This is a genomic window from Microvirga sp. VF16 (assembly GCF_016864375.1).
In the GTDB taxonomy this organism is placed as follows: domain Bacteria; phylum Pseudomonadota; class Alphaproteobacteria; order Rhizobiales; family Beijerinckiaceae; genus Microvirga.
The window spans coordinates 2296551-2353984 of sequence record NZ_CP069354.1 but is presented as its reverse complement, the minus strand read 5'-3'; the positions used below and the strand labels follow the sequence as shown (position 1 = coordinate 2353984).

The 57434-nt window shown below is 62.5% G+C and carries 48 protein-coding genes and 1 pseudogene (1 of these 49 only partly in view); 24 read left to right on the top strand and 25 right to left on the bottom strand.

Translation table 11 applies throughout. The features are described from left to right. The first annotated feature begins 128 nt into the window (after positions 1 to 128). Positions 129 to 545 carry a trypco2 family protein gene (locus JO965_RS11125; protein ID WP_203443681.1) on the top strand — a complete coding sequence of 139 codons (417 nt, stop codon included), beginning with the start codon at positions 129 to 131 and terminating at the stop codon, positions 543 to 545. Positions 546 to 748: 203 nt separating this feature from the next. On the opposite strand, the gene JO965_RS11120 is transcribed toward JO965_RS11125, so the two are convergent. Together JO965_RS11120 and JO965_RS11115 are read right to left on the bottom strand one after the other, a co-directional pair. Continuing rightward, positions 749 to 1384 carry an outer membrane protein gene (locus JO965_RS11120; protein WP_203443680.1) on the bottom strand — a complete coding sequence of 212 codons (636 nt, stop codon included), beginning with the start codon at positions 1382 to 1384 and terminating at the stop codon, positions 749 to 751. Positions 1385 to 1693: 309 nt separating this feature from the next. Then, positions 1694 to 2392: an alpha/beta fold hydrolase gene (locus tag JO965_RS11115; RefSeq protein WP_203443679.1), complete on the bottom strand. Its 699-nt coding sequence runs from the start codon at positions 2390 to 2392 to the stop codon at positions 1694 to 1696. Positions 2393 to 2579: 187 nt separating this feature from the next. Between JO965_RS11115 and JO965_RS11110 the strand changes: the two genes are divergently transcribed. After that, positions 2580 to 4040, top strand: a complete 1461-nt coding sequence (locus tag JO965_RS11110) for a DEAD/DEAH box helicase (RefSeq protein ID WP_203443678.1) — start codon at positions 2580 to 2582, stop codon at positions 4038 to 4040. A gap of 5 nt (positions 4041 to 4045) precedes the next feature. On the opposite strand, the gene JO965_RS11105 is transcribed toward JO965_RS11110, so the two are convergent. Together JO965_RS11105 and JO965_RS11100 are read right to left on the bottom strand one after the other, a co-directional pair. After that, positions 4046 to 4435: a TfoX/Sxy family protein gene (locus tag JO965_RS11105; protein WP_203443677.1), complete on the bottom strand. Its 390-nt coding sequence runs from the start codon at positions 4433 to 4435 to the stop codon at positions 4046 to 4048. Positions 4436 to 4438: 3 nt separating this feature from the next. Continuing rightward, positions 4439 to 4819 carry an iron-sulfur cluster assembly accessory protein gene (locus tag JO965_RS11100; RefSeq protein WP_203443676.1) on the bottom strand — a complete coding sequence of 127 codons (381 nt, stop codon included), beginning with the start codon at positions 4817 to 4819 and terminating at the stop codon, positions 4439 to 4441. Positions 4820 to 4991: 172 nt separating this feature from the next. Here JO965_RS11100 and ybaL point away from each other — a divergent pair, with 172 nt between their 5' ends. Then, entirely contained in the window at positions 4992 to 6887 is a 1896-nt protein-coding gene (gene ybaL, locus JO965_RS11095) for a YbaL family putative K(+) efflux transporter (protein ID WP_203443675.1), read from the top strand. On the opposite strand, the gene JO965_RS11090 is transcribed toward ybaL, so the two are convergent. Beyond that, entirely contained in the window at positions 6786 to 8006 is a 1221-nt protein-coding gene (locus JO965_RS11090) for an FAD-dependent oxidoreductase (protein ID WP_203443674.1), read from the bottom strand. The two genes, ybaL and JO965_RS11090, sit on opposite strands and share 102 nt — an antisense overlap. Before the next feature lie 228 nt (positions 8007 to 8234). On the opposite strand from JO965_RS11090, the gene JO965_RS11085 reads away from it, so the two are divergent. Continuing rightward, the gene (locus JO965_RS11085) at positions 8235 to 8987 is read left to right on the top strand and encodes an SDR family oxidoreductase (RefSeq protein WP_246776813.1); all 753 of its coding nucleotides are present in this window, start codon (positions 8235 to 8237) and stop codon (positions 8985 to 8987) included. Positions 8988 to 9119: 132 nt separating this feature from the next. Here the strand turns inward: JO965_RS11085 and JO965_RS11080 are convergent, their stop codons facing one another. The 6 genes from JO965_RS11080 to JO965_RS11055 all read right to left on the bottom strand — a co-directional run bounded on the left by JO965_RS11080 (position 9120) and on the right by JO965_RS11055 (position 15776). After that, on the bottom strand, positions 9120 to 9494 hold the full coding sequence (locus JO965_RS11080; RefSeq protein WP_203444144.1) for an SUF system Fe-S cluster assembly protein: 375 nt from the start codon (positions 9492 to 9494) through the stop codon (positions 9120 to 9122). A gap of 19 nt (positions 9495 to 9513) precedes the next feature. After that, the gene (locus JO965_RS11075; protein WP_203443672.1) at positions 9514 to 10749 is read right to left on the bottom strand and encodes a cysteine desulfurase; all 1236 of its coding nucleotides are present in this window, start codon (positions 10747 to 10749) and stop codon (positions 9514 to 9516) included. 118 nt (positions 10750 to 10867) lie between these two features. Then, on the bottom strand, positions 10868 to 12181 hold the full coding sequence (gene sufD / locus JO965_RS11070; protein ID WP_203443671.1) for a Fe-S cluster assembly protein SufD: 1314 nt from the start codon (positions 12179 to 12181) through the stop codon (positions 10868 to 10870). A gap of 1 nt (position 12182) precedes the next feature. Then, the gene (sufC, locus tag JO965_RS11065) at positions 12183 to 12935 is read right to left on the bottom strand and encodes a Fe-S cluster assembly ATPase SufC (RefSeq protein ID WP_203443670.1); all 753 of its coding nucleotides are present in this window, start codon (positions 12933 to 12935) and stop codon (positions 12183 to 12185) included. 129 nt (positions 12936 to 13064) lie between these two features. Continuing rightward, a complete protein-coding gene (gene sufB / locus JO965_RS11060) occupies positions 13065 to 14537 on the bottom strand; it encodes a Fe-S cluster assembly protein SufB (RefSeq protein WP_203443669.1) in 1473 nt (490 codons plus the stop codon). Between the two features lie 66 nt (positions 14538 to 14603). After that, on the bottom strand, positions 14604 to 15776 hold the full coding sequence (locus JO965_RS11055) for a cysteine desulfurase family protein (RefSeq protein ID WP_203443668.1): 1173 nt from the start codon (positions 15774 to 15776) through the stop codon (positions 14604 to 14606). A 232-nt stretch (positions 15777 to 16008) separates the two neighbouring features. On the opposite strand from JO965_RS11055, the gene JO965_RS11050 reads away from it, so the two are divergent. Beyond that, positions 16009 to 16665, top strand: coding sequence for an alpha/beta hydrolase (locus tag JO965_RS11050; RefSeq protein ID WP_203443667.1), 657 nt, complete (start codon positions 16009 to 16011; stop codon positions 16663 to 16665). A 205-nt stretch (positions 16666 to 16870) separates the two neighbouring features. Here JO965_RS11050 and JO965_RS49175 read toward each other — a convergent pair whose 3' ends face one another. Further along, positions 16871 to 18997: a M10 family metallopeptidase gene (locus tag JO965_RS49175; RefSeq protein WP_203443666.1), complete on the bottom strand. Its 2127-nt coding sequence runs from the start codon at positions 18995 to 18997 to the stop codon at positions 16871 to 16873. Positions 18998 to 19275: 278 nt separating this feature from the next. Here JO965_RS49175 and tyrS point away from each other — a divergent pair, with 278 nt between their 5' ends. Together tyrS and JO965_RS11035 are read left to right on the top strand one after the other, a co-directional pair. Next, positions 19276 to 20538 (top strand): tyrosine--tRNA ligase, encoded by a 1263-nt coding sequence (gene tyrS, locus JO965_RS11040; protein WP_203443665.1) that lies wholly within the window; start codon positions 19276 to 19278, stop codon positions 20536 to 20538. A 72-nt stretch (positions 20539 to 20610) separates the two neighbouring features. Then, positions 20611 to 20817 carry a DUF1737 domain-containing protein gene (locus JO965_RS11035; RefSeq protein WP_203443664.1) on the top strand — a complete coding sequence of 69 codons (207 nt, stop codon included), beginning with the start codon at positions 20611 to 20613 and terminating at the stop codon, positions 20815 to 20817. Positions 20818 to 20823: 6 nt separating this feature from the next. Here the strand turns inward: JO965_RS11035 and JO965_RS11030 are convergent, their stop codons facing one another. Then, positions 20824 to 24291 carry a DUF3971 domain-containing protein gene (locus JO965_RS11030; RefSeq protein ID WP_203443663.1) on the bottom strand — a complete coding sequence of 1156 codons (3468 nt, stop codon included), beginning with the start codon at positions 24289 to 24291 and terminating at the stop codon, positions 20824 to 20826. A 157-nt stretch (positions 24292 to 24448) separates the two neighbouring features. Here JO965_RS11030 and JO965_RS11025 point away from each other — a divergent pair, with 157 nt between their 5' ends. Then, entirely contained in the window at positions 24449 to 24913 is a 465-nt protein-coding gene (locus tag JO965_RS11025; protein ID WP_203443662.1) for a peroxiredoxin, read from the top strand. A 49-nt stretch (positions 24914 to 24962) separates the two neighbouring features. Here the strand turns inward: JO965_RS11025 and prfB are convergent. From prfB to JO965_RS11010, 3 genes are all read right to left on the bottom strand, one after another. Further along, positions 24963 to 26091, bottom strand: a protein-coding gene (gene prfB, locus JO965_RS11020) for a peptide chain release factor 2 (protein WP_203443661.1) whose coding sequence is annotated in 2 segments (ribosomal slippage) — positions 24963 to 26021 and positions 26023 to 26091 — 1128 coding nt in all. Because the reading frame shifts where the segments join, the coding sequence is not laid out codon by codon here. Positions 26092 to 26260: 169 nt separating this feature from the next. Further along, positions 26261 to 28705, bottom strand: a complete 2445-nt coding sequence (locus tag JO965_RS11015) for a penicillin-binding protein 1A (protein WP_203444143.1) — start codon at positions 28703 to 28705, stop codon at positions 26261 to 26263. A 109-nt stretch (positions 28706 to 28814) separates the two neighbouring features. Continuing rightward, positions 28815 to 30059, bottom strand: coding sequence for an N-acetylmuramoyl-L-alanine amidase (locus JO965_RS11010; protein WP_203443660.1), 1245 nt, complete (start codon positions 30057 to 30059; stop codon positions 28815 to 28817). A gap of 606 nt (positions 30060 to 30665) precedes the next feature. Here JO965_RS11010 and JO965_RS11005 point away from each other — a divergent pair. Next, a complete protein-coding gene (locus JO965_RS11005; RefSeq protein WP_203443659.1) occupies positions 30666 to 33395 on the top strand; it encodes a ribonuclease E/G in 2730 nt (909 codons plus the stop codon). A 205-nt stretch (positions 33396 to 33600) separates the two neighbouring features. Here the strand turns inward: JO965_RS11005 and JO965_RS11000 are convergent, their stop codons facing one another. Next, on the bottom strand, positions 33601 to 34782 hold the full coding sequence (locus JO965_RS11000) for a pyridoxal phosphate-dependent aminotransferase (RefSeq protein WP_203443658.1): 1182 nt from the start codon (positions 34780 to 34782) through the stop codon (positions 33601 to 33603). 336 nt (positions 34783 to 35118) lie between these two features. Here JO965_RS11000 and JO965_RS10995 point away from each other — a divergent pair, with 336 nt between their 5' ends. The 6 genes and pseudogenes from JO965_RS10995 (at position 35119) to aat (ending at position 40104) form a co-directional block, all read left to right on the top strand. Beyond that, positions 35119 to 35898: a DsbA family protein gene (locus JO965_RS10995; RefSeq protein ID WP_203443657.1), complete on the top strand. Its 780-nt coding sequence runs from the start codon at positions 35119 to 35121 to the stop codon at positions 35896 to 35898. Between the two features lie 253 nt (positions 35899 to 36151). Next, positions 36152 to 36619, top strand: a complete 468-nt coding sequence (gene aroQ, locus JO965_RS10990) for a type II 3-dehydroquinate dehydratase (protein ID WP_203443656.1) — start codon at positions 36152 to 36154, stop codon at positions 36617 to 36619. A 26-nt stretch (positions 36620 to 36645) separates the two neighbouring features. Then, complete coding sequence (accB, locus tag JO965_RS10985; protein ID WP_203443655.1) at positions 36646 to 37122, top strand: acetyl-CoA carboxylase biotin carboxyl carrier protein; 477 nt, start codon at positions 36646 to 36648, stop codon at positions 37120 to 37122. 8 nt (positions 37123 to 37130) lie between these two features. Next, entirely contained in the window at positions 37131 to 38492 is a 1362-nt protein-coding gene (gene accC, locus JO965_RS10980; protein WP_203443654.1) for an acetyl-CoA carboxylase biotin carboxylase subunit, read from the top strand. 472 nt (positions 38493 to 38964) lie between these two features. Next, positions 38965 to 39112, top strand: a pseudogene (locus tag JO965_RS49325) (DapH/DapD/GlmU-related protein); the annotation flags it as partial. 320 nt (positions 39113 to 39432) lie between these two features. Next, on the top strand, positions 39433 to 40104 hold the full coding sequence (gene aat / locus JO965_RS10970) for a leucyl/phenylalanyl-tRNA--protein transferase (RefSeq protein WP_203443652.1): 672 nt from the start codon (positions 39433 to 39435) through the stop codon (positions 40102 to 40104). A gap of 2 nt (positions 40105 to 40106) precedes the next feature. Here the strand turns inward: aat and JO965_RS10965 are convergent, their stop codons facing one another. Beyond that, complete coding sequence (locus JO965_RS10965; RefSeq protein ID WP_371826854.1) at positions 40107 to 40718, bottom strand: DUF2155 domain-containing protein; 612 nt, start codon at positions 40716 to 40718, stop codon at positions 40107 to 40109. Positions 40719 to 40901: 183 nt separating this feature from the next. Here JO965_RS10965 and JO965_RS10960 point away from each other — a divergent pair, with 183 nt between their 5' ends. Then, a complete protein-coding gene (locus JO965_RS10960) occupies positions 40902 to 41498 on the top strand; it encodes a hypothetical protein (RefSeq protein ID WP_203443651.1) in 597 nt (198 codons plus the stop codon). Between the two features lie 32 nt (positions 41499 to 41530). On the opposite strand, the gene JO965_RS10955 is transcribed toward JO965_RS10960, so the two are convergent. Both JO965_RS10955 and JO965_RS10950 read right to left on the bottom strand, forming a co-directional pair. Then, on the bottom strand, positions 41531 to 41758 hold the full coding sequence (locus tag JO965_RS10955) for a hypothetical protein (protein ID WP_203443650.1): 228 nt from the start codon (positions 41756 to 41758) through the stop codon (positions 41531 to 41533). Between the two features lie 30 nt (positions 41759 to 41788). Beyond that, a complete protein-coding gene (locus JO965_RS10950) occupies positions 41789 to 42202 on the bottom strand; it encodes an NADH:ubiquinone oxidoreductase subunit NDUFA12 (protein ID WP_203443649.1) in 414 nt (137 codons plus the stop codon). Between the two features lie 664 nt (positions 42203 to 42866). Here JO965_RS10950 and JO965_RS10945 point away from each other — a divergent pair. The 3 genes from JO965_RS10945 to JO965_RS10935 all read left to right on the top strand — a co-directional run bounded on the left by JO965_RS10945 (position 42867) and on the right by JO965_RS10935 (position 48492). After that, complete coding sequence (locus JO965_RS10945; RefSeq protein WP_203443648.1) at positions 42867 to 46577, top strand: vitamin B12-dependent ribonucleotide reductase; 3711 nt, start codon at positions 42867 to 42869, stop codon at positions 46575 to 46577. 360 nt (positions 46578 to 46937) lie between these two features. After that, the gene (locus tag JO965_RS10940; RefSeq protein ID WP_203443647.1) at positions 46938 to 47387 is read left to right on the top strand and encodes a hypothetical protein; all 450 of its coding nucleotides are present in this window, start codon (positions 46938 to 46940) and stop codon (positions 47385 to 47387) included. Then, entirely contained in the window at positions 47380 to 48492 is a 1113-nt protein-coding gene (locus JO965_RS10935) for a serine/threonine-protein kinase (RefSeq protein ID WP_203443646.1), read from the top strand. Before JO965_RS10940 ends, JO965_RS10935 begins: the two co-directional genes overlap by 8 nt. 436 nt (positions 48493 to 48928) lie before the next feature. Here the strand turns inward: JO965_RS10935 and JO965_RS10930 are convergent, their stop codons facing one another. Beyond that, positions 48929 to 49750, bottom strand: coding sequence for a hypothetical protein (locus tag JO965_RS10930; protein ID WP_203443645.1), 822 nt, complete (start codon positions 49748 to 49750; stop codon positions 48929 to 48931). A 214-nt stretch (positions 49751 to 49964) separates the two neighbouring features. After that, positions 49965 to 50465, bottom strand: a complete 501-nt coding sequence (locus tag JO965_RS10925) for a hypothetical protein (RefSeq protein WP_203443644.1) — start codon at positions 50463 to 50465, stop codon at positions 49965 to 49967. A gap of 134 nt (positions 50466 to 50599) precedes the next feature. Here JO965_RS10925 and JO965_RS10920 point away from each other — a divergent pair, with 134 nt between their 5' ends. After that, positions 50600 to 50824 (top strand): hypothetical protein, encoded by a 225-nt coding sequence (locus tag JO965_RS10920; RefSeq protein WP_246776812.1) that lies wholly within the window; start codon positions 50600 to 50602, stop codon positions 50822 to 50824. A 230-nt stretch (positions 50825 to 51054) separates the two neighbouring features. Here JO965_RS10920 and JO965_RS10915 read toward each other — a convergent pair whose 3' ends face one another. Then, positions 51055 to 51954: a LysR family transcriptional regulator gene (locus tag JO965_RS10915; RefSeq protein ID WP_203443643.1), complete on the bottom strand. Its 900-nt coding sequence runs from the start codon at positions 51952 to 51954 to the stop codon at positions 51055 to 51057. Between the two features lie 116 nt (positions 51955 to 52070). On the opposite strand from JO965_RS10915, the gene JO965_RS10910 reads away from it, so the two are divergent. Both JO965_RS10910 and JO965_RS10905 read left to right on the top strand, forming a co-directional pair. Beyond that, positions 52071 to 52907 carry an oxidoreductase gene (locus JO965_RS10910; RefSeq protein WP_203443642.1) on the top strand — a complete coding sequence of 279 codons (837 nt, stop codon included), beginning with the start codon at positions 52071 to 52073 and terminating at the stop codon, positions 52905 to 52907. A 58-nt stretch (positions 52908 to 52965) separates the two neighbouring features. After that, entirely contained in the window at positions 52966 to 53826 is an 861-nt protein-coding gene (locus JO965_RS10905; RefSeq protein ID WP_203444140.1) for an alpha/beta fold hydrolase, read from the top strand. 212 nt (positions 53827 to 54038) lie between these two features. Here the strand turns inward: JO965_RS10905 and JO965_RS10900 are convergent, their stop codons facing one another. Further along, positions 54039 to 54668: an FMN-dependent NADH-azoreductase gene (locus JO965_RS10900; protein WP_203443641.1), complete on the bottom strand. Its 630-nt coding sequence runs from the start codon at positions 54666 to 54668 to the stop codon at positions 54039 to 54041. Positions 54669 to 54783: 115 nt separating this feature from the next. Here JO965_RS10900 and JO965_RS10895 point away from each other — a divergent pair, with 115 nt between their 5' ends. Next, entirely contained in the window at positions 54784 to 55728 is a 945-nt protein-coding gene (locus tag JO965_RS10895; RefSeq protein WP_203443640.1) for a LysR family transcriptional regulator, read from the top strand. A 9-nt stretch (positions 55729 to 55737) separates the two neighbouring features. On the opposite strand, the gene JO965_RS10890 is transcribed toward JO965_RS10895, so the two are convergent. Next, positions 55738 to 56640, bottom strand: a complete 903-nt coding sequence (locus tag JO965_RS10890) for a helix-turn-helix domain-containing protein (protein WP_203443639.1) — start codon at positions 56638 to 56640, stop codon at positions 55738 to 55740. A gap of 296 nt (positions 56641 to 56936) precedes the next feature. On the opposite strand from JO965_RS10890, the gene JO965_RS10885 reads away from it, so the two are divergent. Then, positions 56937 to 57434, top strand: partial view of an AraC family transcriptional regulator gene (locus tag JO965_RS10885; protein ID WP_203443638.1) — the 5' portion only. The gene runs 396 nt beyond the window's last position; only the first 498 of its 894 coding nucleotides appear in the window; its start codon is at positions 56937 to 56939; its stop codon lies off the right edge, out of view.

The following is a 57434-nucleotide window of genomic DNA, read 5'->3' as shown; positions in this document are numbered from 1 at the left end:
CCTTCCTTCGCCGGAGCTCCCTGAGCTCCGGTTTTTTTGTTTGTAATTTTATATCCTTGATGCAGTACCAGCTCACAGGCTCTAGACTTTGCTCTCTCAATTATCGTGAGTGGCCATGGGAGTAACGCATGAATCTTGCCGAGTTTGTCGAAACTGCACTCACAGAAGTTCTCGAAGGCGTAAGGAAAGCTCAAGCCAAAGAGGGCGGGGAGAATGTCGCCGCCGCCTTATCAAAAACAGGCGATAAAGGGCTTCTTGTTCACGACGAAAATCTAGGCACTTTTACCGTAGTCGATTTCGATGTGTCTGTCGTCGCGGAGGCAAAGGGAGGAGCTAAGGGCGGTTTAAAGGTTTGGTCTGTTGGTATCGAAGGCAATGGCGGATACACACACCAACAGTCGAGCCGAATACGCTTTTCCGTCCCAATCCGAATTCCAGACGGCGACCAGAGGAAACTAGTTGAGTTTACTGAGAAGACTAAACAGGCACGGCAACAAGCTTCGCAAAGGCGAGCCAGCCGATCTCATTCCTGGATGGCGAGATAATTCTAGTGTAGGCATTTTTAAGCAACGATAGCTTTGCTACAAACTAGCGACTAAATTTCAGGGACAGCAACTACCGCAAGAAAATTCGCCTGTAAGATCCGGAATTTTCGCAGTTGTCGCCAATCTCTCTAAGTATTGCACGTCTAATACAAAAAGGCCCGGTGTTGCCACCGGGCCTTGATCATCGCCAGAGGCGATGGATCTTAGTAGGTGCCGAAGCGGTAGTTCAGACCCGCACGGATCACGCCGAACTCGGCATCGTCGTCGAAGCCCAGGATGCTGTTGTCGTCCTGGTCGAGGTTGACGTACAGGCCTTCGACCTTGGCCGACAGGTTGTTGGTGAAGGCGTACTCGAGACCACCACCGACGGTCCAGCCGGTAGCATCGTCCGCGAAGGCGAAACCACCGGTGGCGTAGATCAGGGCGCGGTCGAAGGCCACACCGGCGCGAGCGCGCACCGTGCCGAACCAGTCGCTGCGATCGAAGCCGACAACCGTGCCGTCAGCGAGGATGAGGTCATCATCACCGCCGAAATCGGCGTACTGGATGTCGCCTTCGAGACCGACCACGAACGAACCGATCTGGTAGTTGTAGCCAGCCTGGGCGCCGCCGACGAAGCCACCCTCGTCGTCGATGTCGAAGCGGACGCCACCGATCGTGATGGAGTCATTCGTGTTCCAGCCGTAGCCGGCGTTCACACCGACGTAGAAGCCGGTCCAGGTGAAGACCGGAACGGCAGCAATCACCGGAGCCGGAGCGCGGCGGGAAGGAAGGTCAGCAGCCATGGCGCCAGTGGCGAGGCCGAGCAGAGCAACCGAGGAGAGGAGGATCTTTTTCATTTGTCTTGGTCCGTCTGTTAGAAGGATGTGATCCGCTTCTATCCCAGACTTGACCCAGCGTCTGTCACTTTCCTGCCACAGTTAAGGCAAGAAGCGCGGCTTTTCGCATTCGCAACCCATGATGGGCGGTTTTTACCCTCGCACAACCATACATGCCGCCCTGTTACCTTCAACGAAAAATTCGCAATAACCCTGTCACTTCAGCAGGTTATCGGAACGATGAGGCAGACGGCCAGCATCTGATAGGGCCAGTAACCAATCATTGACCATATTCCTGAGGAGTTTCGCAAGCAGCGGACGGATCTATGGTTAATTCCGGTTCAGCCACAATTGGAGGGCCTGATTGACCCGCTCCGGCTGCTCGAGCGTCGACATGTGCCCGGCCTCGGGAATGACGACCAGGGAGGCCCATTCGATCATTTCGGCCATCTCGCGGGCAATCTCCGGCGGCGTGATGGCATCGCCCTCCCCGACCAGCACCAGGGTCGGGATCTCGATTCCCGACAGGGAAGGACGCGAGTCGGGACGCGCCATGATAGCCCGCTGCTGCCGGATATAGGCCTCAGCCCCGGTCTCCCGCATCATCCCGAACAGGATGTCCTGAAGATCCCGGTCGCCCCGATGATCGGGATGGACAAGACGCGGCCAGAGCGCGGCATGAATCTCCTCGAATCGGCCCGCTTCCGCGAGCGCGATCAGCCGCTTGCGATCCTGGCTCGCCTCCGGGGTGTCGGGACGTGCGCTCGTGTCGAGCAAGGCAAGCCGTGTCACCCGTTCCGGCGCCTGTCGCATGACCTCCATGGCGACGTATCCGCCCATGGAGAGCCCTGCGAGAGCGAACCGCTCGGGCGCTTCGCGCAGGAGGCGCGCGGCGATTCCCGGGATCGAATCATCCTGGGTATGATCCATGAGAACGATGCTGCGCTCCTTGGACAGGGCGGCGATCTGGGGCTCGAAAAGCCGGGAGGTGCAGGCCAATCCGGGAATCAGAACGAGTGTTTCAGCCATCAAACTTTCCTTTGTCGCGTCTCGGCAAGTTTCCCTGGATTGACAAGCGCATAGCTTATCTTATGGTCCCGCCACTCCTAAACTTGAGCAAGAGCCTCAGGTGAAACCAGTCTCGCGCCTGTTTGTTGCCGTAGAGCGCGGCCGGCACTTTTAGAGCGCGCCTAGCCCTCAACGGTAATTAGCATTCATGTCGTTCGCCGAACTCGGACTTAGCGATAAAGTTCAACAGGCCGTCGCCGCCGCCGGATATACGGAGCCGACGCCGATCCAGGCCCAGGCCATCCCCCACGTTCTCTCACGCCGCGATGTGCTGGGCATTGCCCAGACCGGCACGGGCAAGACGGCCGCCTTCACGCTCCCGATGCTGACCCTGCTCGAATCCGGCCGGGCCCGGGCGCGCATGCCGCGCACGCTGATCCTCGAGCCGACCCGCGAGTTGGCGGCCCAGGTCGAAGACAACTTCGACAAATACGGCATCAATCACAAGCTTTCCGTCGCCCTGCTGATCGGCGGCGTATCCTTCGGCGATCAGGATGCCAAGATCACCCGCGGCGTCGACGTGCTGATCGCGACTCCCGGTCGCCTGCTCGATCACTTCGAGCGCGGCAAGCTCCTGCTGACTGGCGTCGAGCTGCTCGTCATCGACGAGGCCGACCGGATGCTCGATATGGGCTTCATCCCCGATATCGAGCGCATCGTGAAGCTCGTGCCCTTCACCCGCCAGACCCTGTTCTTCTCCGCAACCATGCCTCCGGAGATCCAGCGTCTTGCCGACGCCTTCCTTCACAATCCGGTGAAGGTGGAGGTCGCTCGCGCCGCTTCGACTGCCGCGACGATCACCCAGCGCCTCGTGGCGACGGGCCGTGAGGATTACGAGCAGCGCGAGACCCTGCGGGAGCTGATTCGGAGCGCCACCGACCTGCAGAACGCCATCGTTTTCTGTAACCGCAAACGTGACGTGGCCGTCCTTCATCGCTCCTTGCAGAAGCACGGTTTCGCGGCAGTCGCTCTTCATGGCGATATGGACCAGCATGCCCGCATGGCGGCGCTCGACAGCTTCCGCAGCGGAGAGATGCCGATCCTGGTGGCCAGCGACGTGGCTGCCCGTGGCCTGGACATTCCGGCGGTGAGCCACGTGTTCAACTACGACGTCCCGCACCACGCAGAAGATTATGTCCACCGCATCGGCCGCACAGGCCGAGCGGGACGTTCGGGCCAAGCCTTTACGCTGGTGGGTCCGGGCGACGAGAAGTCCCTGGCAGCCATCGAGAAGCTGATCGGCCAACCGGTCGAGTGGCAGGGACCGACGCTCGCCGAGCGCCCGCCCTCCGAAGGATCCTCGCGCCGCCGCGGCGGGCGGGGCGAGGAGCGCTCACGTGGCCGCAAGGTCAAGGTGCGGTCGGCGGACCGGAGCCGCGGCCGTTCCGAGGAGCCACGGGAAGAGGCCTCAATTGGCCGTGCCGTCGAGCCTCTCCGCGAGGAGCAGCCCAGCCGCAGGTCCCGCCAGGAGCGCGGCGAGCGTTCGTCGGATCGAAACTATCAGGGCCGCTCCCGTCGTGACGACGACATGGACGAGAAGGTGATCGGTCTCGGTGATCACGTACCGGCCTTCCTCATGCGGCCGGTAGCGGCCAAGAAAGCCAAGTAAGAAAGCTAAGTAACGGGCTCGGATGCTTTCTTCCGAGCCTTCCGGCTCGGCGCGGCCTTGCCTTTACGTGTCTGGGCGGCTTTCGCCCTCTGCGCCGCCGCTACGGCCATGGTGGCAAGCTCGGCCGCCTCGTCGGGGTCGTCAAGGGCGGATTCCGGCATGAGCCAATAGCTCATCGTGGTCTTGCGGCCGTCGCGGGCTTCGTAAGTGAAAGGGCGTGAGCCCAGGTCACGGAAATAAGCGACACTCTCGTCATCAACCTTGAGGTAGAGTTCGTCATAGGCCACCAGGGCGAACATCAGCTCATCCTGATAGACCCCCTGCCCGCCGAACATGCGCCGGATATGGATGGGGCCGAGGCTGCGGAAGATGTCGCGTAGATCCTCTGCATCCATGGCTTAGTTAGCCGATTGGAGCGCAGCAGGCGTGGCCGGCGTGATCGCGACCGACTCGCCGCAGCCGCAGGCCGAGGTCTGATTGGGATTGTTGAAGACGAACTGGGACGACATCTTGGTCGTCTGGAAATCCATCTCCGTGCCGAGCAGGAACAGCACAGCCTTGGGATCGATCAGAACGGTCACGCCCTTGTCCTCGACCACCTCGTCGAGCGGGTTGACGCTTTCCGCATATTCCATGGTGTAGGACATGCCGGCGCAGCCGCCGTTCTTGACGCCGACGCGGACGCCGACGATGGGGCGGTCCGCCTTGCCGATGATATCCTTGACGCGGTTCGCTGCCGCGTCGGTCAAGGTGACGACCTTGAAGCCGGGTAAAGCCATAAGACTTCTCTCCTGACAGCCGGGTTCAAGGCCCGGGCAGAACGAGTTGGTTTTTCCATAGATAAGAGCTGAAAGGGCAAACGTCGAGACCATTCAGGGTTGCCCCAACGGCCGAGGTCGACCATATCGGGTAGACCCCATCCCCAATTCCGCCACAGCCTAAGGAGAGCAGATGCCGCATCATATGCCGCTGATATCAACCATCGTTGTCGGCCTTGTGATGGCATTTGCCCTCGGCGCTATAGCGCATCGTTTCCGTCTCTCCCCTCTGATCGGCTATCTCCTCGCTGGCGTCCTGGCCGGACCTTTCACGCCGGGATATGTGGCGGATCAGGGGCTCGCCAATCAGCTCGCCGAAATCGGCGTGATCCTGCTGATGTTCGGCGTCGGTCTTCATTTCTCGCTCAAGGATCTCCTGTCAGTCCGGGCCATCGCCATTCCCGGCGCCGTGGTCCAGATCGCAAGCGCGACAGTCCTGGGCATGGGTCTCGCCTGGCTGATGGGATGGAACCTCGGCGGCGGCCTGGTCTTCGGCCTGGCGCTCTCCGTCGCCAGTACGGTCGTGCTGCTGCGCGCGCTCCAGGAGCGACGGCTCGTCGAGACTGAGCGCGGGCATATCGCCGTCGGCTGGCTGATCGTTGAAGACCTGGCTATGGTGCTGACCCTGGTGTTGCTGCCGGCTTTCGCCAACGCCACGGCCAGCGCCTCGGCCGATCTGGAATCCATCGTAATTTCCCTCGGCATCACACTCGGCAAGGTCGTCGCCTTCGTGGCGATCATGCTGATCGTCGGCCGAAGGGTGATTCCGTGGATCCTGCACTACGTCGCGCATACCGGCTCGCGCGAGCTGTTCCGTCTGGCGGTTCTTGCGATCGCGCTTGGTGCCGCTTTCGGAGCAGCGGAGCTGTTCGGCGTGTCCTTTGCACTCGGCGCGTTCTTTGCCGGCATGGTGTTGAGCGAGTCGGAACTCAGCCATCAGGCCGCGTCAGAAACCCTGCCGCTACGGGACGCCTTCGCGGTTCTCTTCTTCGTCTCGGTCGGCATGCTGTTCGACCCAATGATCCTCATCAACGATTTCGGCCCGGTTCTCGCGACCTTCCTGATCATCGTCGTCGGCAAATCGCTCGCCGCCTTCGCGATCGTCAGGCTCTTCAGACACCCGAACGAGACGGCCCTGACCATTGCGGCGAGCCTCGCTCAGATCGGCGAATTCTCCTTCATCCTCGCGGGCCTCGGCGTCGAACTTCAGCTTATGCCGGAAAAGGGCCGCGACTTGATCCTGGCCGGCGCCATCCTGTCGATCCTGATCAATCCGTTCCTTTTCACCCTGCTCGACCGGTGGTTTGCCAAGCGCGAGAAGGCTCACGCCGCGAAAGCAGAGCCCTCGGCCGAGAGCATGCCTATGGTCACCGAGGAAGAGAAAGCCGCCGATACTAAGGAGTCCCTCCCCGTGACCTCCCTCACGGATCATGTGGTCCTCGTGGGCCACGGACGGGTCGGCAAATTCATCACCGGTAAGCTGCTGGCGTCGAAAACCCCCTTCCTGGTCATCGAGACCAGCAAAAGTCAGGTCACCGACCTGCAGAAGGACAACCAGCCGGTCATCATCGGCAATGCCGCCGATCCAGAGGTGGCCGCCGCTGCCAACATCAAGGAAGCCCGCTGCCTCCTCGTGGCCATTCCGGATGCTTTCGAAAGCGGCCAGGTCGTCGAACAATCCCGCAGAATCAATCCAGACCTGCCGATCATCGTTCGCGTTCACTCCGATGCTCAGGAAGAACACGTCATGAAATATGGCGCGTCGCGAATCGTAATGGGCGAGCAGGAAATTGCGCGCGCCATGTTCGCCGCCGTGCCCGATGCGCCCCGCACCCCCGTGCTGTCCGCGGTCGACGAAGCGGACGGTGTCGCCGCAGAAGATGAGCAGAATGAAGCCGGTGCGGACGAGAACACGCCGCCCCAACCATCAACGAACGTGCTCGGGCCTGAAGCCGAGACCGATCAAACGGGCGGGAATACGCCTGAACAGGGACCATTGCGCCAGCCAGCGGATGATCCAGGGCGCTGAGACAGGCCCCTTGCTGGTCAGGACAGGATCGATCAACCGCTTCTGAAGCAGAACCTGCAGCCCTTGCGTCAGGCGTGTCGGCAGCTCGCGCCTTTTCTGAACGAGGGCGAGCTGCTCAGGGCCCACCGGCCCTGCCTTCAATACCGGTCCTAGGATGTTGGCGGTTGCGACCGCATCCTGAATCGCGAGATTGATGCCGACACCGCCGGCGGGCGACATGGCATGGGCCGCATCGCCGATGCACAGAAGTCCCGGCCGATACCATTGCTTCAGCCGGTCGACGGCGACGGTCAGAAGCTTGATGTCATCCCAGGATTGGATTTCCTCGACGCGCCCTCCAAGAAACGGCGCAAGCCCGGCAAGCTTCGAGCGAAAGCCCGCCAGCCCCTCCCGCTGTACCGCTTCGAGCGATCCCTTCGGGATGAGATAGGCGCATTGCCAGTATTGCCCGCGGTCGATCATCACCAGCATCTGCCCCGCCTCGATACGCCCGAGCAGTTGGCCGGGATCGCCCGGATGCCTGGACACCCGCATCCAGAGCACGTCCATCGGCGCACCGATATTCAGGGCCTCGAAGCCTGCCTTTTCGCGAACAATGGAGCGTCGCCCATCGGCCGCGACCACAAGATCGGCCAGCACATCGAGAACGCCTTCGGGGGTCGAAGCGCGCACGCCCGTCACCCTGCCCTTCTCTTCGATCAGATCGATGACCTCCGCCTGCATCTTCAGGTGAAAATGAGAATAGACACGCGCGTGATCGGCCAGGAAATCGAGGAAGTCCCATTGGGGCATGAAGGCGATGAACTTGCAGTGCGTCGGCAGGTGAGAGAAATCGCCCAATTGCAAGGTCGTTCCGCCCACGACCAGACTGACCGTCTGGGTTTGCTGATGCGGCCGCGAGAGAAACTCGTCGAGCAGTCCGAGCTCGTACATCACTTCGAGCGTCGATGGGTGGATGGTGTCCCCGCGAAAATCGCGCAGGAAATCGGCGTGCTTCTCGAGAACGAGAACCTCGACGCCCTGGCGGGCAAGGAGAAACCCTAACATCATGCCGGCGGGGCCGCCTCCAACGATGCAACAACCGGTTTGAAGAGTTCTTGACGCGTGAGGTGTATTCATGCGCGGTCTCCTGGGGATGCCCTCGGAACATCCGTCAGTCAGCACAACCCTACGACCATTCTGCCTACTTCCAAAACGCGAGCCCGGTTTCCATCCCAGAGGCTCCCCCTTCTGTTTCCATCACAGAAATCGGGCTCAGGAATCGGGTCGGAAGCAGCGACTCGATTTGCGATCCCAATCCCGAGCATTGAGCTCATCAAGGAAAGGGACTCAGCTGTGACGACGCTCATGAACAAGACCGCCATCGTGACAGGGGCAAGCTCCGGAATCGGTCGTGCCACGGCACGACTGTTCGCGCAGGAAGGCGCGAACGTCATCGTGACGGCACGGCGATCCGATGCGCTGGACACGCTCGTCGCCGAGATCGAAAGAGATGGCGGGTGCGCCGTCGCTGTTGCCGGCGATATCAGCGACGAGGCTTTGGCTCAAACGCTCGTCGAGACGGCCGTGAGCCGTTTCGGAGGCCTCGACATCGCCTTCAACAATGCCGGCACGAACGGCGAGATGGGGCCGACGCCGGGCGTCTCGCTCGCCGGCTGGAACGAGACAATTGCGGTCAATCTCACGGCTGCTTTTCTGGGGGCGAAGTACCAGATCCCGGTCATGCTCGACCGCGGCGGAGGCTCGATCATCTTTACATCCACCTTCGTCGGCTACACGGCCGGAATGCCGGGTGTCGCAGCCTATGCAGCGAGCAAGTCCGGATTGATCGGACTCACGCAATCACTCGCGAGCGAGTTCGGCCCAAAAGGCATCCGCGTCAACGCCTTGCTGCCAGGCGGTACGGATACGCCCTTGGCGGAGGCCTGGGTCAGCACGCCTGAGGCATTGGCCTTCGTCGAAGGCCTGCATGCGCTGAAGCGACGGGCGCGGCCTGAGGAAATCGCCCGCTCGGCGCTCTACCTCGCTTCGGATGCATCGAGCTTCACGACAGGCACGGCCATGCTCGTCGATGGAGGCGTTTCCATCAACCGGACGTGATCGGTCAATGCCGATCGCCCTCCCGTCATCCCCGGACTTGTTCCGGGGATCCACGCGTTTACGCCCTCAAAACGTGAGTGGCCGGGACGAGCCTGGCCATGACGCTAAAATTAATCGACGAGCCTCGAAGCCCTACCACATGTCGAGCGCGACACGGGCCTCATCTGACATGCGGCTCTGATCCCATGGCGGATCGAAGACCATGTTGACCTTGACGCTCTGGACGCCTTGGACCGTGGACACCGCGTTCTCGACCCAGCCCGGCATTTCGCCGGCCACCGGACAGCCCGGCGCGGTCAGCGTCATATCGATGGTGACGTTGCGGTCGTCGTCGATATCGACCCGGTAGATCAGGCCGAGCTCGTAGATGTCGGACGGGATTTCCGGATCGTAGACGGTCTTGAGCGCCGCGATGATGTCGTCCGTCATGCGGTCGAGTTCTTCCGGCGCGATCGCAGAGCCCGGGGACACCTGGGGCGCGTTGGGCCGATCCTGGGTTGGGGTCATGTCATTCACAGGTCAATCCTCAAGCAAACAGGGCTTCCGCCTTCTGCAGGGCTTCCGCCAGCTTATCGACTTCTTGCATGGTGTTGTAGAGGCCAAATGAGGCCCGGCAGGTCGAGGTCGCGCCGAAGCGCTCAAGCAACGGCATGGCGCAATGGGTGCCGGCCCGGACAGCCACGCCTTGCCGGTCGATGATGGTGGCGACGTCGTGGGCGTGTGCGTTCTTCATCTCGAAGGCCAGGATGGCACCCTTGCCCTTGGCGCGGCCGATGATCCGGATCGAATTCATGGCGCCGAGGCGCTCATGGGCATAGGCCGAGAGAGCCGCTTCGTGCGCCTGGATGTTCTCCCGCCCGAGCTGCATCATGAAGCGGAGGGCCGCGTCGAGCCCGATGGCCTCGATAATCGGCGGCGTTCCCGCCTCGAAGCGATGCGGCGGATCGTTGTAGGTAATCGCGTCCTGGCGCACCTCACGGATCATCTCGCCACCGCCGGAATAGGGCGGCATCTTCTCAAGCCATTCGCGCTTGCCGTAGAGAACGCCGATGCCGGTCGGGCCATAGACCTTGTGGCCAGTGAAGACATAGAAATCCGCATCGAGATCGCGCACGTCGACCTGGAGATGCACCGCGCCCTGAGCGCCGTCGATCAGCACTGGCACGCCGTGCGCGTGGGCGATGCGAATGATCTCCTTCGCCGGCGTCACCGTGCCGAGCACGTTCGACATATGCGTGATGGCGACGATCTTGGTGCGCGGCGTGATGAGCTTTTCGAACTCTTCGATGAGGAAATTGCCCTCGTCATCCACTGGCGCCCATTTGATCACCGCGCCCTTCCGCTCGCGCAGGAAATGCCATGGCACGATGTTGGAATGGTGCTCCATGATCGAGAGGATGATCTCGTCCCCTTCCCCGATCCCCATACGGCCGAAGGAGTCGGCCACGAGGTTGTAGGCTTCCGTCGCCGACTTGGTGAAGACGATTTCGTCGATGGATTCGGCGTTGAGAAACTCGCGCACGGTTTCCCGCGCACGCTCGAAGCCCTCCGTCGCCACATTCGCCATGTGATGCAGGCCGCGGTGAACGTTGGCATAGCCCGTCTGCATGGTGTTCACCATGGCGTCGATCACCGCGCGCGGCTTCTGCGCCGAAGCGGCGTTGTCGAGATAGACGAGCGGCTTGCCATAGACTTGGCTCGCCAGGATCGGAAACTCCGCCCGGATCGCTTCGACATCGTATGGCTTCACAGGAGCATTCATTGCCTAAACCGTTTCTCTGCCGTCATGGCCGGACTTGACCCGGCCATCCACGTCTTCCCACGTCGGCACGAAGCAAAGACGTGGATGCCCGGCACAAGGCCGGGCATGACGCGGAGAGTTATGCTCGCGCCGCCAGCCAGCCCTCGACCGTCTCGATGAGCGCCTCGCGGACGGTCTCGTTCTCCACGAATTCCAGCGCCTCGCCGAGGAACGCCTGAACCAGAAGGCTTTCGGCCTCGTTCTTCGGCAGGCCGCGGGCCATGAGGTAGAATAGGAGATCCTCGTCGAGCTGGCCGCAAGTGGCACCGTGGGCGCACTGCACGTCGTCGGCGAAGATTTCGAGTTCCGGCTTGTTGTTCATGGAGGCACCCTCCTCAAGGAGGAGCGCTGCCGACATCATGCGGCCGTCGGTCTTCTGGGCGTGATGCGGAACGATGATCTTGCCCTGGAACACGCCGGTCGCTTCGTTGTCGATGACGGTCTTGAACAGCTCGCGGCTCTCGCAATGAGGCGCAGCGTGCTCGACGACGAGGGTCGAGTCGCCGTGCTGCGTACCTTTGAGCATCGTCGCGCCGTTGACGCGCAGATTCGTGTTCTCGCCGTTGAGGATGGCGAAGACCTGATGCCGCGAGGTTGCAGCACCTACCGTCACGTTGATGCTGTTGAACAGGGACTCGCCGCCGATCTTGGCAGCGAGCGTCGACAGCGCGAGTGCCTTGTCGCCCTCGGCATTGACGCGCACGTGCTGCACATTGGTGCGATCGCCGGCGATCAGCTCCACCACGTCGTTCGGCTGGTGGTTGGCGCCGTTCGTGCTCTCATGCGTTTCGAGCAGGGTCACGGATGCGCCCTCCTCCACGACCACGAGAACGCGGGTCGCTGTGGCAACCGCCGAAGCGGCAGATGTCACGAAGCGCAGATGCACCGGAGCCTCGACAGGTCCAGCTACGCGGATCATGACGCCATCGGCCATGAAGGACGTGTTGAGCTGGTAGACCGGATTGTCGTTCGCCCACGGAACGGGGCTCAGCTTCGCGAGCCACTCGTGGCCGTTCGCCAGGGCCTCGGCCAGCGGCACGATCTCGACATTCTCCGGCAGAGCGTGGAAGTCCACTGCCTCGCGCATGAAGTGACCGTTCACGAACGGCACCTGAAGCGCGTTGACTCCGGCAAGCACCTTGGCACCTGCGAGGGCCGCCTTGGCCTCGTCCGCGGAAGGCGTGCCGGCAAAGGGCGCGACCTCGCGCAGGAGGGCGCGCAGATCGGTGTACTTGAACTCCTCGACCCGGCGATGCGGCAAGCCCTGCTGGGCGAAGTGCTCAAAGGCCTGAGCGCGCGACTCGGCCTCGCCGGGCAAGGCCGTCTTCGCGCTCTCGAAGGCCTGCGCCAGCGCGGTTTCCGCCGGCGTCTTCATGAGGGTGACGTCAGCCATGTTACGCGGCCTCGCTTTCCCGGTAATCGGCGTAGCCGTTCGCCTCGAGCTCGAGGGCCAGCTCCTTGCCGCCCGAGCGCACGATGCGACCGCCATGCATCACGTGCACGGTGTCGGGCACGATGTGGTTCAAGAGGCGCTGATAGTGCGTGATGACGAGGAAGGCGCGGTCAGGCGAGCGCAGAGCGTTCACGCCCTCGGACACGATGCGAAGCGCGTCGATGTCGAGGCCGGAATCCGTCTCGTCCAGAACGCAGAAGGACGGCTGCAGCAGCGCCATCTGCAGGATCTCCATGCGCTTCTTCTCGCCGCCGGAGAAACCGACATTGAGGGCGCGCTTGAGCATGTCCTTGGGAATCTCGAGCTGGGTGGCTGCGGCGTTCACGCGCTTGATGAAGTCCGGCGTGGTCAGCTCCTCCTCGCCGCGGGCCTTGCGCTGGGCATTGACCGCCGCCTTGAGGAAGGTCATCGTCGCGACGCCCGGGATCTCCAGCGGGTACTGGAAGGCCAGAAACACGCCGGCTGCGGCGCGCTGATCCGGCTCCATGTCGAGCAGGTTCTGGCCGTCGAGCAGGACCTCGCCGTCGAGGACCTCATAGTCCTCCTTGCCGGCGATCACATAGGACAGGGTCGATTTGCCCGATCCGTTCGGGCCCATGATGGCAGCTACCTCGCCCTTGTTCACGGTGAGGTTGAGGCCGTTGAGAATGCGCTTGTCCTCGATCTGGACAACCAGGTTCTTGATTTCGAGCATCTTTACACTTCCATCTGCATCATCCCGGGCGAGCGTAGCGAGACCCGGGATCGCTATCCGAATTGAACTGGCTTGGCCGATCCCGGCTCTTCGCTACGCTTCGGCCGGGATGACACCATTGGTTTTCGATTATCCCACCGAGCCTTCGAGCGAGATCGAGATCAGCTTCTGCGCCTCGACCGCAAACTCCATGGGGAGTTGCTGCAGAACGTCCTTTACGAAGCCGTTCACGATGAGCGCCGTCGCCTCTTCTTCCGAGAGGCCGCGCTGCTGGCAGTAGAACATCTGATCTTCCGAGATCTTCGATGTCGTTGCCTCGTGCTCGAACACGGCGCTGGCGTTCTTCGACTCGATGTACGGCACCGTGTGCGCGCCGCACTGGTTGCCGATGAGCAGCGAGTCGCAGTTCGTGAAGTTGCGCGCGCCGGTCGCCTTGCGGTGAGCGGACACGAGACCGCGATAGGTGTTCTCGGATTTGCCGGCCGCAATGCCCTTCGAGATGATCCGGCTCGTGGTGTTCTTGCCGAGATGGAGCATCTTGGTGCCGGAATCGACCTGCTGCTTACCGTTCGACACGGCGATCGAATAGAACTCGCCGCGCGAGTTGTCACCGCGCAGGATGCAGGACGGATACTTCCACGTGATCGCGGAGCCGGTCTCGACCTGGGTCCAGGTGATGACCGAATTCTTGCCGCGGCAATCGCCGCGCTTGGTCACGAAGTTGTAGATGCCGCCCCGGCCTTCGGCATCGCCCGGATACCAGTTCTGGACTGTGGAATACTTGATCTCGGCATCATCGAGCGCAATCAGCTCGACGACCGCAGCGTGAAGCTGGTTCTCGTCGCGCTTGGGCGCCGTGCAGCCTTCGAGATACGAGACGTAGGAGCCCTTATCGGCGATGATCAGCGTCCGCTCGAACTGGCCCGTGTTCTTCTCGTTGATGCGGAAGTAGGTCGACAGCTCCATCGGGCAGCGAACGCCCGGCGGGATGTAGACGAACGAGCCGTCGGTGAAGACCGCCGAATTCAGCGTGGCGAAGAAGTTATCCGTCACCGGCACGACCGAGCCGAGATATTGGCGCACGAGGTCCGGATATTCGCGGATCGCCTCGGAGATCGGCATGAAGATCACGCCGGCCTTCTTCAGCTCTTCCTTGAAGGTCGTGGCGACCGAGACGGAATCGAACACCGCGTCCACGGCGACCCGGCTCGAGGGCTCGACGCCCGCCAGGATCTCCTGCTCGCGCAGAGGGATGCCGAGCTTCTCATAGGTCTTGAGAATCTCCGGATCGACCTCGTCGAGGGATTTCGGCGCCGGGTTCTTCTTCGGCGCGGCATAGTAATAGATGTCGTTGTAGTCGATCTTATCGTACGACACGCGCGCCCAGTTCGGCTCCTTCAGCGTGAGCCAGCGCTTATAGGCATCGAGACGCCACTGGAGCATCCACTCCGGCTCGCCCTTCCGGCCCGAGATGAAGCGGATCACATCCTCGGAGAGGCCTTTCGGTGCCTTCTCCATCTCGACTTCGGTCTCGAAGCCGTACTTGTACTGATCGACGTCGATCAGACGGACCTGATCGATCGTTTCCTGCACTGCAGGCATTCGTCTCTCCCACCGCTCACGGCTTCAAGGGCCGCGGGTTGATGACATGGAAGTCGAACCGGCCAATCAGGCCGCGCTCGCCTTCCGCTTATATAAGGTGCCGACCACCCTTTCGCACGCCTCCGCAAAGCGGATCACGTCCTCATGTGTGGTCGACCACCCCAAACTCACACGCAGAACGCCCTCGGCAAGGGCGGGCTCCACGCCCATGGCGTCGAGCACATGCGATCGCTTGACCTTTCCGGACGAGCAGGCCGAACCGGAGGACAGGGCCACCCCTGCCAGATCGAAGGCGATCAATGCCGTCTCGGCCTTGAGGCCGGGTATGGCAAAGGCGACGGTATTAGGCAACCGCTCAGCTGCCGAAGCCACAATTAGTGCATCGGGCGCGATCCGGCGGACCTGCGCCTCGACCTCGTCCCGTAGCGCCCGAAGGCGCTGGGCTTCCTGCTTCAGACCCGCCAGCGCCAGCTCGGCCGCGGCGCCGAAGCCCGCGATGGCCGCCACGTTCTCGGTGCCGGCCCGAAAACCCTTCTCCTGCCCACCGCCGCGGATCAGCTTCTCGCCGATCTCGAACTGGTCGGAGGCCAGAATCACCGCCCCGATGCCCTTCGGACCACCGATCTTATGGGCAGACAGCGTGAGCACATCGACCCCAAGCGCGATGATGTCGACCGGGATCTTGCCGGCCGCCTGAACGGCATCGGTATGGATCAGGCCACCATGCTCGTGAATCAGGCGGGCCGCTTCCGCCACCGGCTGCAGCACGCCCGTCTCGTTATTGGCAAGCTGAACGGACACCAGAACCCGCTCATCGCCTGCCTTCTCCAGGTGGGCTTTGAGCCAGGCGAGATCAAGCATTCCGTGGGCATCGACAGGAATGTTCTCGACTGCGTCAACAGGAAAGCGATGGCCATTGAGGACACAAGGATGCTCGACGGCACCAACCAGAAGCCTTGTCACTCCGGTCTGGCCCACATGACGGAAGCTTGGCGTCAGAACCAGATTGGCAGCCTCGGTACCGCCACTCGTGAAGACGACGTTCTTCGCCCTGGCGCCGACAAGCTTGGCTACCTTCTCGCGGGCTGTCTCGATCTCGGCTCGGGCAGCGCGGCCCTCAGCATGAACGGACGAGGCATTTCCGGGAAGCTGGAGCGCGCGCAGAACGACCTCGGCCACCTCCGGCCGCAAGGGCGAGGTCGCGTTATGGTCGAGATAGGTACGCGGGCTGAACGTCATAGCTGCCCTGGGGCCTCACGAAATTCTTGCAATCGACCCTGGTTGCCGTGTTAAAGCACCGCAACCATCTGTCCAATGTTTCCCCCGATGCCGAAGCAGCTCGGGAAAATGAAACATTGAAACAATTTAGAATTATTCTAAGGGTCCTTTTATGAGGATCCACGGCCTGAAGTCAAGGTCGTCACGGGGTTTTCCCTCTCCCGATGGAGAGGTGATCAAGAGGTTCGCGTATATGCCTGAAGTCATCTTCACGGGTCCTGCCGGTCGCATCGAGGGACGTTACCAGCCTGCCAAGGAAAAAGGCGCTCCCATTGCCATCATCCTGCACCCGCACCCGCAATTCGGCGGGACGATGAACAACCAGATCGTCTACAACCTGTATTATGACTTCGTGAAGCGCGGCTTCTCGGTCCTGCGCTTCAACTTCCGCGGCGTCGGCCGCAGCCAGGGCGCCTTCGACCATGGCCAGGGCGAGTTGTCGGACGCCGCCGCCGCCCTCGACTGGGCCCAGGCGATGAACCCGGATGCCCGCGCCTGCTGGATCGCCGGCGTATCCTTCGGCGCCTGGATCGGCATGCAGCTCCTCATGCGCCGTCCGGAGATCGAAGGCTTCATCTCGATCGCCGCCATGGCGAACCGCTACGACTTCTCCTTCCTCGCCCCCTGCCCGTCCTCCGGCCTGTTCGTGCACGGCTCAGAAGACCGCGTGGCCCCGGTCAAGGACGTCGTCAGTGTGATCGAGAAGGTGAAGACCCAGAAGGGCGTGAAGCTCGAACACGCCGTGATCGACGGCGCCAACCACTTCTTCGACGGCCGCGTCGACGAGCTGATGGTGGCCGTGGACGAGTACTTGGACAAGCGGCTCGGGGCAACTGAGGAAGCGGCCTAGCGCATCGTACGGACCCAGAGGGCCGCGCCCGACGATGCGCCGCTTTGGGGATTGAGCATCGGATCGATCCCAAAAGTGCAAATCCACTTTTAGGTCCGATACTCTAAGGGGCCTCAGATCCCACCTCTGAAAACGAAAAGGCGCCGGCAAATCGAATGCCGGCGCCTTTTCGTTTTACAATAGCCGATGTCTTCGCTCCGCCGCTTTATACGAAGAGGAAGTGACTGGAGGTCAGAGCCAACCCCTTGGAAATCTCGGCGAACTTAATCTGCGCCCCTGCTCCCGAGCCATCCGCATCGTAGAACAGCTCGCCGGTCGCACTATTGTAGACGATCTGGCTAAACTGACCGCCAGCGGTAAGTCCAGCCTTGAAATTCCAATCCACAAGCGCTCCCCAGGAATAGGAATAGAGACCGGTAAAGATTCGGCTATCCAGCTCGATCTTATCCTCAAGGATGTTGAAATCACTGATCCGGTCAACATTGGAGACGCCGAGGGCGGTATCAAAGCAGAATTTGTCCGCTCCCTGTCCTCCGATCAGTTGATCTGAGCCTGCTCCGCCTGAAAGCCGGTCGCTTCCCTCGCCGCCCTCGAGCGCATCACCGCCGGTGCCGCCCTGCAGTGTGTCGTTGCCACCGAATCCCGATAGAGCATTGCCGGCCGTCGTCGCATCCGCCACCAGATAATCGCCATACTGCGAGCCCTGCAGGCCGCGGATGTCGATGTAGATATCGCCTGCTGCCTCGCCGGTGTTGAGCGCCTGGTTGGCCAGGTTGGCGGTCACGCCCGTGGCCGCGTTGGTATACGAGGCCCAGTTGAAGCCGGCGCCCCCGTCGAGGGTGTCGGCACCCCAACCGCCCTGCAGGATGTCGTCGCCGCCGATCCCCTTGAGCCAGTTCGATCCGGCGTTGCCGGCGAGCACGTCATGCCCATGGCTGCCCTCGACGTTCTCGATGTTGTCGTAAGTATCACCGGCGGCTGCGCCGCCGCCGCCCAGGCTGCCGTGATAGCCACGTCCGTCGGCGAGGCTGACGCTCACCCCGCCGGCCGCATCGGCATAGGACACCCAGTCGATGCCGAAGCTGCCGATCAGATGGTCGGTTCCCGCACCACCGAGCAGGGTATCGTCACCCATGCCGCCGTCGAGCGTGTCGTTGCCGCCTTTGCCGTTCAATACGTCACCAGCGCCAAGTCCTCGAAGGAAATTGTAGGCTTGATTGCCGAGGATCTGATCAGCGCCGCTACCACCGATGGCGTTCTCGATCAGTGAGCGGCTGTCTCCCTTAAACTGGAAAGCGTTATAGACGTTACCATTCACCTTTGCCTGACTGTTCACATTCGCGAGCTGTGCCTGGGAAAAGCGCGAGAACCCACCGGGGGCGAGATCGATCACCGTATCGGCGCCGTAATTGGACATGTCGTATGTGTCGATACCGCCGCCGTCCCAAATCGTTAGGAAGATGAGCCCTTCATTGGTCAGTCCCTGGCTGTAGCCGTTGATATACATCTCACCCGTGGACGAATTCCAACGATAGACCGTATCCCCGCTGTTCGTCGTAAAATCGGCACCATACATCGCTTGTAAGGCCGCAATGTCATACTGCATAAAGGACTGCGGACGATCCTCGGTATCGTTGTATGACATCACCGTATATTCGGTGCTGTCACGGGCAGCTGACATCTTAGGAATGCCGTTCGCATGATCATGGGAGTGTTTCAGGCCCAGCGAGTGGCCAAGCTCGTGCATGACCAGAGAATAAGCAGCAGTCCCCTTCGTGAAATGACTTTGTGACCCGACATTCAGCCATGTATCACCGCCATAGACCGGAACCCCGGGATAATAACCATGGTTGCGAGTGATGATTGAATTGGGCTGAAAGCCCCCGACCTGAACGTCGGCTCCATCCCGACCGACATATGCAATGCCGGTGTTCACATATCCTGCAACCGAGGCCATAGCGCTGTGAACGGCTTCCTCGCCCTTGGCCGAGAGACGGTAGAATCCCGATGCGCTCGGATTGAGCCAGCCGTAGTCTGACTTCGAGTCAGGCAGCGAATAGGTTATGGTAGCCTTGTTCCATTTGGAGCCGCCCATGAGCGCATTCACGTCATTATCGGCATGATTGGGCTTAAAATACTGAACTCCACCAAAGGACTGGGACGGGAATAGGTCGGCCATGGCCGAGAAAAATTTTAAGGGCAGCCCAGAAATGTTGTCGTCGAGCCAATTCCACACGGAATCAACTTGGTCGCCAATCCAGTCCCCAATGGCTTCGACTTGATCGACAACCCAATCGCCGGCAGATCTGAAGGCATCCGAGAACCAGGACATTGAACTCACCATAATTTAACAATGTTACATTAGCATATGACGCGGCCCAGCTTTGTCAATATACCGTTACGTTATGTGAGCTTTTATTCCTATGTAGCCTCGCATTCTTGTCGCTAAAGAGGATTCTGCGGGACACTAAAGTTCTAAGAGCCAATGAGGAGATCCGTGTGGGGGCGCGATCGATCCGGATCCATCTGTCGCCAAAACCGCGTGAAATCCTGGAATGAAACTGATAGAGGGTCGCCTCACATGCGACCAAGACTGATGAGAGAGACGCGATGAACGCGCCGAGATCCGAATTTCTGAAGGTGCTCACCGAGCGGGGGTTCATTCACCAGATCTCCGATCTGGAGGGGGTGGATGCTGCGGCCCTGGAGAACCGGCTGACGACCTATGTCGGCTATGACTGCACTGGCCCTTCCCTCCATGTCGGGCATCTCCTCTCGATCATGATGCTGCACTGGCTTCAGAAGACCGGGGCCGGCAAGCCGATCACGCTGATGGGCGGCGGCACGACCCGGGTGGGCGATCCTTCGGGCAAGGACGAGAGCCGCAGGCTCCTGACCGTCGAGCAGATCGAGGCCAACAAGGAGAGCATCAAGACGGTGTTCTCGCGCTTCATCTCGTTCGGCGAGGGCAAGACAGACGCCATGATGGCGGATAATGCCGAGTGGCTGACCAAGCTCAATTACATCGAGTTCCTGCGCGATGTGGGCCGGCACTTCTCGGTCAACCGGATGCTGTCCTTCGACAGTGTGAAGCTGCGCCTCGACCGCGAACACGAACTGTCGTTCCTGGAATTCAACTACATGATCCTCCAGGCCTACGACTTCGTGGAGCTCAACAAGCGCTATGGCTGCGTGCTGCAGATGGGCGGCTCGGATCAGTGGGGCAACATCGTCAACGGCATCGATCTCGGCCGCCGCCTCGGCACGCCGCAGCTCTACGCGGTCACCTGCCCTCTCCTGACCACAGCCTCCGGCGCCAAGATGGGCAAGACCGCCTCCGGTGCGGTCTGGCTCAACGCCGACATGCTGAGCCCCTATGATTACTGGCAGTTCTGGCGCAACACCGAGGATGCGGATGTCGGCCGCTTCCTAAAGCTCTTCACGATCCTGCCGATGGACGAGATCGCGCGGCTCGAGGCGCTTCCCGGTGCGGAAATCAACGAGGCGAAGAAGGTTCTCGCGACGGAAGCGACTGCCCTCCTCCACGGCCGCGAGGCTGCGGAACTCGCTGCGGAAACCGCCCGCAAGACCTTCGAGCAGGGCGCGCTGGCGGAAAGCCTGCCGACCGTCGAGATCGCGACCGATGTGCTCAAAGGTGGCCTCGGCATCCTGGCGGCGTTCGGGCCTGATTACGCAAAGCTCGTTCCGTCATCGAGCGAAGCCCGCCGGCAGGTGAAGAGCGGCGGCCTGAAGGTGAACGATCAGACCGTTTCGGACGAGCGCGGGACTTTGAGCCTGTCGGACGTCACGGCCGAGGGCGTGATCAAGCTGTCCTTCGGCAAGAAGAAGCACGTTCTCCTGCGCGCTGTGTGAGAACTGCTTTAATAATCTTGAAAGCCAAGAAAGTTATGGGTCTCCCGGCAACGTCGATGCTGGGAGACCCTCATGAAGTTGTTCCGCTATTTTACAGGACCCGATGATGCGAGATTTTGCGAACGGGTGACGGCTGCTTTGAACAGGGGTTGGGAATTATACGGCAACCCAACGCTCACCTATAACGAAGAGCAAAAGCGCGTGATCTGCGGACAAGCTCTCGTCAAAGAGGTGGAAGGCGTCGATTACACACCGGATATTGACCTGTCCCAACAATAGGACTTTCTAACGTTCCGGAACCACCGGCAGAGATCCCGTCTGCGGCTCCCCTCCCGCTCCGACGCCGAAGAGCCTGCGCAGGAATCCGGGAGCGACCGCCGAGAGCGGATTGACCGTCAGGGACGGCGAACTCGCCTGCCCGTTCAGCCGGAAATTGACGGCGAACAAACCTTCGTACTGGCTTCCGCCCAGAAGCGGCCCGAAGAGCGGTACCTGGGCAAAGACGTTGTTGAGACCATAGGCCGGCACGAAGGTCCCCGTGATGTCGAGCCGGTCACGGGCGTAATCGATAAAGCCCCCGAGCGTGAACCCGATCTGATTGCCCCAGATGGCAGCGTCCTTGAAATCAAGCCGTCCGGTGTTGCGGGTGAATTCGAGACGCGCCTTGGTGAACTGCACTTCGTTCACGTCCACGCGGACGGTCTGCGGATTGCCGGCTCGGTCTTGCCCGGCGATGATCTGGGTCTGGGTGGGAATGATCCGCCGGAGCGCCGGCTCATTGACCAGAGCAAACGACCGCAGAATGACATGCCCACCCTGCGGGCCGTCGCCCGTGGCAAGCTGGAGAATGAGATCGCCGCCGGACATCCGCCTGTAGACATCGGTGAAGCGCAGAAGCGCGCCGGCATCCTCCGCCTGAAGGATCACCACCTGACCGCCGCCATCCGGCAGAGTTCGCCCGATGATATCGGTCGCACCGAGCCGCCCCTTCATGTCGAGCTGGCGAAGGTTGTCCTTTCGCACGGAGGCTTTGATCACGGCGTTGGTGATCGCCTCCTCATTGTAGCCGGTGAGGATGTTGAGGTTCAGGTCGAGATCGAAATCCTTGCCGTCCTTCTGCGCAGTTGCATTTCGGCCGGACACGGCGGAACCCGTTGCCCCGCCTTTCACGAAGGGTCGTGCATCGCCCACATTGCCGCGGATCGTGACCTTGTAGACGTTGTTTGCGCGCTCGACTTGGGCGCGCATGTCGTCGCCGGGCGATAGCTTGAAGGTCGAGAGTTCGGCCTTCTCCAGGCTGCCCTCGCTTGAAAGCGTGGCATGGCCCTTCAACTGCACCGTACCGCTGTCGAGCTGCAGATCCCGGATCTCGTTGGTCGGCCCCTCGACCATGGTGAAGGACAGCTTCCCAGGCCGCCCGACCGGCTTCACCCAGCCGGGGATCAGTTGATCCACACCGGCCTTGGCGAGATCGGCTTCGACAAGGATGTCCGACGGAGCCGATGCGCCCAGAGGCAGGCTCGCCTTGAGCCCGATCATTCCGGTGAGTTGGGAGCCGAAGGAGAGGCCCCGCCTGCTGCGTGCTGCCTCATCGAGGGAGAACGCCACGCTGGCCTGCCCGCCCTGCCGGTTCTTCTGCAGATCGATGACAGCCGGACTGCCGGCGAGCTTGCCGTCGCCTTTGACCGCAAGATCGCCCCTGTCATAGGCAATCGTCAGGTTTGCGCCTTCCAGGCGATCCTTGCCGAAGAACTTGTCGACGGCGAAGTCGTTGACCGTTCCGCTGACTTTGAGAGGCAGGTCGGCGAAGGCGGGGATGTTGTGGGCGGCAAGGCCGATGCCGACGCGCAGATCGGTCTTTCCCTTCATCGTGGCGGGATCGATGTTGAAGCCGGCGATTTCCTTGATGCGCGGCTCAAGCAACAGGGCGCCCAGCCCATCGGCTCCGCCCGTGAGACGGAAATCGATGCGGGCCAAGGCACTGTCATCCCAATAATTGTCCAGGATGAACGCACCGTCGGAGGCGTTTAGGGAGCGGCCGCCCGCCATTTGGACCAGTCCTGTCGATGCGCGGACAGCAACTTTCCTGCCCGTCACATGACCGGTCACATTCATTCCCGAGATCGGCGGAAGGCCGTCTGCAACCTGGAGAACGCCATCGGAAATGGAAAAATCGATCTTCAGGGATTCATCAGGCGTCGGACCGCCCGTCACCGCCTTTGCGATGTCAGCACCCGTCATCGCCACCTTGAGATCGATGGATTCCAGCGCGCCCGCCGTCAGCTTGGACACAAGAAACCGGCGGACCGGGGGAGCAACAGCCTCGGGCCAGATGCGCAGGGCGGAGCGGATATTCGTCTTCTCGGCGCGCACATCCAGGTTCAAGCCCTTCGGATCCGCGGAGGCTCCCAGAAGACCGCTGATGCGGGCCGACAATTCGGGCCCTTTCAGCGTGACACTGTTGATCCTGACGCCGTCCGGGCCGGACAGATCCGCGGCGAACTCGCTGACCTGGAGGGGACGGTCTCCCGTTGCCGCGCCGGACCAAACGATATCGCGGCCATGAAGCGACAAATGCCACGGCTTGTCTGCGACGGGCGTCGCGAGGCGCCCCTGCAGGCGCAGCTTGGTATCCCCGCCCGTCAGGTCAAGCTCCTGGAGTTCGAGAGCCTTCTCGGCCTCGTTCCATTGCGCCTCGATCGTTGCCCGTTCGACCGGGAAGGGCGACGTGTCCTTGTCCTCGATCTGAAACGTGCCGGCATTGCTCTCGAGCCGTGTCTTCAGCTCCGTAACGCGGCCGTCCGCATAGGCGATATCGAAGCGCCCGGAGAATTCGAGGTCCGTGGTCGCCGGCAGCTCGGACGCCCCCGCGAGCAGCAGGATGTCCTTGATCGGCACTTCATTCGCGACCACGCCGGCCCGATAGGCGCCATCGCCTTCCACAACGGCATCGCCGTTGAGTTGCCAGGGGCCCTGATCTCCTTCGACCGTCGCGGCGAACTGCCGTCCTCCGTTCTCGGTCCAGTCAAAGGCGGCATCTACGCGTTGGAACCTGGCCCGCTCGCGACCGTCCGCATCGACGAAGACGAGGCGCGCATTGGTCAGCTGAGCTTGGCCGAGCGAGTTGAGGACGCTTCCTGGACCGACGATGAGTTCGAGCAGCGAACCGACAACGCCCGAGACCGGGGACGGCCCATTGACATCGAGAGCCAGCGACGCCGCGGCTTCCTTGGAAGGCTCAGACGTAACGGGCGGCGGAGCTGCCCCCGCATCTGTCTCAGCTGCCTGCACGGGCGAGAAGGCAAGCGAACCGTCGCGGTTGACGAGAACCCGTAATTGCAGGTCGCGCACCTCGATGGCTTTGGGCTGGAGGTTGGCCGTCAGAAGAGAAGTGAGATCGACACTCAGGATTGCATAAGGAGCCCGCAGCACGAGACCGCCGTCCGGAGCCCGGATGTCGAGGCCATTCGCCCGCAGGGCCGGCGAGCCCTCATGCAGCTCGATCGCCGTATTCCGCAACGTCACGTTCCAGCCGGGTCCGATGCGGGCCGCCAGGGCTTCCGCAACCCGCTCGGGCAGACGTCCGAAGCTCATGGGGGCTGCGGAAAGACGCAGATAAAGCAGGCCCAACGTGGCCGCCACGAGAACGACAAGCCCAAGCTTCACATAGAGAGTGCCACGAAGAATGCGCTTGAAGAGGCTCCGTTTGACCGGGTCTTGCCGGAACAACGTGGTACGAAATGGCAGCTTCATTCTTGTGACGTCAGGTGATCCGGTTTTGCGCTTGAGCGCTCATCAGGGAATCAGAGTAGAGACCTTAACCGTCTCGGGTGCCTCCCGCGACTGTCCCTGTCAGTCGTGCACACCCGAGGTTTCCAAACAATACATTCCGCCAAAAGGAAGGCGACTCATGTCTCTTACCATCGGAACCAAAGCTCCGGCCTTCTCCCTGCCTGCGACAGATGGTCGGGAGATCAGCCTGGAGGGCCTGAAGGGCCGCAAGGTCGTGCTGTATTTCTACCCCAAGGACAACACCAGCGGCTGCACCCTGGAGGCTAAAGATTTCCAGGCTCTCAGGAAGGATTTCTCGACCGCGGACACCGAGATCATCGGCGTCTCACCGGACTCGCTGAAGAGCCACGACAAGTTCCGCTCCAAATACGGCCTCGACTTCGCCCTCGCCTCAGATGAGACCAAGACCATGCTGGAAGCCTATGGCGTCTGGACCCAGAAGAGCATGTTCGGCCACAAATACATGGGTGTGGAGCGGACCACCGTGCTGATCGACAGCGAGGGCAACGTTGCCCATGTCTGGAACAAGGTGAAGGTGCAGGGCCATGCGGAGGAGGTACTAGCGGCCGCGAGGGCGCTGTGACATTCTCTCATAAAGAAAAGGCCCACTCGATCGAGTGGGCCTTCTTGTCTTAATCGATATCCTCGACCTCTGCACCACCGCCATAGACGCGCTGGGCGAGCGAGGCTTCCATGAAGGGATCGAGGTCGCCGTCGAGCACGTCCTGCGGGCTCGTCGATTGGGTGCCTGTGCGCAGGTCCTTCACCATCTGATAGGGCTGCAGCACGTAGGAGCGGATCTGATGGCCCCAGCCGATATCCGTCTTGGCGGCGGCTTCGGCATTGGCCTTCTCTTCGCGCTTCTTCAGCTCGGCCTCATAGAGACGGGCACGCAGCATGTTCCAGGCGGTGGCCCGGTTCTTGTGCTGCGAACGCTCCTGCTGGCAGGCCACGACGATGCCGCTCGGAATATGCGTGATGCGCACCGCCGAGTCAGTGGTGTTCACGTGCTGACCACCCGCGCCCGAGGAGCGGAACGTATCGATGCGGCAGTCGGATTCCTTGATCTCGATGTTGATGCGGTCATCCACCACCGGATAGACCCATACCGAGGCGAAGCTCGTATGGCGACGCGCGTTCGAGTCGTAGGGCGAGATACGCACGAGGCGATGCACGCCCGACTCGGTCTTGAGCCAGCCATAGGCGTTGAGGCCCTTGATCAGAAGCGTAGCGCTCTTGATGCCGGCTTCCTCACCGTCGGTGATTTCGAGAAGCTCGACCTTGTACTTCCGACGCTCGGCCCAGCGGGCATACATGCGCTGGAGCATGTTGGCCCAGTCCTGGCTTTCCGTGCCGCCGGCACCCGAATGCACTTCCACATAGGTGTCGTTGCCATCCGCCTCGCCCGAGAGCAGGGTCTCGACCTGACGGCGGGCAGCCTCGGCCTGAAGGTCGCGGATGGCCTCCTCGCCTTCCTTAATCGTCCCCTCGTCCTCCTCGGCCTCGCCAAGTTCGATCAGGGTGATGGCGTCTTCGAGCTCCTGCTCGAGCCGCTTCACGGCCGAGATCTGATCCTCAAGTGAGGTGCGCTCGCGCATGACTTTCTGCGCGGCGTCCGCATCGTTCCAGAGGTTGGGATCCTCGGCCTGGGCGTTCAGTTCTGCGAGGCGTCGCTGGGCAGTATCCCAGTCAAAGATGCCTCCTCAGCAGCCCGACTGACTGCTTGGTCTCTTCTACGAGATGTTGGATTTCGGCGCGCATCGTTTCTTTGCTGTCCGTGCCTGTGATGACGGGGTCTTAAGGGGAGCCCTGCATCGTGTAAAGGAGCCCGCACATCAAAACTGACGGATTGCTCCCGACTGAAAATACAGCCGAGGAACAATCCGTTTTCGCTGTGTGATGAGCGTTTTCTATATGGGAGCGGGACCGCTCAATACAATCCGCCGGTGCCCACGCCCACGGCCTGGCGGGGCGAACCCGGCCCACCCTGATACTCGACCTGAGGCATTTCCTCAGGCTCCGGCGGCACGTATTGCGGCGGCGACTGGCCGGGCTTGAAGGCTTCGAGAATCGTGCCTCCGCCCTCACCGCCTACGCGGGTGCCGCTGGCGGCATTGACGCGGATCAGCTTGATGCCTGCCGGCACGCGGAACGGCGTCGCCGGCTTGTCCTTGAGCGCCAGTTGCATGAAATCGCGGAAGACCGGCGCGGCGTACTGGCCGGCCGTGGCCGCGCTGCCCAGCGACTTCGGCTGGTCGTAGCCGAGGAATACGCCGACGGCGAGATCGGGCGAGAAGCCGACGAACCAAACATCCTTGGCGTCGTTGGTGGTGCCGGTTTTGCCCGCGAGCGGCTTGCCGACGGCCTTGACGGACTGAGCCGTGCCACGCTGGACCACGCCTTCGAGGATCGAGGTCATCTGGTAGGCGGTCAGCGGGTCGAGCACCTGCTCCCGGGTCTCGGTCAGCTTGGGTGCAGCGCCGCCATCCCACTTTTCCGCATCGCAGGCGGTGCACTTGCGGTCGTCGTGGCGGTAGAGCGTCCGGCCGTTGCGGTCCTGGATCTGGTCGATCAGGGTCGGCTTGATGCGCCGACCGCCATTGACGAACATCGAATAGGCGGCCGTCATGCGCATGACCGTGGTCTCACCGGCGCCGAGCGACATGGAAAGCAGCGGCAGCAGGTCGTCATAGACGCCGAAGCGGCGGGCATATTCCGAGATGGCCGGCATGCCGACCTCGTTGGCGAGGCGCACCGTCATCAGGTTCTTGGAATGCTCGACGCCGTAGCGCAGCGTCCGCAGGCCGCCGGACTTGCCGTCGTAGTTCGACGGTGCCCAGGCTGCCTGACCGGGCCCCATGTCGAGCACGAAGGGCGAATCCATGATCTGGTTCGAGGGCGTATAGCCGTTGTCGAGCGCGGTCGCATAGACAATGGGCTTGAACGAGGAGCCTGGCTGGCGCATGGCCTGGATTGCGCGGTTGAACTCGCTCTGGTCGTAGGAGAAGCCGCCCACCATGGCATGAACGCGGCCCGTGTTCGGATCCATGGCGACGATGGCGCCCGAGATCTCGGGGATCTGGCGCAGTCGGAACTGGCCCGGCTTGTCGGCCAGCGGCTCCACATAGACCACGTCGCCCACCGAAACGGCGCGCTCCACCGGACGGCGGGTCCATTTCACGCCGTCCGCGGTCACAGCGCCCGTCTCGCGGTCCTTGACGATCTGACCGGAGGCCTCGCGCTTCGGCTGAAGGCCTACCTTGGCCTGTCCGCGAGCGACTTCCAGCACGACCGCCAGACGCCAGGGCTGCACGTCGCCCAGAACCGGCACTTCGGCCAGGGCCAGGCCCCATTCGCGACCGGCGAGATCGATCTTCTGCTGGGCCCCGCGCCAGCCGCGCGCCTCGTCGAAGCGCACGAGACCGTCGACCAGGGACTTGCGGGCCATGGCCTGCATCTTCGGATCGAGGGTCGAGCGGATGAGCAGGCCGCCCTCGTAGAGGGTCTCCTCGCCGTAACGCTCGGCGATGTCGCGCCGCACGCCCTCGGCGAAATAACCCGAGGCGATGCTGTTCGGCGAGACCACACGCGGCTTGACGTTGAGCGCTTCCTTCTTGGCCGCTTCGGCCTCCTCATTCGAGATGTAGCCGTTGGCGGCCATGCGCTCGATCACCCAGTTCCGACGCTCGACGGCGGCCTTGCGCTGGCGGAACGGGTGGTAGTTGTTCGGCCCCTTGGGCAAAGCGGCGATATAGGCGGCCTCCGCGATCGTCAGTTCGTGGATGGACTTGCCGAAGTAGTCGAGCGCCGCGGAGGCGATGCCGTGCAGGTTGCGGCCCGGAGTCAGGGTGCCGAGGAAGATTTCGTTGAGGTAGAGCTCGAGGATCTTGTCCTTCGAGAAGGTCGTTTCCATCCGCAGCGCGATCAGCGCCTCGCGGATCTTGCGCTCGTAGCTGCGCTCGTTGCCGACGAGGAAGTTCTTGGCGACCTGCTGGGTGATGGTCGAGGCGCCCTGCTCCCGCGCCCCGCCGGAGCGGAGATTGACCACGATCGCGCGCATCAGACCCTCGGGATCGATGCCCGGATGCTTGTAGAAATTCTTGTCCTCGGCGGAGAGGAAGGCCTCGATCACGAGCTTGGGCACGGCCTGGATCGGCACGTAGAGCCGGCGCTCACGGGCATATTCGGCGATCAGACTGCCGTCCGAGGCATGGATGCGGGTCATCACCGGCGGCTCGTAATTGGCGAGCTGGGCGTGATCCGGCAGATCCTTCGAATAGAACCAGAATCCATAGGCCAGCCCGACAGCGCCGATCAGGAAGAAGATCGCCCCAATGCTGAAGAGGAAGCCGAAAAATCGTAGGACGAAGCGCATCCGAAGGAGTTCCATGACGGCGCCCATGGCGCCCGTTTATGCAGATCTTGAAACGCGGACCCTCGTTACCCGATGAATCGCGCCCCCGCTACGGGTATCCACACTCTATCTATGGTAAAACTGCGGCAGTGCCCCTGCGGGCTAACCGCGCGGCGAAGAATCGGTCCACGGCCACCGACATGGCCGAGACCATTTTGGCGCGCCATTCCTCGGACATCAACAGGTCCAGATCCTTCTGGCTCGACAGATAGCCGAGCTCGACCAGAACGGAAGGCACGTCATGCGCCCGCAGCACCTGGAAACGCGCCTGCCGGTGGGGATTCTTGTTGAGGCGGGCGACGGAATCGAACTCGCCCACGAGACGGCTTGCGAAATTGTGGGAAAAGCCCCGCGTTTCCCTGAGCGTCAGCTCCATCAGGATGTCGGACACATCGTCCGGCATGTCGCCCGATTCGACGCCTGCCACCGCGTCCGCCTTGTTTTCACGATCGGCGAGGCGGGCGGAATCGGCGTCGGAGGCCCGCTCGGACCCGGTATAGACCGTTAGCCCCCTCACCTCCTGCCCGCCGGAAATCGAATCCGCATGGACGGAGATGAAGAGATCGGCCTGCGCCACACGCGCGGCGCGCACCCGGTCGCCGAGAGAGACGAATACGTCCTGGTCGCGTGTCATGACGATCTTGTAGCGACCACCTTCCTCAAGCTTCTTCTTCAGCCGCTGGGCGAAGGAGAGGACGAGCTCCTTCTCCATCACGTTACCTGAACCGGCCGCGGCACCCGGATCGATGCCGCCATGGCCGGGATCGATCATGATGACCGGCCGCGCATCCTTGGTTTCCGGGGTGATCGGCGCCGACGCTTCTTTCATCGAAGCTGAATTTTCGAGAGCCGCCTTGCGGAATTCGTCGCGCTCGGCACGGGAGAGCTCGATGGTCAGGATCGTCGCCGCGCCTGTGGCGTCGGGCGTCGTGGTCATGCCTGAGACCAAAGCGGGCTGCGTCAGCTCCATGACCACCCGGGAGCGGCCCGGTGCGAAAAGACCGTAGCGGTAGGAGGCGATGAGGCCTTCCTTGCTGCGCCCTGCGTCGCCTGGAAGATGGAAGGCGACCTCCGGCAGGTCGATGATGACCCGGTCCGGGCGCTCCATCAGCGAGACCTGCGCCGTCACAGCCTTCGACAGGGTAACCTTAAAACGGGTTTTCGCCCCTTCCGACTCGACCGACACGGCCGCGGCAATGGCAGGCGTTCCGGCCTTCGCATTGTCTCCGGCCGCGAAAGCGCGACCGATCCCCATGGCAATGATGATCGCCACGAGGCACGCGCTGACAAGGCGGATGAAGGGGAAAAGGTGCATGGATGATCGCTGAGGGGTCTCGCGTCCTTCCTATACTGATAGACGGCCTTTGGTTAACGGAACCTCACGTCGCACCGTGGTTTACCTGAACTCTGTTGCATTCATGGCACAGTGACACGGGATCTTGCCAAATGCCCCAATCGCTCTGTAATGATCTTGATCCCGTCCGGCATGGCCGAATCTGACGGCGGATCCGAAGGAGACGGTTGTGTTGACCGATCCTTCAGGAGACCCGTCACCCTCGACAGGCTCACGGACAGGACCATATGGCGACGCTTGTCGCCACTCGCCGATGGCCGGCTTCCGGCCCATCGATATCTACGAAAGGGCCGTGTCGGATGGTTGCGCACGCGAAGTCAGTTCTGACCTTCGTTTCTGCACCGTTCGAATCGCGCGTTTCATCCCGCGCACGCCCTGGCTTCAACCTTTCCGGCCGAGTGCCGGCCCAATTCAACCCAGAATGCGCCCGCATGCAGCGCATGATGGCGATCGACAGCACTCCGAACGCAAGTTCAAGCCGCCGCCCCTACCAGCGGCGCGCCCACCCGCCCACAATGCGGCCCCTGCCTCAGGTCCTGCCCTCGGTCGCCATGTCGAGAGTTCAACATGGCAAACAAGATGCTCATCGATGCCTCACACCCGGAAGAAACCCGGGTCGTGGTGGTACGTGGTCAGAAGGTCGAAGAATTCGACTTCGAATCCGCTAACAGGAAGCAGCTGCGCGGGAATATCTATCTCGCCAAGGTCACCCGGGTCGAACCGTCCCTCCAGGCGGCCTTTGTGGAATACGGCGGAAACCGCCACGGGTTCCTCGCGTTCAGCGAAATCCATCCCGATTATTACCAGATCCCCGTCGCCGATCGTCAGGCCCTGCTCGAGGCCGAGGCCGAAGCCCAGCGCGAGGAGGAACAGGAAGAAGAGCGCCGCAGCCGCGGCCGCCGTCGCCGTTCCTCGCAGCGCCGCGCAGAGAACGACGAGACCGTTGTTTCTACCGAAGCCGAGGCCGGCTCCGAGGAGAACGTAGAAGCCGCTCCCGAGGCTGAAGCTTCCGATGACGCTGAGACTGTCAGCGAAGATCGCGATACGTCGGCTACGGAAGCGGCGGCAGCCGTCGCCCTGGTAATGGCCGAGCATGTGGCTCCAAGCGAGAACGCCGAAGAGGCTGCCGTCGAGGCGGTCGAGGCCTCGGCCCATGTCGAAACGCCCGATGTCGAGGCTGCGCCGAGCGAAGAGACGGCACGGAGCGACGAGGCGGCGGAAGCCATCGAAGCCCGTGCGCCCGAGGGCGATACGGAAGCCGATGAGGAAGAAGACGAAGAGGACGAAGACGATCAGGACGTGGAAGAGCACGAGATCGTCGAGCAGCTCGGTGGCGACGACGCCATCGAGGATCTTCCCCAGCGCCGGCGCACCCCGCGCAAGCAGTACAAGATCCAGGAAGTCATCAAGCGCCGCCAGATCCTGCTGGTCCAGGTCGTCAAGGAAGAGCGCGGCAACAAGGGTGCGGCGCTCACCACCTATCTGTCGCTCGCCGGACGCTATTCGGTGCTCATGCCCAACACGGGCCGGGGCGGCGGCATCTCGCGCAAGATCACCAATGCGGCCGACCGCAAGCGCCTGAAGGAAATCGCCCAGGAGCTGGAGGTGCCCGAGGGAATGGGCATCATCCTGCGCACGGCCGGCGCCTCGCGCACCAAGCCCGAGATCAAGCGCGACTACGAATATCTGATGCGTCTCTGGGAGAGCGTGCGCGAGCTGACCCTCAAGTCGGCCGCCCCCTCCCTGGTCTACGAGGAAGGCTCCCTCATCAAGCGCGCCATCCGCGACCTCTACAACAAGGACATCGACGACGTGATGGTCGCCGGTGAGGAGGGCTATCGCGAGGCCAAGGACTTCATGCGCATGCTCATGCCGAGCCATGCGAAGCTCGTTCAGCCCTACCGCGACCCGCAACCGCTCTTCGCGAAATTCGGCGTCGAAGCCCAGCTCGATGCCATGTTCTCGAACGTGGTCACCCTGAAATCGGGCGGCTACCTCGTGATCAACCCGACGGAAGCCCTCGTTTCCATCGACGTGAACTCCGGCCGTTCGACGCGCGAGCACAATATCGAGGACACGGCGCTTCGCACCAACCTCGAAGCGGCGGAAGAGATCGCCCGTCAGCTCCGCCTGCGCGACCTCGCCGGCCTCGTCGTGATCGACTTCATCGACATGGAGGAGAAGCGCAACAACCGCGCCGTCGAGAAGAAGCTCAACGAGTGCCTGAAGAACGACCGCGCCCGCATCCAGGTCGGCCGCATCTCGCCCTTCGGCCTTCTCGAAATGTCGCGCCAGCGCATCCGCACGGGCGTGTTAGAATCCTCCTCGATCCCCTGCCCGCACTGCGCCGGCACCGGTTTCGTGCGCTCGACGCCGTCGGTTGCCCTGCAGGTGCTGCGCTCGATCGAGGAAACCCTCATCAAGAATGCCAGTTACAACCTCATCGTCCGCACGCGGATGGAGGCGGCGTTCTACATCCTGAACCAGAAGCGCGTTCACCTGCGCGAGCTGGAGCACCGCTTCGGGGTCGCGATCTCCATTATCGCCGACGACAGCCTCCACGGCACCACGACCTATGCCATCGATCGGGGCGAGCCCGCCCTGAAGCTCGAGCACAAGTCGGCCGCGACCGGCATCCAGATCGACGCCATCATCCCGGTCGACGAGCCTGAGGAGGAGGTCGAAGTCGAGGCCGAAGAGGAGACCGCCGAGGAAGCTCAGGCCGGCGAGGAGCGCGGCGAGGAAGGTGAAGGCGGTGGACGCCGCCGCCGCCGCCGTCGCCGCCGCCGTGGTCGCGACCGGGAGGCCTTCGCGGGCGAAGAGCGCAGCGAGGGAGGCGCCGAAGCCGGCGAGACCGAAGGCGAATCCGACGAGGAAGAGACCGAGGTCGAGGCTTCCGACGAGGAGGCTGCGCCCGTCGAGGCAGCTGAGTCGGACGACGAATCCCGCGGTGGACGCCGCCGCCGTCGCGGTCGTCGCGGAGGCCGTGGACGCGGCCGTGACGAGACGGCCGAGGAATTCGCCATCGAGGAAGGCTTCGTGGCTCCGGACGAGGTTCAGGCAGCACCGGCTCCGGTCGCGGCTGTTCAAGCCGAGACGGAGGAGTCCAGACCCGCAGGTGAGAGCGAGCCGATCGTCGCCGCTCCTCATCCCATAGCTGAAGCCCCTGTCCCGCCGCCGGCTCCCGTCGTTCCAGAGCCGGAACCGGTCGCCGTCGTCCTGACCCCGCCCGATCCGGAGCGCCCGAAGCGCGCCGGCTGGTGGTCCAAGGCCAAGTCGGTCCTGAGCGGATCGTAAAATTCACAAAGAAATGCCCGGCTTCGAGCCGGGCATTGTCGTTTTGAGCATTCCACTGTCATTCCGGGGCCGCGCAGCGGAGCCCGGAATCCATAACCGCTGACGATGCCGGAAGAGGCACAACGCCGCTCATCCCTCCTTGAGTCGTCGTGTTTATGGATTCCGGGCTCGGCTTTTGGCCGCCCCGGAATGACAGTGTGAGCGATTACCTCAACCACCCTTTCAACCGCGCCACCGTTTCGCGGCAATCGTTCTCCGAGCCGGCGAAAGAAAAGCGCAGGTAATGCGAGCCTTCGATGGGGTCGAAGTCGAGGCCTGGCGTGGCGGCGACGCCTGCCTCCTCCAGCATGCGCCTGGAGAAGCCGATGGAATCGTTCGTGAAGCGGGCGATGTCGGCATAGATGTAGAAGGCGCCATCCACCGGATGCATTTCCGTGATGCCGATCTTGGGCAGTTCCTCCAGCAAATAGGCGCGATTGCGCGCATAGCCGGCCTTCACGGCCTCGAGTTCCTCCGCCGCGTCGAAGGCGGCGAGCGCCGCCACCTGCGAGAGATAGGGCGGCGAGATGTAGAGATTCTGCGCCAGCCGTTCGATGGGCCGCACGAGGCGGTCCGGCACCACGATCCAGCCGATGCGCCAGCCGGTCATGCAATAGTACTTCGAGAACGAGTTGATCACGACCGCATCGTCATCCGACGCCAAGGCAGTGGACGCAGCCTCGCCATAGGTCAGGCCGTGATAGATCTCGTCGGACACGAACCACAGCCCCAGGCGGCGGCAGGTATCGCCTAAGTCAGCCAGCGCCTTACGGCCGATCATGGTACCGGAGGGATTGGCCGGGCTCATGGCGAGGATGCCGTGCAGGGGCTTCTCCGCATGAGCCTTCTCGATGGCCTGAGCGGTCATGATCCAGCCGTCGGCCTTGGCGAGTGGGATGGTCACCGGCTCGATGCCCAGCGCCTCCAGGATGTTGCGATAGGCCGGATAGCCCGGCGCGGTAATCGCCACCCGCTGGCCTGGGTCGAAGAGGCTCAGGAAAGCCAGCACGAATCCGGCCGAGGAGCCGGTCGTCACGACCACCCGCTCCGGCGCAATGCTCACGCCGTAAGCATCGCGGTAGTGCCGCGCGATCCGCTCGCGCAGGGCAGAGATGCCGAGCGCCTCGGTGTAGCCGATGCGGCCGAGATCAAGGGCCGCTTTGGCCGCCTCCCGGGCAGCCCGTGGTGCCGGTGCGGAGGGCTGGCCCACCTCCATGTGGATGACGCTGTCGCCCCGCCGTTCCTTAGCCGCAGCCGCGCTCAGTACGTCCATGGCGAGGAAGGACGCGACGCGATCCATGCGGCGCGCGATGAGGGGCGATTGAAGATCGGCGGATGATTTGGTCATGAGAGGCTCGTATCCCGTCGCGGGGGCGGTCTCAAGTCGGTTCACAACGCACCACTGTCATTCCGGGGCCGCGCAGCGGAGCCCGGAATCCATAAACACAACGCCTCCAGAAAGGGCGAATAGTCTTTCACCTCGTTCTGCATCATCGCGGTTATGGATTCCGGGCTCGGCCTTTGGCCGCCCCGGAATGACAGTAAGAGCTCAAAACGAACCCGTGATTTGACGCCGCACTCCCTTAACCGCTAACTCGCAATAGAACAGACGAGTCTCAAGTCCGCCGCGAACCAACCCTATAGGCTGGACTTGTCTCAAGGAATTTCCGTAAAAGGACCGGATATGCGCTCTTCGCTTCTCAAACTCGGCCAGGCCGTCGCCCTCATCGGCACGCTGGCCATCGCTCCCGCCGCGATGGCGCAGAGTGCGGTCTTCAACGAACAGCAGAAGCAGGCCATCGGAGAGATCGTGAAGGATTATCTCCTGAAGAACCCGGAGGTCCTGACCGAGGTCATCGCCGAGCTTGAGAAGCGCCAGTCGGAAGCACAGCAGGTCGCTCAGGCCAGCGCCGTGAAGGAGACCAAGCAGTCGCTCCTGAACGCTTCTCATTCCTACGTGGTCGGCAACCCTTCGGGCGACGTCACCCTGGTGGAATTCTTCGATTACAATTGCGGCTACTGCAAGAAAGCGTTGGCCGACGTCCAGACGCTGATGAAGAGCGATCCGAAGCTGCGTGTCGTGCTGAAAGACTTCCCCGTCCTTGGCCCCGATTCTGTCGAGGCGAGCCGGGTGGCCCTGGCGGTCAAGAACCAGCTCCAGGGCCAGAAGCTGTTCGACTATCACGTGAAGGTCATGGACAGCCGCGGTCGGGTGAACGGCGAGCGCGCCATGGCGGTCGCCAAGGACATGGGCCTCGACATGGCTCGCCTCCAGAAGGACATGGAGGGCGCCGAGGTCCGGAACGCTCTCCAGGAGAACATGGCACTCGGCGACAAGCTGAGCCTGACCGGCACGCCTGCCTTCATCGTCGGCGAGACCGTGATCCCGGGCGCCGTCGGCCTCGACCCGTTGAAGCAGCTCGTGGACAACGTCCGCCAGTGCGGCAAGGCGAGCTGCGGTTAAGGTTTCGCGCCCTGATCTGCTCCACATCATCACCGGGCTTGTGCCGGTGATCCCGATTGGATGAAGCGGAGTGCTTTTAAGAAGCGAGATGGCCGGGACAAGCCCGGCCATGACGTGAAAACGGTCCAATTACCCTGCGGAAACCACGCCTAGCTTGGGAAAGCCTTGGTTTTCCCCTTCCCCCCTGCCCGCCTTTTGGCTAAGAGGGCGTTTCAGCTCCGCCTTGCGGAGCACAGGAACGCTCCTTCTCACGATGACCACTGTCTTCGTCCTCAACGGACCCAACCTCAACCTGCTCGGCCGCAGAGAGCCCCAAGTCTATGGCAGCACGACGCTGCAGGACATCGAGAAGCTCGTGCGCGAAAAGGCAGAAGCCTTGGGGACAGCTGTCACGTTCCGCCAGTCGAACCACGAGGGACATCTGGTCGACTGGATTCAGGAAGCGGGCGCTCAGGGAGCCGGCATCGTCATCAATGCCGGCGCCTATACCCACACCTCGATCGCGCTGCGCGACGCCATTTCCGGCAGCGGCGCTCCGACGGTCGAGATCCACATTTCGAATGTTCATGCTCGCGAGGGCTTTCGCCATCGCTCGCTCATAGCGCCCGTCTCCGTCGGCGTGATCTGTGGTTTCGGGCCCATGAGCTACGTGCTCGGCCTGGAAGCGGTTCACCGGGTGATGGCCGAGCGGGCCCGCCAGGCAAAGTCGTCCCAGCACTAGTTCCTCAGGAAGTAGAGGTAAGCCCCATGGCCAAGGAAAACCCTTTCGATCCCGATCTCGTCCGTGAGCTGGCGAACCTGATCGCCGACACGGATCTCAGCGAGATCGAAGTGGAGAAGGGCGACCTTCGCATCCGCGTGGCGCGCACGATCACCGCCGCCGTCACGGTTCCGATGGCGGCCCCTGCCGCGCTTGCTCCCGCCCCGGTCATCGCGCCGCCTCCGGCTGCTGCCGAGGTGCCTGCAGGGGCAAAGCCCGGCGCACCGCACCCCGGCGCCGTGCTCTCCCCCATGGTCGGCACCGCCTACCGCAAGCCCTCGCCAGAGGCGAAGGCCTTCGTCGAGATCGGCTCCAAGGTCCAGGCCGGCGACAAGGTCCTGCTCGTCGAGGCCATGAAGACCTTCAACGAGATCGTGGCGCCCCGCGCCGGCACCGTGACCGCCATCTATGTCGAAGACGGAACTCCTGTTGAATACGGCGAACCCCTCCTCGTCATCGAGTAAGGCGCGACATGTTCGATAAGATCCTCATTGCCAATCGCGGCGAGATCGCCCTGCGGATTCTTCGCGCCGCGAAGGAGCTCGGCATCGCCACCGTTGCGGTGCATTCCACCGCCGACGCCGACGCCATGCATGTGCGCCTTGCCGACGAGAGCGTCTGCATCGGCCCGCCGGCCGCGCGCGACAGCTATCTCAACATCCCGGCGCTCATCGCCGCCTGCGAGATCACCGGCGCGGATGCGATCCATCCCGGCTACGGCTTCCTCTCCGAGAATGCGCGTTTCGCGGAGGTGCTGGAGCATCACCGCATCGCCTTCATCGGCCCCAAGGCGGAGCATATCCGCATCATGGGCGACAAGATCGAGGCCAAGCGCACCGCCAAGCGCCTCGGCATCCCCTGCGTGCCCGGCTCCGAAGGCGGCATCAACGACGAGGCCGAAGCCAAGAAGGTCGCCAAGGACATCGGCTACCCAGTCATCATCAAAGCGGCCGCCGGCGGCGGCGGACGCGGCATGAAGGTGGCACGCAACGAGGACGACCTCGTCCATGCCTTTCAGACGGCCCGCACCGAGGCCAAGGCCGCTTTCGGCGACGATGCGGTCTATATCGAGAAATATCTAGAGAAGCCGCGCCACATCGAGATCCAGGTTCTCGGCGACGGCAAGGGCAACGCCATCCATCTCGGCGAGCGCGACTGCTCCCTGCAGCGCCGCCACCAGAAGGTGTGGGAAGAAGGCCCCTCGCCGGCTCTCAATGTCGAGATGCGCGAGCGCATCGGCGGCATCGTGGCGAAAGCCATGCAGGACCTGAAATATGCCGGCGCCGGAACCATCGAGTTCCTCTACGAGGACGGCGAGTTCTACTTCATCGAGATGAACACCCGCATCCAGGTGGAGCACCCCGTCACGGAGATGATCACCGGCATCGATCTGGTGAACGAGCAGATCCGCGTCGCGGCCGGCCATCCGCTCTCGGTCACACAGGAAGACGTCAAGATTGAGGGCCATGCCATCGAGTGCCGCGTGAATGCCGAGCATCCCTCGACCTTCCGCCCCTCGCCCGGCACGATCAGCTATTTCCACCCGCCGGGCGGCCTCGGCGTGCGCGTCGATTCGGCGGCCTATCAGGGCTACCGCATCCCGCCGCATTACGATTCCCTCGTGGGCAAGCTCATCGTTCATGGCCGCACCCGCAACGAGTGTCTCATGCGCCTGCGCCGGGCCCTCGACGAGTTCGTGGTCGACGGCATCGACACCACGCTGCCCCTCTTCCGCACCCTCGTGCGCAACCCGGAGATTCAGAACGGCCAGTACGACATCCACTGGCTCGAGAACTTCCTGAAGACCGGCGGCCTGGGCGACGAGCAGGCCTGAATTCCAGACATCGGGCAGTGTTCGTTGAGGCGCCGTTGCCCGGCGCCGAAGCAAGTGGCGCGCAAAATCGTTATGTAGTATCGATACGGCTTTCTACTAGGAAGGCCGTTTGACGATGAGCGCCGCAAAGAAGACCGTATCGAGGGAAGGACTTCGGCCCCTCCTGCTCGGACACGGTCTCGATCTCGCTGGCACGATTGGCAATGGCCTGATCTGGGAAGCCCCGGTTAAGATTTTCCATTCATGCCACGTATCGGATACCGAGATCGGCGCCTATTCCTACATCTCACCCCGAACGGAAATCCAGCACGCCGCAATCGGGCGATACTGCTCCATCGGCGACAACGTAAACATGCGCGGGAGCGCCCATCCGAAGCAATGGCTCTCGTCTCATCCATTTCCCTACACCAATCTCTATTCCCATAGCCGCAGCTACAGGCCGCCCCTCACCTTCGCTGGCTACGGCGAGAGAACCCTCATCGGGCACGATGTCTGGATCGGCTCCCAGGCGATCATCCTGCCGGGCATCGCGATTGGAACAGGTGCAATCATCGGTACCGGCGCTGTCGTGGCCAAAGACGTTCCCGCCTACGCGATTGTCGTCGGGAATCCGGCACAGGTCGTGAAATATCGCTTCGAGCAGCCGCTGATCGACCGGCTGCTGCGAAGCGAGTGGTGGGCTTATGACCTTCCTCGATACCTTGAGCAGCGACCGGACATTCCGCTCGACGATCCGGAAAGGATGCTCGATTTACTGACCCAGGAAGGCGGGGACATTCCCCGCATCGGCTCCGAGCGGAAAAGTTATTCGCGACGGAGGAACGAGATTGTCATCCGGAGCCTTGCGAAGCCCGGGACCTGAACTCGTCCGGTCGCTTTGTCGCATCAGAAAGTGGACTGTCGTTGGACGGCTTCTTCGTTCCTTGGTACAAAATCAAGCATGAGCCATGCGTCTGACCACGCAATCGACATCACTCCTGACATTCTTCTGAAAGCCTATGCGGCTGGCATCTTTCCTATGGCAGAGGATGCGGACGACCCTTCGCTGTTCTGGGTCGAGCCGCGCGAGCGAGGGATCATACCCCTCGATGATTTTCACATCTCCAAGCGGCTGGCGCGCACCGTCCGCTCGGATCAGTTCCAGGTCTGGGTCGACCGGGATTTCGACGGGGTCGTGGCCGGCTGCGCCGCGCCCGGCGTCGATCGTGAAAAGACCTGGATCAGCCGGCGCATCCGCGAGCTCTATGGCGAGCTCTTTGATGCCGGCTATTGCCATACGGTAGAAGTCTATCGGGACGACCGCCTTGTCGGCGGCCTCTATGGCGTGCGCCTCAACGGCGCCTTCTTCGGCGAGAGTATGTTCCATACGGAACGGGACGCCTCCAAGGTCGCCCTCGTGCATCTGGTGGCGCGCCTGCGCCGGGGCGGGTTCTCGCTCCTCGACACCCAGTTTGTAACCTCGCACCTGGCGCAGTTCGGAGCGGTCGAAGTGCCCAGGCGCACCTACAAGCAGATGCTGCGCAATGCCATGGAGCATGGTGCCAATTGGGATTCCTGGCCCCGAGGCAAGATTGTCAGCGGCGAGGACGCCCTCACCGCCATCACGGCTTGAATTCAGCGATCCGTATTGATGAGCGGCGCGGGAGCCGGGCGCCGAACCGGCTGCCGCTGCTGAGGCGCGGGCTGACGCAGTGGCTCCGTCTCGACGGCAGGCGGGCGCGGTGCCGTGGTATCGGTCGGCGCCATGATATCGCCCGGCCGTCCTGTCTCGCTCGGAGCCCGTGCCGTATCCTGAATCGGCGGCAATTCCTCGGGCAGCTCCTTCGGCTCAGTGATGATCTCCGTGCCGCCTTTGCAGTCGACGAGCCAGATGTCGTAAACCGGGTGCTCCAGGCCGTGCAGGCCGGGGCTCGCGGCAAACAGCCAGCCGGAGAAGACACGCTTGGTCTTTCCGTCGGTGCCGGGCTCGTCCACCTCGATGAAGGAGGTGGTGTTCGGCGTTTCCGTCGGCGGCTTGGTGAAGCAGACCCGCGGCGTCATCTGCAACGCGCCGAACTGGACGGTCTCGTCAATTCCGACCTCGAACGACACGATGCGCCCGGTGATCTTGTCGAGGCCCGAGAAGACGGCAGTCGGATTCTTGATCCGGTCCGCCTGAGCCGTACCAAGGCTGCCGATTACCGATGCGAGCACGAAAGCCGCCCGCGTCCATCCGAATTTCATCATCTTACCTAAGCCAAGTTCGATTGGCGGTTCTTGTCCGGCCTGTCTGGCCGCAACCCCTTGTCCCGGCAACGCGATAACACGCGAACCATGATGGAAAAAGGGCAAGCCGGGAAAGATGATACTTTGAGGTCAAGTTGCTAAGCTTGGCTTCATGATGCTCCGGCAGAGAAAGCAAGCAGCGACATGGATGACGCTCGCAACCATCTCGGGTTCCTCTCACGCGATGAAACGATTGCCCTCGCCCGACGTGGGATTCTGGTGCCGGATCCAGGCTCGGTGCTGGTCTCAGGCGATGTGCGGCTCGCGGAGGACATCGTCCTCTGGCCCAACGTGATTCTCCAGATCTCGGCAGGCGGGAGCATCGCCATCGGTCGGGGAACGCATCTCTTTCCCGGAACCCGCATCGTTGCGTTGGGCGGATCGGTGATAATTGGCAACGAAGCAGAAGTTGGCGAGGAAGGAGGCTTTACCATCAAGGCCGGTGCCGGCGAGACCATAGACATCGAGGATGGCGTCCGTCTCCTCGGCGGAGGCTCGCTCATCCTGTCGAACCGAATCGGCCGCGGTGCCCAGATCCTTGGCCCCATCCGCTGTCAGAACTGCACCTTGGCCGATGGTGGAACCTATCGCGATCCCGAGCCGGATGAGCGCGGCGGGGTTCTGAAGGGATCAGGCGTCGCACGCGGGATCGAGGTGCCGCAGGGCCATGTCATCCAGGCCTTCGGCCCGTTTACCGACGCCGTCATGCAACGGCAGTCTTACTTCCATCCGAAGGGCTGAGCTCTGGGGATGATACTGCTCGGCAGTCGGGTTTAGGACCAGTCCTGCTCCAAAGGATTCGGAGCCGGTTCCTTCATCGGATCTCCCTCCTTCTCGCGCCGCTCGAAATGGGCGACGGAGCAGGCATGGGAGCACAGGATTCCGCGATCCGACCAATAGGCGGGACCGTTCTCGATTCGGCCGTAATGGTAGCCGAAATCGGGATGGCCATAAGCGAGGCCGCATTCGATGCAGGTGCGGGGCTGGGTACGTTTCAGCATAAGCTCGCAGAAGAAAGGCCTTTAGAGGCCTTACTCCCCCGGCGTCCAAGGCACGTAATCGCCGGTAGCGGACGGGCGCTTTCCGGTCGAGAGGCTGGAGCCCTGCGGACGATAGGCTTGGGCGGTGCCGGTCATGTTGGGCACAAAGGGCTTTTCCCAGGCATACGCCCTGTAGGTCTCTTCGCTCGGAGCGACATCGCCGTTATGGCACAGCCAGGCCCGCCAGCCGGGTGGGACCTTCGAGGCATCGGCGTAGCCGTTATAGATAACCCAGCGGCGCTCGGCGCCCACATTCGAATCGATCGGAATGGGCTGCGTATAGCGGTAGTACTTGTTGCCGAACTCGTCCTCACCCACGAACTGCCCCTTGCGCCAGGTGAAGAATCGCGTGCCGAGGGTCTGTCCATTCCACCAAGTAAAAAACTGGGCCAAAAACTCTTTCATCACTACCGCCGAAGGGGTTCCTGAAGTTGCGCGGAATATGGCCGGAGCAGGAGGCGAAGTCCAGCCTTCTGAGTCGCGAAAACCCGCAACTGATTCTCGGATTCGGTACCTCGCAATCGCCGCAGGGCAAAACTCCCGCATTCAGGCCGTTTTGGGGCTCGGGACGGACCTTTCAGAGGCCAGGGCACGGACGCCACCGATTGATGCGCCGGCACAACATCTATCGCCATTTCGAGGCGACCTTGAGCCGGCGAAGCGTGGCCGCAGCGAAACCCCTGAAAGGATTCTCAAAGGAGTCTCTGAGGCTTAGCTACTTTTCCACATTCTTAACAATCTTCCACTATATATAGTTGGAACCGTGAGCCACGACACAAGTTCTTGACGTAAGGCTCGCAACACGACTAGCTTGCCGGGGTACCGATCAGAGACCGGCGACTGACCTGAAAAGGGCGGTCGGACACTCCCCAGAGTAAGCGTCAGAGCTCCGTGGCAACATGATTGCCGCGCGACCTGTGGCGTCTGGAGGAGGCCGTAACTCGGGCGGTTACGTGTGGCGATCCGAAAGAACGGGTCGTTGGGGCGTCGAACAATAATTTGGGCTGATGAGCTGCGGGGCAAATCGCGGCCATGGGGACGCTTGTCCCCAATACTTGGGAATCTGATTATGCGGATCGAGCGGCGTTATACGAAAACTGGCCAATCGCCTTATTCCTCCCTCGCCTTCCGGCTCGCCACGAGCGAGATCCGCAATCCGGATGGCTCGGTCGTCTTCAAACTCGAGAACATCGAGGTGCCGGAGACCTGGAGCCAGGTGGCCTCCGACGTGCTGGCCCAGAAGTATTTCCGCAAGGCCGGGGTGCCTGCCAAGCTGAAGAAGGTCGAGGAGAACGACGTTCCCTCCTGGCTGTGGCGCTCCGTTCCCGACGAGGCGGCGCTTGGCTCCCTCCCCGAGGATCAGCGCTTCGGCTCCGAGATTTCCTCCAAGCAGGTCTTCGACCGCCTCGCCGGCTGCTGGACCTATTGGGGCTGGAAGGGCGGCTATTTCTCCTCCGAGGAGGACGCCCAGGCCTTCTATGACGAGCTGCGCTACATGCTCGCCAACCAGATGGTGGCGCCGAACTCGCCGCAATGGTTCAACACCGGCCTGCACTGGGCCTATGGCATCGACGGCCCCGGCCAGGGCCACTTCTATGTCGACTACAAGACCGGCAAGCTGACGAAGTCGAAGTCGGCCTACGAGCACCCGCAGCCGCATGCCTGCTTCATCCAGGGCGTCGAGGACGATCTGGTGAACGAGGGCGGCATCATGGACCTGTGGGTCCGCGAGGCGCGCCTGTTCAAGTACGGCTCCGGCACCGGCTCCAACTTCTCCAAGCTGCGCGGCGAGGGTGAAAAGCTCTCCGGCGGCGGCCGCTCCTCCGGCCTGATGTCCTTCCTCAAGATCGGCGACCGCGCCGCCGGCGCGATCAAGTCGGGCGGCACCACCCGCCGCGCGGCGAAGATGGTCGTGGTCGACGTCGATCACCCGGACATCGAGAGCTACATCGACTGGAAGGTGAAGGAGGAGCAGAAGGTTGCGGCGCTCGTGACCGGCTCCAAGCTCGGCAACAAGCACCTCAAGGCCATCATGAAGGCCTGCGTGAACTGCGAGGCCGAAGGCGATGCCTGCTTCGATCCGGAGAAGAACCCGGCCCTGAAGAAGGAGATCAAGCTGGCGCGCCGGGTCATGATCCCGGACAACTACATCAAGCGCGTCATCCAGTTCGCGCGTCAGGGCTACACCGACATCGACTTCCCGATCTACGACACCGATTGGGATTCGGATGCCTACCTCACGGTCTCCGGCCAGAACTCCAACAACTCCGTCTCTCTGACGGACGACTTCCTCCGCGCCGTCGAGACCGATGCCGACTGGCACCTCAAGGCGCGCAAGGACGGCAAGGTCCTGAAGACCCTGAAGGCGCGCGACCTGTGGGAGCAGATCGGCCACGCCGCCTGGGCCTCCGCCGATCCGGGCCTGCACTTCAACACCACCATGAACGACTGGCACACCAGCCCTGCCGGCGGACGCATCCGGGCGTCGAACCCGTGCTCGGAATACATGTTCCTGGACGATACGGCGTGCAATCTCGCCTCGGCCAACCTGCTGCAGTTCTTCGACCGCCAGAACCACAAGTTCGACGCCGACTCGTTCGAGCATGCCTGCCGCCTCTGGACGGTGGTGCTCGAGATCTCGGTGATGATGGCACAGTTCCCGTCGAAGGAGATCGCGCAGCTCTCCTACGAGTACCGCACGCTCGGCCTGGGCTTCGCCAATATCGGCGGCCTGCTCATGACCATGGGCCTGCCCTATGACAGCGATGCCGGCCGTGCGCTCGGCGGCGCGCTCACCGCGATCATGACCGGCGTGTCCTATGCCACCTCGGCCGAGATGGCGGGCGAACTCGGGCCGTTCCCGAATTACAAGGCCAACGCGAAGCACATGCTGCGCGTGATCCGCAACCATCGCCGCGCGGCGCATGGCGAGGCGGCCGGCTACGAGGGCCTTGCCGTCAACCCGGTGCCGCTCGATCACGCCTCCTGCCCGGATGCAGACCTCGTCATCCATGCGAAGGCGGTCTGGGACCGCGCGCTCGAACTCGGCGAAAAGAACGGCTACCGCAACGCGCAGGCCACCGTGATCGCGCCCACCGGCACGATCGGCCTCGTGATGGATTGCGACACCACCGGCATCGAGCCCGACTTCGCGCTCGTGAAGTTCAAGAAGCTCGCCGGCGGCGGCTACTTCAAGATCATCAACCGGGCCGTGCCCGACGCCTTGCGGGCCTTGAAGTATCGCGAGCACGAGATCGCCGAGATCGAGGCCTATGCGGTCGGCCACGGCTCCATGAAGCAGGCGCCCGCCATCAATCCCGGCTCGCTTCGCGCGAAGGGTTTTTCGGACGACAAGATCGACGCGGTGGAGAAGGGCCTCCGTTCAGCCTTCGACATCAAGTTCGTCTTCAACCGCTGGACTCTCGGCGAGGACTTCCTCACCGGCACGCTCAAAGTGCCTGCGGAAAAGCTCAACGATCCGTCCTTCGACCTGCTCGCTTTCCTCGGCTTCTCGAAGGCCGACATCGAGGCCGCGAACATCCACATCTGCGGAGCGATGACGCTGGAAGGCGCGCCGTTCCTGAAAGTTGAGCATTACGCGGTGTTCGATTGCGCCAATCCGTGCGGCAAGATCGGCAAGCGCTATCTCTCGGTCGAGAGCCACATCCGCATGATGGCGGCGTCGCAGCCCTTCATCTCGGGCGCGATCTCCAAGACCATCAACATGCCGAACGACGCCACCGTCGAGGATTGCAAGAACGCCTACATGCTGTCCTGGAAGCTGGCGCTGAAGGCGAACGCCCTCTACCGCGACGGCTCCAAGCTCTCGCAGCCGCTGAACTCCGCCCTCATCGCCGATGAGGACGAGGATGCGGAGGACACCGCCGAGCACGTCGCCGCCCTCCCCGCCGCCGCGAAGGCTGCGCATGTGTCGGAGAAGATCGTCGAAAAAATCGTCGAGCGCGTCGTGGCCCTGCGCGACCGCGAGAAGATGCCCGACCGCCGCAAGGGCTACACCCAGAAGGCCGTCGTCGGCGGCCACAAGGTGTATCTGCGCACCGGCGAATACGACGATGGACGCCTCGGCGAGATCTTCATCGACATGCACAAGGAAGGCGCCGCCTTCCGGGCGATGATGAACAACTTCGCCATCGCGATCTCGCTCGGCCTGCAATACGGCGTGCCGCTGGAGGAATACGTGGAGGCCTTCACCTTCACGCGCTTCGAGCCGGCCGGCTTCGTCCAGGGCAACGAGCGCATCAAGTCCGCGACCTCGATCCTCGACTACGTGTTCCGTGAACTCGCGGTCTCGTATCTCTCCCGCAACGACCTCGCCCACGTCGATCCGTCGGAAGCAGGCCCCACCACCATCGGCTCGGGCGAAGCCCAGTCGAAGGCACCGGAGCCCGCCCCCGCCACGGCCGTCGTCTCCCGCGGCTTCACCCGCGGCACCGTCGACCGCCTCATGCTGATCCCCGGCGGCGCCGGTGCCAGCGGCACAGGCGCTATCCAGCGCACAGCGGCCGTCACCGTCGGCGCGAATGCGTTGAAGGGTGAACTGGCTCAGCCCGCGGTGCAGGTGGAGGAGAAGGTCGGCGAAGCCGAAATGTCCAAGCTCGCCTTCGCAGCCCCGGCCCCGTCGATTGCCGACAAGCGCGCCGAGGCCAAGATGAAGGGCTATGTCGGCGAAGCCTGCCCCGAATGCGCCAACTTCACGCTGGTGCGGAACGGGACCTGCTTGAAGTGCGATACCTGCGGTTCTACTACAGGGTGCTCTTAAAATAAGGAGCCCCGGAGGTCAGTGAGGATGCACCCAAAGGTTGGTCAGATTAACCCATAGTGCGCCCTCAAATATCCCATCAGTCCGCCGCACCTCAGCGGCGGACTAATGAAGATAGGCAGATGGTCGGAGTAGTCTCACCCCGACAGCCCTATCTGAATGACCCGGCCAGTCCGCCGCCCACAGCGGCGGCCCTTCAGAAACCGAAATCGCGAGCGGATCTCCGCATCGGGCGCGGGCTATGCAGCCGGATGCCGCCGGACGATCCGACGACGCGATAAGAAGACCGACACCCGTCACTGCGCAAGGCATGGGCCAGCGAATGGCGCGGTGCAGACACGGGATCGGCGAGGACCACTCGTGACTGCAATTGGATTTAACATCAGCAAGGGCGCCATCTGGTCGTGTGTCCTTGACGGGACGCGGACCGCACCGGAATTCCGGGACTTGGGACGGCAGCGGTTCAACCCGGACCAGCCGCGCCCGGAGCTCGCCAACTACTTCAAGCAGGTCCTCGGAGAGATCATCGACAGGGTTCCCTCGCCGCGGATTGCATACCGACTGACGCTCAATGCCAAGAGCGCCGACCAGGTCGCCTATCTCTGCTTTCCCTTCGGTATCCTGAACCTCGTCGCGCATGAGCGCGGACTGGCCATCGATCAGTTCACCACGGCCTCCTTCTCCAAGAAGGCTCTCGGCTTCAGTGGTGACAGATTAGATGCCTGCGACACCATCAAGGGACGGCCGGACAATTGGGACAGGGACGCAAAGCTGGCGGCCCTGAGCGCATGGATGGTGCTCGATGGCTGAACTCACCGCGCCGCTTCTCCAGCCGGGCCAATTGGTCCTGAACAAGTACGAGGTGCAGCGGTTCCTCGGGCGCGGGCACTTCGGCCAGGTCTTCCAGGTCTTCAATCGGAACCTGCAACAGGTTTCCGCCCTGAAGGTGATCCTCGTCGAGGACCCCGAGTCCCATAAGGCCGTCGTGGAAGCCCAGGCCATGAGCCTCTGCGGCCATGATCACGTGGTGAGGATCCGTACCGCCGACGTCTTCGACGGCTCCGTCCTGATCGAGATGGAATACATCGAGGGCGGCTCCCTCGGTGATCGGTTGCTGCGGGAGTTCGTCCCCGTCGTCGATGCCGTCACCTACGTGAAACAGATCCTGTTTGCCCTGGAACAGGCTCACGCCAAGGGTTTCGTGCACCGGGACGTGAAGCCCGGCAACATCATGCTGGCTCCCCGAACGGCCAAACTGTCCGATTTCGGTACCGCGATCCACACGCCCACAGGCATCAGGGTCATGGATGGCTTCTACCGCCCCCATGCCTCTCCCGAGGCGGTGAGCGGCTACGAGTTCTCACCCCGCAGTGACGTGTATGCTGCGGGACTCACCCTCCTACGGGCGGTCAACAACATGGCAGGTTGGGGCCACGCATGGAGAGACGATGTCTCCTTCACCCGAGACATCGCCAACGGGGACGTTCCTGGCCGCATCGGCCACAGAGAATGGGTGCCCCGCAGCCTCAAGTTGATCCTCAACCGCGCGTGTTCCAAAAATCCAGATCGACGGTACCAGAGCGCAGCGGACTTCCGCCAAGCCTTGGAAGGACTTCAATTAACTCGTGCCTGGATCCGGGCCTCCCAAGACGAATGGACCTGTCATTTTGAGGGACGGACGGAGATGCTCCGGTATGTCCCGGGCAGGCGTCACAGCGTCGAATACCTCGTTGCGGGCCGACGCAGGACGGAGCACTGCTCGACTTGGGACACGGAACGAGACGCTCGCCTCGCTCTCGAGAGAACGGTGGCGGCACTGACCCTACTGCCTACCCGGTCTAAGCGAGGAGGTGGCCGCGGGAAGCGAATGCCACAGGAAACGAGACATGCCGCACTGCCGGATCACGGCCACTAGCCACTTGGTTATACCACTGTGTCAGCCTCCGACGCGGACCACTGGCATCAGCCCTTCTTGGCCGATGCTCTCGAAAAACAGGACGCGGCCGTATCGTCAGGTGACTGCATTTCTGATGGGTAACGTGATCGAATCTCGCTGCGACTTGATCCAGGAGAACAGTGTCCGGGTCGAGGACGTAGCGGCAATGCCGTTGGCTGTTGTCCCCCGGTCTTGAAGCCTGACTCAAACCGGGGGGTATCCTGACTCGAATCGGCGAAAAGCCTGACTCTCCGGTCCTTGCAGCCTTGGGTTGTGTGTGGACCGACAGGACTGGGTGCATCCGCCAAGGATTGAAAAAGGGCCCGCCTCCGTCAGGGAAGGCGGGCCCTTTTTCGTTCGGGCGTCCTCCGCGCCCCGGATCTCGAGTCCTTTGGGCAGGTACGGCCGCTCTTTTTCACCGCAGAAACGCGGAAATCACGAGGATTCCGACAGCCAATCCCGCAAGGAATTCAATGCGTTTCACCGATGTCGCGATCCTGTCTGCGTGCTTCCTGATGACGTCCAGGCGCTCCAGGGACGGGTCGGCCAAAGCTTCTGCGCGGGTACCGTCGGTCATGTCACTTGCAGCAGGTGCCGAGAGCCTCTTCTCGACGGCGACATCATCGATCTGCGCGGTCGTAACACCGCTGGGGAATACGACGTCCTCGGGGTATCCGGGCGCCATGCCGGCCATCGCATACTGGAAGCAGGTCGGCGAGATCGCCACGCGGAGGATCGCCGGTATCGGGCTGCTCCAGAGATGCCGGAACAGCGTGTCGAACTGGTCCTGGGCGAGGATGACGTCGACCTGCGCCAACGGCGGTTCGTCGTCGTGGATTAGGCAGTGCACGACGGCCCTCACGGGGGTGCCGGACTGGACGTGAAGGCGGATTCCCTCGATGCGCCGGAGGTTATCGCCCTGGAAGACGTAGAGACGGTCCTCGCATGTGGCGGTGCCCGTGGCTGCGGCGCCTGTGCTCGCGGAGCGCACGTCGAAGAAGGGGGCGGAGCCATCGCTGCGAAGATACTCGGCGGCACCGATGATGCCGTGCAGATCCGCGCCCTCGTGCGTACGGACCTTACTGTCGAATGATGCCGTCGACCTCAAGGTGATATCCGTCACCGTCAGGTGCAGCGTGGAGATCGTGCGGACGAGGTCTTCAGTCTTGCCCTTGTCCTTGTGCAGCAGGATCCGGCTCGCGCCGGACTTCTCGACCCTCTTAATGTCCTTCAGCATGTGTGCAGCCCCCCGGCCGATTCATAGCGGCTCCACGGGGATCTCGCCATACACTTGACGGCGATGACAGCGACACGCCGTTTGGTGAACTGAAGTCTTGGGAAGGATTCGGACCACGCAAGGCGTGGTGCCGTACCCGATCGTTCCGGCGCCACCAGGCAGGAGATCATCGCCAGTTGACATGGTTCTTGCTGACTTCCCACTGGAGGGTCCCCTAATCGTAACCTTCCGGCGGGCGCTGGTACTCGGAGATGGACCAGCAGCCCACGTGGGTCTCACCCGGTTTCAGGATGCGATCGCTGGAGAGCGAATACGCGTTCATAACGGAACTGCTGTAGCTGGGCTTGTAGGCCGAGAGACTGAAGCTGACCGACGAAAGCGTCCGGTCGGGCGACCTGTTCGTGACCTCCACCATCACCGGATAGCGGGGATCGGCGCAGGCCGTCCCGTTGCCGCTGGCCCGCATGACGACTTGGGCCAGCTCCCTTTCCCGCACCTCCGCCCGGCGCCGGTCCGCTTGGTTCATGAAGAAGAACAGGGCGCCGCCGCCGATAACGAGGATGCCGAGCAGGGCGAACACCTGCCTCGGAATCGAGAAGAAAAGGAACAGGGCGATCCCTATCCCGGCGATCCATGCCATGTTTATGCCCCCCGGCTCGCGGCAAGGGGCGATATTACGGAACTGCCAACGCCTGCCAAGCTGGTCGCCTTTCATGGCAGTGGATCGTGCCGGGCGCATCGTTGTCCTGGGATTTCCCCGCATTCCACAGACACAGAACAAATGAGGAACACCACGATGGCGGCTGGGGCTTCGAATCAGTATCGTCGCGGCTCTCAAAGGAGGTGACGATGACCGATCAGGCTCAGCCCACGTGCGACACGGACCAAATGGAGGCCGATGTCATGGCCGTGATCCAGGCCTGTGGCGGTGATCCGAGGATCGCGATCAGGGCCCTGCTCGTCGAGAATGCCATCCAGGAGCAACGGATCGAACGCCTGGCCGCATCGCTGTCGTTCGGCTACGTCCGCGGACGGATCGGCTTCACGCATCGCCAGTCCGGCTCCAGCCATTGAGAGACCACCCGAGCGCCGAGACCCTGTCCCATCCCGACACGCGGAACTCCGAGGCCACCCCCATGCGACACGGTCATTCGAGACGGTCCCGCCGCCTGGGGAGATCTTTCGGGCGCGTCCATGTGCAGCCAATCGGTACCTGCCGCTGGACCTCCGCCGTCGTCATACCCATAGCCCGCTGGTTTGCGGCCTTCGTCCGACAGGGGTTTCAAGGGTGCTTCTTTCGAACCTCATTCTGTTGCAGGCGACGTCCTGAGGAAATCAACGAAGGCACGCAGGGCCGCCGGCATCTGCCGCCGGCTGGGGTAATACAGATAAAAGCCGCTGTAATAGGGGCACCAGTCTTCAAGCACCCGCACAAGCCGTCCTTCTCGGATGTGTGCTTCAACTTGATCCTCGAATGCGTAGGCGATGCCCGTACCAAGCAGCGCGACATCGAGCATCAGGTCCTGATCACCGACGATCAGCGGACCTGAGACTTCGACACTCAGCTCGACGCCGCCACGTTCGAATTCCCATGCGTAAAGTCGCCCGCTGGCAAACCGGAGCCCAAGGCACGGCAAGCTCTTGAGATGTTCCGGAACGATGGGCTTTGGATGCCGCTCGAAAAACGCAGGTGTCGCCACGATCGCTGATCGCTGGCGCGGTCCGATCGGGATGGCGATCATGTCTTGGGCAATGACTTCGCCAAAGCGGATGCCAGCATCGAAGCCTTCGGACACCATATCGACTAGGTCATTCTCGACCACGATCTCGACCGTAATCTCGGGGTAGCGCTCCAGAAACTTGGTTACGATCGGTAGGAGCGCGATCTGGGCCGACACGCGGGCCGTGTTAAACCGCAGCCGACCGACGGGAGCCCCGCGCAGGCTGTTGAGATCATCCAGGGCAGCGTCGATGTCCTGGAAGGCTGGAGCAATGCGCGTGAGCAAGCGCTCGCCCGCCTCCGTGAGGGCAACGCTCCGGGTGGTCCGGTTGAACAGCCGCAAATCCAGCCGCTCCTCAAGCGACTTCAGGGCGTGGCTCAAGGCCGAGGGGGTGCAGCCCATCTCATCAGCCGCGCGGCGGAAACTCCGATGCCGCGCGAGCGCCAGAAACGGCATCAGATCGGAGGGTGAGATGGTGCGCATTGGTGAATTCAGCTCACTAGCCCGGCGAAAAACCAGGTGATTATCTCATCAATGGGCTCCTTGTAAAACATCCCCACTCGCCGATCGGGGCGACGCACACCAGCAAGGAGATTCCCATGCGGACTTGGTTCATCACCGGCGCATCCCGCGGTTTCGGGGCTTTGATCGTAGAAAAGGCATTGGCACACGGTGACCAAGTGGTCGCTTCGGCACGCAATCCCAAGGCGGTCACCGATCGCTTCGGCGACAGCCCCAATATGCTCGCTGTCGCCCTCGACGTGACCGACGAGGCGCAGTCCCATCAGGCCGTCAAGGAAGCGATCGCCCGCTTTGGCCGGATCGACGTGCTGGTCAACAACGCCGGCTACGGGCTGCTCGGGGCCGTGGAGGAAGCCAGCGGGGCGGAGATCGAGGCCCTCTATCGCACGAACGTCTTCGGCCTGCTCGCCGTGACCCGCGCGGTGCTGCCCCACATGCGGCGCCAGCGTTCCGGCCGGATCCTGAACTTCTCCTCGATTGGTGGGTATAGGAGCGGACCGGGCTTCGGGGTCTACTGCTCCACCAAATTCGCCGTGGAAGGCCTGACCGAGGCGCTCGCCGCGGAACTGAGCCCTCTGGGGGTCCACGTGACCGCCATCGAGCCTGGGTATTTCCGGACCGACTTCCTCGACGCGACATCGCTCTCCGTGAGTCCCATCGAGATCAGTGATTATGCCGAAACGGCCGGTGCGGTGCGCTCAAAAGCAGCCCAGATCAGCCATAACCAACCCGGCGATCCTGATAAACTGGCAGAGGCCGTGGTGGCCTTCGTCGACGCTCCCAATCCGCCGGTCAGGCTGCCACTCGGCAGCGATACGGTCGCCGCGATCGAGGCCAAGCATCTCACGGACGCGGAGATCCTCGCCGCATGGCGACAGGTTTCGGTTTCGACCGACTTCCCGCCTGCCGCCTGATCCTACTTCACGACGGGTGCCTACCGATCACGGAAAGGCACCCGACCTCACGGAGATGATGATGACTGTTCGGTACAGAACCGTTGACGTCGATGGCCTTCCCATCTTCTACCGGTCGGCCGGCCCGGCGGACGCACCCGCGATCCTCCTGCTGCACGGCTTCCCTACCTCAAGCCACATGTTCCGTAACTTCATGCCGCTTCTGGCGGATCGCTTTCGCTTGATCGCGCCGGATTTGCCCGGTTTCGGCCGCTCGGCCCAGCCTGACCGGTCAGGCTTTGCCTACACGTTCGACCACTTGGCCCACATGGTCGGCCGGTTCACGGAAGTGATGAGGCTCGAACGCTTCGCCCTCTACATCTTCGACTATGGCGCTCCGGTTGGTCTTCGTCTGGCGAGCGCCCATCCGGAGCGGATCAGCGCCATCATCAGCCAAAACGGCAATGCCTATGTTGAGGGGCTTGGCGAAGCCTTCGACCCGGTTCGAGCGTACTGGGCCGATCCAAGCCCGGCGCGCAGGGACGCCCTGAGGGTACTCCTTCAGCCGGAAACGACATGGTTCCAGTACCAGCATGGGGTCGACGACCCCTCGCTGATCTCGCCGGACGGTCCGGGCCTGGACAACCATTATCTGTCCCGCCCCGGAAACGAGGATCTGCAACTCGACCTGATGTTGGACTACCGAAGCAACATCTCGGCTTACCCGTCGTTTCAGGCCTATCTCAGGACGCACCAGCCGCCGTTGCTCGCCATCTGGGGGAGGCGTGACCCATTCTTCCGGCCCGAAGGTGCGGAGGCGTTCCTGCGCGACGTGCCAAATGCGACCGTCCGGTTCCTGGAGACCGGGCACTTCGCACTCGAGACCCATGCCCAGGAGATTGCGCACGAGGTCTCCACGTTCCTCTCACGACACGTCTGAGTCCGGCGCACGATCTCGGGAAAACGCACTGCTGCCACTCCGGTGACAGCGGTTGCGAGCCGGTTGCAGGCCTGTCTCCATCCTTGCCGGTCGTCCGTCAGGTTGGCAACCGAACTCCTGTCAGTCCCTCGCTCAGGATCCGAGGATGACCGCCGCCACTTCACTCATCTGCCGTCCGTACCGGCCATGCCGACTCTGGCCCCGAAGGGCCGTCAGGCCGCTCTGCGGCATGCCTCGCGGATCGTCTCTCCGATTTGCTGACGCGCTGCATCGATGGCCTGCTCGCGGGCTTCCGGTCCAAAGGCCAGCTTCTCTGCCCGGATGAAGGTCACATCCGTGATGCCGATGAAGGCAAGAAGATTGCGCAGATGAGGCTCCTGCGAGTCCAGCGCTTGCGCCGTTCCCTCGCTGTACAATCCACCGCGGCTCAGGATGACGATCGCACGCTTGCCTTTAACCAGTCCCTCGGGGCCGCTCTCGCTGTAGCGGAACGTGATCCCGGCCCGCAGCACGTAATCGAACCAGGCCTTCAGGGTCGACGGCATGCCGAAGTTGTACATCGGCGCTCCGATGACGATCGTATCGGCCGCCTGGAGCTCTGCGATGAGATCATTCGAAAGGTTGAGGGCGGTAAGCTGGGCATGGTTGGTAGGCTCGGCTCCGCGGAGTGCCGTAACTGCATCCTCGTCGAGATGAGGGACTGGGCTTCGGATGAGATTCCGGAAGACAAATCGCAGTTGAGGATCCTGCGAACGCAGACGGGTGACCGTTTCCTCGATGAGTTGGTTGGAGACGGACGACACACCGAGCACGCTGCTGGCGATCACGAGAACTGTGGACATGGGACAAGCCCTCCAAGACTTCTGGTCACATTGGTCCAACCGAGGTAGTGGTTCGACAAACGCAGCAGAAGGCGCATAAGCAGCACCATGCTGTTGTCCTGGGAGGAACACCGCTGTGCCTGAGTTGGAGGACCTGAGGAGCTTCGTCGAGGCCGTCGAGAGCGGCGGGCTCAATCGCGCCGCAGCCCGCCTGGGCGTCTCCAAGTCGATCCTGAGCCGACGCATCACGCGGCTGGAGGCGGACCTCGGCACGCGTCTCCTCACCCGGAGCACGCGCGGCATCAGCCCGACCGAGGCCGGCCTTGAGTTCAAGGCCCGATGTGAGCGGATCCTGGCTGACCTTGAGGAAGCACGTGACGCTGTCACGCAGCAGGGCCAATCCGTGCGCGGACGCCTTCGCCTGTCCGCACCGATGGCCCTCGGCGTGCGTCATCTGGCGCCGGTTCTGACGGACCTCGCCTGTGCCCATCCTGATCTCGAACTGGACGTGTCCTATACCGACCGGGTCGTGGACCTGATCGGCGAGCGGTTCGACGCCGCGATCCGCATCGGCTCTCTTAGAGACTCAAGCCTCGTGGCCCGCCGGATCGCGCCGGTCCACGCGGTGGTGGTTGCAAGTCCCGACTACCTGTCCCGTCATGGGACGCCGAGCAGGCCGCAAGATCTCACCGCGCACGAATGCTTGATCTACACAGGCGTCGTTGTGCCGGAGTGGCACTTTCAATCCGGCAAGCGCCGGATCGCGATCCGGCCGCAGGGGCGTCTGCGGTCGGACAGCGGGGAAGCCATTCTCCAGTGGGTGATCGCGGGGCTCGGGATCGCGGACGCCCCATCGTTCATGGTCTCTGACGCCATCGAGAGCGGCGCGCTCGTCCCACTCCTGCTGGATTATTCGAGGCCCGAGTACGGCATCCACGTCGTGCGGCCGCCGGGCTCCCATGTCCCGGGCAAGGTCCGGGTTCTGATCGACACGCTGGTCGAGCGTTTCGGCGGCACCCCGACATGGGACCGGTGCCTCATGAGAAAAGGGGACGGTAGGCCTTCGAGAGACGTGTTGTGAGCGCCCGCGCTATGAGCGCTGCCGCCGCCATTCGCCTGGCGATATCCCAGCCAGTTTGGAGAACGTGCGCGTGAAGTGACTCTGGTCGGCGAACCCGCAGCGGAAGGCGATCGCTTCAAGGGACTGCGTCGAGGTCCTGAGCAGGTCTTGCGCGAGCTCGATGCGCCGCTCCAGAAGCCATCTATGAGGCGGCATTCCGGTCGTCGTCCTGAAGGCGCGGATGAAGTGGCTTCTGGACAGGCGGCACTCGCCGGCCAGCTCCTCTAGCAAGATGTTGCCGTCGAGGTGCGCCATGAGCAGTTCCTTGGCCCGGCGTTCCTGCCATGCGGCAAGCCCGCCGCGTCGGTGCCCCGCCCTGGCGGGGCAGTCGCCATACGTCGTCGCGAGGTGCGTGATCATGGCGAGGCTTGCATAGTCCGTGAAGAGCCGATTGGTCTGTTCAGGCCGATGAACGGCCGGAAGCAGGCATTCGCCCAGATGCCCGATCACGGGATCGTCGGCCGGATTGCCGTAAGTGCTGCGAAGAATGATCGGGCGCCGAATTCCCTGTTCGTCTGCGATGCGGTCGAGGGAAAGCCGCGGCACATAGAAGGCCAGGGTGTCGACCGCCGAGCGCACCGCCGACCGATGTTCCTCGTTGAGATTGAGTATCAGGGACTGTCCCCGGCTCACCGGCTTCATCTCGATGGCGCGCCCATCGACCCACCAGGAATTGGCAGGGATACCCCTCCGCTGATGGAACACAAGGAAGGCGTCCTCCATTGGGATCCGAGTGGCGACCTCAGTTTCAGGTTCATCCCAGAACAGGTGGGTTGTTGCGAATTCAGCCGTTTGCAGCAACTGCATCCTTGCCGCCGGAGCCGATTTCAACCCGACGGACTCACCCAGTCTCTTGCCGTAAACACCCGCCATGGTCGCCCCATTCAGTCTCCATGCCGACGTGGCCGCCGATGCGGCGCGGAATGTAGCACGGAAGTAGAAAAACAAAGCTCAGCCGCCAAGCCAGATTGCGCGGAGTAATCGGCCTGGAGCAGGAATACAATACTCCCGGCCAAAACACAGCGCCCCCGGCGCTGGCACGCTGGAGACTGTGAAGGCATCCCATCTGCATCGCCCGGTTTCCGTCGCGCAGACTTCCTGGGGCCTACCGGGGCGGCGCCGTTCTTTGCGGAACTCAATCTGGGACCGGGAAATCCCTGGAGGGATGAATGAGCGTTCAAGGCAATAAGTTCAGGTGGTTGGAGCAGCCATCACAGATTTCGATCCGCACGCTGCAATCCGTCGAACTGACTGCCAGTTGGATGATCTCTCCCGAACCCATGAAGGGAGGCCATGCGGCGGAACTCGAGGTCAAGGACGGCTACCTGTTGTGCATGCAGCGCAACGACATTCCGCCGACGCAGCATTGGATCGACGGCCGGAGCGTCATGCGCCCGGCGATCCACCGAGGCCAATCCTTGATTGCCGACCTCAACCACCAGCACACTGCGATTATCCAGTCCGCCATCGATTGCGTGTCATTCTATGTCTCGCGTGACGCGCTCGACCGGTTCCATGACGAACACGGTTTGCCGCGGATCCCGTCGTTGCGTACCTCTTCCGAAATCGGGCAGGATGATCGGATCATTGAACACCTCGGCGAGTGCATGCTTCCGGTGCTGAAGCAGCCGCAATCCGGCAGCAAGTTGTTCATCGATTACGTGGCG

Coding starts and splice junctions, on each gene's coding strand:
- JO965_RS11125 (WP_203443681.1), top strand. CDS start 129: ATGAATCTTGCCGAGTTTGTCGAAACTGCACTCACAGAAGTTCTCGAA.
- JO965_RS11120 (WP_203443680.1), bottom strand. CDS start 1,384: ATGAAAAAGATCCTCCTCTCCTCGGTTGCTCTGCTCGGCCTCGCCACT.
- JO965_RS11115 (WP_203443679.1), bottom strand. CDS start 2,392: ATGGCTGAAACACTCGTTCTGATTCCCGGATTGGCCTGCACCTCCCGG.
- JO965_RS11110 (WP_203443678.1), top strand. CDS start 2,580: ATGTCGTTCGCCGAACTCGGACTTAGCGATAAAGTTCAACAGGCCGTC.
- JO965_RS11105 (WP_203443677.1), bottom strand. CDS start 4,435: ATGGATGCAGAGGATCTACGCGACATCTTCCGCAGCCTCGGCCCCATC.
- JO965_RS11100 (WP_203443676.1), bottom strand. CDS start 4,819: ATGGCTTTACCCGGCTTCAAGGTCGTCACCTTGACCGACGCGGCAGCG.
- ybaL (WP_203443675.1), top strand. CDS start 4,992: ATGCCGCATCATATGCCGCTGATATCAACCATCGTTGTCGGCCTTGTG.
- JO965_RS11090 (WP_203443674.1), bottom strand. CDS start 8,006: ATGAATACACCTCACGCGTCAAGAACTCTTCAAACCGGTTGTTGCATC.
- JO965_RS11085 (WP_246776813.1), top strand. CDS start 8,235: ATGAACAAGACCGCCATCGTGACAGGGGCAAGCTCCGGAATCGGTCGT.
- JO965_RS11080 (WP_203444144.1), bottom strand. CDS start 9,494: ATGACCCCAACCCAGGATCGGCCCAACGCGCCCCAGGTGTCCCCGGGC.
- JO965_RS11075 (WP_203443672.1), bottom strand. CDS start 10,749: ATGAATGCTCCTGTGAAGCCATACGATGTCGAAGCGATCCGGGCGGAG.
- sufD (WP_203443671.1), bottom strand. CDS start 12,181: ATGGCTGACGTCACCCTCATGAAGACGCCGGCGGAAACCGCGCTGGCG.
- sufC (WP_203443670.1), bottom strand. CDS start 12,935: ATGCTCGAAATCAAGAACCTGGTTGTCCAGATCGAGGACAAGCGCATT.
- sufB (WP_203443669.1), bottom strand. CDS start 14,537: ATGCCTGCAGTGCAGGAAACGATCGATCAGGTCCGTCTGATCGACGTC.
- JO965_RS11055 (WP_203443668.1), bottom strand. CDS start 15,776: ATGACGTTCAGCCCGCGTACCTATCTCGACCATAACGCGACCTCGCCC.
- JO965_RS11050 (WP_203443667.1), top strand. CDS start 16,009: ATGCCTGAAGTCATCTTCACGGGTCCTGCCGGTCGCATCGAGGGACGT.
- JO965_RS49175 (WP_203443666.1), bottom strand. CDS start 18,997: ATGTCCTGGTTCTCGGATGCCTTCAGATCTGCCGGCGATTGGGTTGTC.
- tyrS (WP_203443665.1), top strand. CDS start 19,276: ATGAACGCGCCGAGATCCGAATTTCTGAAGGTGCTCACCGAGCGGGGG.
- JO965_RS11035 (WP_203443664.1), top strand. CDS start 20,611: ATGAAGTTGTTCCGCTATTTTACAGGACCCGATGATGCGAGATTTTGC.
- JO965_RS11030 (WP_203443663.1), bottom strand. CDS start 24,291: ATGAAGCTGCCATTTCGTACCACGTTGTTCCGGCAAGACCCGGTCAAA.
- JO965_RS11025 (WP_203443662.1), top strand. CDS start 24,449: ATGTCTCTTACCATCGGAACCAAAGCTCCGGCCTTCTCCCTGCCTGCG.
- JO965_RS11015 (WP_203444143.1), bottom strand. CDS start 28,705: ATGCGCTTCGTCCTACGATTTTTCGGCTTCCTCTTCAGCATTGGGGCG.
- JO965_RS11010 (WP_203443660.1), bottom strand. CDS start 30,059: ATGCACCTTTTCCCCTTCATCCGCCTTGTCAGCGCGTGCCTCGTGGCG.
- JO965_RS11005 (WP_203443659.1), top strand. CDS start 30,666: ATGGCAAACAAGATGCTCATCGATGCCTCACACCCGGAAGAAACCCGG.
- JO965_RS11000 (WP_203443658.1), bottom strand. CDS start 34,782: ATGACCAAATCATCCGCCGATCTTCAATCGCCCCTCATCGCGCGCCGC.
- JO965_RS10995 (WP_203443657.1), top strand. CDS start 35,119: ATGCGCTCTTCGCTTCTCAAACTCGGCCAGGCCGTCGCCCTCATCGGC.
- aroQ (WP_203443656.1), top strand. CDS start 36,152: ATGACCACTGTCTTCGTCCTCAACGGACCCAACCTCAACCTGCTCGGC.
- accB (WP_203443655.1), top strand. CDS start 36,646: ATGGCCAAGGAAAACCCTTTCGATCCCGATCTCGTCCGTGAGCTGGCG.
- accC (WP_203443654.1), top strand. CDS start 37,131: ATGTTCGATAAGATCCTCATTGCCAATCGCGGCGAGATCGCCCTGCGG.
- aat (WP_203443652.1), top strand. CDS start 39,433: ATGAGCCATGCGTCTGACCACGCAATCGACATCACTCCTGACATTCTT.
- JO965_RS10965 (WP_371826854.1), bottom strand. CDS start 40,718: ATGATGAAATTCGGATGGACGCGGGCGGCTTTCGTGCTCGCATCGGTA.
- JO965_RS10960 (WP_203443651.1), top strand. CDS start 40,902: ATGGATGACGCTCGCAACCATCTCGGGTTCCTCTCACGCGATGAAACG.
- JO965_RS10955 (WP_203443650.1), bottom strand. CDS start 41,758: ATGCTGAAACGTACCCAGCCCCGCACCTGCATCGAATGCGGCCTCGCT.
- JO965_RS10950 (WP_203443649.1), bottom strand. CDS start 42,202: ATGAAAGAGTTTTTGGCCCAGTTTTTTACTTGGTGGAATGGACAGACC.
- JO965_RS10945 (WP_203443648.1), top strand. CDS start 42,867: ATGCGGATCGAGCGGCGTTATACGAAAACTGGCCAATCGCCTTATTCC.
- JO965_RS10935 (WP_203443646.1), top strand. CDS start 47,380: ATGGCTGAACTCACCGCGCCGCTTCTCCAGCCGGGCCAATTGGTCCTG.
- JO965_RS10930 (WP_203443645.1), bottom strand. CDS start 49,750: ATGCTGAAGGACATTAAGAGGGTCGAGAAGTCCGGCGCGAGCCGGATC.
- JO965_RS10925 (WP_203443644.1), bottom strand. CDS start 50,465: ATGAAAGGCGACCAGCTTGGCAGGCGTTGGCAGTTCCGTAATATCGCC.
- JO965_RS10920 (WP_246776812.1), top strand. CDS start 50,600: ATGACCGATCAGGCTCAGCCCACGTGCGACACGGACCAAATGGAGGCC.
- JO965_RS10915 (WP_203443643.1), bottom strand. CDS start 51,954: ATGCGCACCATCTCACCCTCCGATCTGATGCCGTTTCTGGCGCTCGCG.
- JO965_RS10910 (WP_203443642.1), top strand. CDS start 52,071: ATGCGGACTTGGTTCATCACCGGCGCATCCCGCGGTTTCGGGGCTTTG.
- JO965_RS10905 (WP_203444140.1), top strand. CDS start 52,966: ATGATGACTGTTCGGTACAGAACCGTTGACGTCGATGGCCTTCCCATC.
- JO965_RS10900 (WP_203443641.1), bottom strand. CDS start 54,668: ATGTCCACAGTTCTCGTGATCGCCAGCAGCGTGCTCGGTGTGTCGTCC.
- JO965_RS10890 (WP_203443639.1), bottom strand. CDS start 56,640: ATGGCGGGTGTTTACGGCAAGAGACTGGGTGAGTCCGTCGGGTTGAAA.